Annotated in this window: 50 protein-coding genes and 1 pseudogene; 19 read left to right on the forward strand and 32 right to left on the reverse strand. The window is 60.2% G+C overall.

Features of this window, described 5'->3' with window-relative positions; translation table 11 throughout:
- The first annotated feature begins 288 nt into the window (after positions 1–288).
- Positions 289–1,086 carry an inositol monophosphatase family protein gene (locus A9179_RS21700; RefSeq protein ID WP_187808263.1) on the forward strand — a complete coding sequence of 266 codons (798 nt, stop codon included), beginning with the start codon at positions 289–291 and terminating at the stop codon, positions 1,084–1,086.
- Between the two features lie 132 nt (positions 1,087–1,218).
- Here the strand turns inward: A9179_RS21700 and A9179_RS21705 are convergent, their stop codons facing one another.
- Positions 1,219–1,446, reverse strand: coding sequence for an AbrB/MazE/SpoVT family DNA-binding domain-containing protein (locus A9179_RS21705; protein ID WP_187808264.1), 228 nt, complete (start codon positions 1,444–1,446; stop codon positions 1,219–1,221).
- Between the two features lie 217 nt (positions 1,447–1,663).
- Here A9179_RS21705 and A9179_RS21710 point away from each other — a divergent pair, with 217 nt between their 5' ends.
- Positions 1,664–1,933 carry a hypothetical protein gene (locus A9179_RS21710; RefSeq protein ID WP_187808265.1) on the forward strand — a complete coding sequence of 90 codons (270 nt, stop codon included), beginning with the start codon at positions 1,664–1,666 and terminating at the stop codon, positions 1,931–1,933.
- A gap of 447 nt (positions 1,934–2,380) precedes the next feature.
- Positions 2,381–3,298, forward strand: a complete 918-nt coding sequence (locus tag A9179_RS21715) for a hypothetical protein (RefSeq protein WP_187808266.1) — start codon at positions 2,381–2,383, stop codon at positions 3,296–3,298.
- A gap of 129 nt (positions 3,299–3,427) precedes the next feature.
- On the opposite strand, the gene A9179_RS21720 is transcribed toward A9179_RS21715, so the two are convergent.
- The 9 genes from A9179_RS21720 to A9179_RS21760 all read right to left on the reverse strand — a co-directional run bounded on the left by A9179_RS21720 (position 3,428) and on the right by A9179_RS21760 (position 15,623).
- Entirely contained in the window at positions 3,428–4,327 is a 900-nt protein-coding gene (locus tag A9179_RS21720; RefSeq protein ID WP_187808267.1) for a pirin family protein, read from the reverse strand.
- Positions 4,328–4,464: 137 nt separating this feature from the next.
- Complete coding sequence (locus A9179_RS21725; RefSeq protein ID WP_187808268.1) at positions 4,465–5,832, reverse strand: DUF1329 domain-containing protein; 1,368 nt, start codon at positions 5,830–5,832, stop codon at positions 4,465–4,467.
- A 15-nt stretch (positions 5,833–5,847) separates the two neighbouring features.
- Complete coding sequence (locus tag A9179_RS21730; RefSeq protein WP_187808269.1) at positions 5,848–7,779, reverse strand: DUF1302 domain-containing protein; 1,932 nt, start codon at positions 7,777–7,779, stop codon at positions 5,848–5,850.
- Between the two features lie 444 nt (positions 7,780–8,223).
- Positions 8,224–10,122, reverse strand: coding sequence for an acyl-CoA synthetase (locus A9179_RS21735; RefSeq protein ID WP_187808270.1), 1,899 nt, complete (start codon positions 10,120–10,122; stop codon positions 8,224–8,226).
- Positions 10,122–11,078 (reverse strand): fumarylacetoacetate hydrolase family protein, encoded by a 957-nt coding sequence (locus A9179_RS21740; RefSeq protein WP_187808655.1) that lies wholly within the window; start codon positions 11,076–11,078, stop codon positions 10,122–10,124. The genes A9179_RS21735 and A9179_RS21740 overlap by 1 nt, the downstream gene beginning before the upstream one ends.
- Positions 11,079–11,247: 169 nt before the next feature.
- Positions 11,248–12,339: a VOC family protein gene (locus A9179_RS21745; protein ID WP_187808271.1), complete on the reverse strand. Its 1,092-nt coding sequence runs from the start codon at positions 12,337–12,339 to the stop codon at positions 11,248–11,250.
- Between the two features lie 95 nt (positions 12,340–12,434).
- Positions 12,435–13,562, reverse strand: coding sequence for an NAD(P)/FAD-dependent oxidoreductase (locus tag A9179_RS21750; RefSeq protein WP_187808656.1), 1,128 nt, complete (start codon positions 13,560–13,562; stop codon positions 12,435–12,437).
- Positions 13,563–13,599: 37 nt separating this feature from the next.
- The gene (locus A9179_RS21755) at positions 13,600–13,977 is read right to left on the reverse strand and encodes a hypothetical protein (RefSeq protein ID WP_187808272.1); all 378 of its coding nucleotides are present in this window, start codon (positions 13,975–13,977) and stop codon (positions 13,600–13,602) included.
- Between the two features lie 2 nt (positions 13,978–13,979).
- Positions 13,980–15,623, reverse strand: coding sequence for an FAD-dependent monooxygenase (locus tag A9179_RS21760; protein ID WP_187808273.1), 1,644 nt, complete (start codon positions 15,621–15,623; stop codon positions 13,980–13,982).
- Positions 15,624–15,919: 296 nt separating this feature from the next.
- Between A9179_RS21760 and A9179_RS21765 the strand changes: the two genes are divergently transcribed.
- The 6 genes from A9179_RS21765 to A9179_RS23075 all read left to right on the forward strand — a co-directional run bounded on the left by A9179_RS21765 (position 15,920) and on the right by A9179_RS23075 (position 22,093).
- Positions 15,920–16,525 (forward strand): TetR/AcrR family transcriptional regulator, encoded by a 606-nt coding sequence (locus tag A9179_RS21765; RefSeq protein WP_223123252.1) that lies wholly within the window; start codon positions 15,920–15,922, stop codon positions 16,523–16,525.
- A gap of 122 nt (positions 16,526–16,647) precedes the next feature.
- Positions 16,648–17,250, forward strand: a complete 603-nt coding sequence (locus tag A9179_RS21770) for a TetR/AcrR family transcriptional regulator (RefSeq protein WP_316851847.1) — start codon at positions 16,648–16,650, stop codon at positions 17,248–17,250.
- Between the two features lie 280 nt (positions 17,251–17,530).
- Positions 17,531–19,375: an AAA family ATPase gene (locus A9179_RS21775; RefSeq protein WP_187808275.1), complete on the forward strand. Its 1,845-nt coding sequence runs from the start codon at positions 17,531–17,533 to the stop codon at positions 19,373–19,375.
- Positions 19,376–19,520: 145 nt separating this feature from the next.
- On the forward strand, positions 19,521–20,951 hold the full coding sequence (locus A9179_RS21780; RefSeq protein ID WP_187808276.1) for an IS1182 family transposase: 1,431 nt from the start codon (positions 19,521–19,523) through the stop codon (positions 20,949–20,951).
- A 294-nt stretch (positions 20,952–21,245) separates the two neighbouring features.
- Complete coding sequence (locus tag A9179_RS21785; protein ID WP_187808277.1) at positions 21,246–21,728, forward strand: hypothetical protein; 483 nt, start codon at positions 21,246–21,248, stop codon at positions 21,726–21,728.
- A 50-nt stretch (positions 21,729–21,778) separates the two neighbouring features.
- Positions 21,779–22,093, forward strand: coding sequence for a hypothetical protein (locus tag A9179_RS23075; RefSeq protein ID WP_262410759.1), 315 nt, complete (start codon positions 21,779–21,781; stop codon positions 22,091–22,093).
- A gap of 34 nt (positions 22,094–22,127) precedes the next feature.
- On the opposite strand, the gene A9179_RS23215 is transcribed toward A9179_RS23075, so the two are convergent.
- From A9179_RS23215 to A9179_RS21800, 3 genes are all read right to left on the reverse strand, one after another.
- On the reverse strand, positions 22,128–22,343 hold the full coding sequence (locus tag A9179_RS23215) for an SOS response-associated peptidase family protein (protein WP_394354747.1): 216 nt from the start codon (positions 22,341–22,343) through the stop codon (positions 22,128–22,130).
- A gap of 250 nt (positions 22,344–22,593) precedes the next feature.
- Positions 22,594–23,901, reverse strand: coding sequence for a hypothetical protein (locus A9179_RS21795; RefSeq protein WP_187808278.1), 1,308 nt, complete (start codon positions 23,899–23,901; stop codon positions 22,594–22,596).
- A gap of 515 nt (positions 23,902–24,416) precedes the next feature.
- The gene (locus A9179_RS21800) at positions 24,417–24,923 is read right to left on the reverse strand and encodes an HAD domain-containing protein (RefSeq protein ID WP_187808279.1); all 507 of its coding nucleotides are present in this window, start codon (positions 24,921–24,923) and stop codon (positions 24,417–24,419) included.
- Between the two features lie 180 nt (positions 24,924–25,103).
- Here A9179_RS21800 and A9179_RS21805 point away from each other — a divergent pair, with 180 nt between their 5' ends.
- Positions 25,104–26,858, forward strand: a complete 1,755-nt coding sequence (locus tag A9179_RS21805) for a hypothetical protein (RefSeq protein ID WP_262410638.1) — start codon at positions 25,104–25,106, stop codon at positions 26,856–26,858.
- Between the two features lie 2 nt (positions 26,859–26,860).
- Here the strand turns inward: A9179_RS21805 and A9179_RS21810 are convergent, their stop codons facing one another.
- From A9179_RS21810 to A9179_RS21830, 5 genes are all read right to left on the reverse strand, one after another.
- On the reverse strand, positions 26,861–27,733 hold the full coding sequence (locus A9179_RS21810) for a hypothetical protein (protein WP_187808280.1): 873 nt from the start codon (positions 27,731–27,733) through the stop codon (positions 26,861–26,863).
- Between the two features lie 565 nt (positions 27,734–28,298).
- Positions 28,299–29,486 carry a TniQ family protein gene (locus tag A9179_RS23220; RefSeq protein ID WP_394354748.1) on the reverse strand — a complete coding sequence of 396 codons (1,188 nt, stop codon included), beginning with the start codon at positions 29,484–29,486 and terminating at the stop codon, positions 28,299–28,301.
- Positions 29,378–30,268 (reverse strand): TniB family NTP-binding protein, encoded by an 891-nt coding sequence (locus tag A9179_RS21820; RefSeq protein ID WP_187808282.1) that lies wholly within the window; start codon positions 30,266–30,268, stop codon positions 29,378–29,380. The genes A9179_RS23220 and A9179_RS21820 overlap by 109 nt, the downstream gene beginning before the upstream one ends.
- The gene (locus A9179_RS21825; protein ID WP_187808283.1) at positions 30,265–32,187 is read right to left on the reverse strand and encodes a Mu transposase C-terminal domain-containing protein; all 1,923 of its coding nucleotides are present in this window, start codon (positions 32,185–32,187) and stop codon (positions 30,265–30,267) included. The genes A9179_RS21820 and A9179_RS21825 overlap by 4 nt, the downstream gene beginning before the upstream one ends.
- Entirely contained in the window at positions 32,184–32,729 is a 546-nt protein-coding gene (locus A9179_RS21830) for a TnsA endonuclease N-terminal domain-containing protein (protein ID WP_187808660.1), read from the reverse strand. The genes A9179_RS21825 and A9179_RS21830 overlap by 4 nt, the downstream gene beginning before the upstream one ends.
- Positions 32,730–32,984: 255 nt before the next feature.
- On the opposite strand from A9179_RS21830, the pseudogene A9179_RS21835 reads away from it, so the two are divergent.
- Positions 32,985–33,635 (forward strand): annotated as a pseudogene (locus A9179_RS21835) (ATP-binding protein); the annotation flags it as partial.
- Between the two features lie 59 nt (positions 33,636–33,694).
- Here the strand turns inward: A9179_RS21835 and A9179_RS21840 are convergent.
- On the reverse strand, positions 33,695–34,501 hold the full coding sequence (locus tag A9179_RS21840) for a gamma-glutamyl-gamma-aminobutyrate hydrolase family protein (protein WP_187808284.1): 807 nt from the start codon (positions 34,499–34,501) through the stop codon (positions 33,695–33,697).
- A 361-nt stretch (positions 34,502–34,862) separates the two neighbouring features.
- The gene (locus tag A9179_RS21845; protein WP_187808285.1) at positions 34,863–35,789 is read right to left on the reverse strand and encodes a LysR substrate-binding domain-containing protein; all 927 of its coding nucleotides are present in this window, start codon (positions 35,787–35,789) and stop codon (positions 34,863–34,865) included.
- Positions 35,790–35,927: 138 nt separating this feature from the next.
- On the opposite strand from A9179_RS21845, the gene A9179_RS21850 reads away from it, so the two are divergent.
- On the forward strand, positions 35,928–37,313 hold the full coding sequence (locus tag A9179_RS21850) for a NorM family multidrug efflux MATE transporter (protein WP_187808286.1): 1,386 nt from the start codon (positions 35,928–35,930) through the stop codon (positions 37,311–37,313).
- A 19-nt stretch (positions 37,314–37,332) separates the two neighbouring features.
- On the opposite strand, the gene A9179_RS21855 is transcribed toward A9179_RS21850, so the two are convergent.
- Positions 37,333–39,006, reverse strand: coding sequence for a putative bifunctional diguanylate cyclase/phosphodiesterase (locus A9179_RS21855; RefSeq protein WP_187808287.1), 1,674 nt, complete (start codon positions 39,004–39,006; stop codon positions 37,333–37,335).
- Positions 39,007–39,303: 297 nt separating this feature from the next.
- On the opposite strand from A9179_RS21855, the gene rep reads away from it, so the two are divergent.
- Positions 39,304–41,313, forward strand: coding sequence for a DNA helicase Rep (gene rep / locus A9179_RS21860; RefSeq protein WP_187808288.1), 2,010 nt, complete (start codon positions 39,304–39,306; stop codon positions 41,311–41,313).
- 75 nt (positions 41,314–41,388) lie between these two features.
- On the opposite strand, the gene A9179_RS21865 is transcribed toward rep, so the two are convergent.
- The 5 genes from A9179_RS21865 to dadA form a co-directional block, all read right to left on the reverse strand.
- On the reverse strand, positions 41,389–41,811 hold the full coding sequence (locus A9179_RS21865) for a c-type cytochrome (protein WP_187808289.1): 423 nt from the start codon (positions 41,809–41,811) through the stop codon (positions 41,389–41,391).
- A 154-nt stretch (positions 41,812–41,965) separates the two neighbouring features.
- On the reverse strand, positions 41,966–42,514 hold the full coding sequence (locus A9179_RS21870; protein WP_187808290.1) for a cupin domain-containing protein: 549 nt from the start codon (positions 42,512–42,514) through the stop codon (positions 41,966–41,968).
- 105 nt (positions 42,515–42,619) lie between these two features.
- Positions 42,620–43,693, reverse strand: coding sequence for an alanine racemase (gene alr, locus A9179_RS21875; RefSeq protein WP_187808291.1), 1,074 nt, complete (start codon positions 43,691–43,693; stop codon positions 42,620–42,622).
- 59 nt (positions 43,694–43,752) lie between these two features.
- A complete protein-coding gene (locus A9179_RS21880; RefSeq protein ID WP_187808292.1) occupies positions 43,753–44,106 on the reverse strand; it encodes a RidA family protein in 354 nt (117 codons plus the stop codon).
- Positions 44,081–45,379 (reverse strand): D-amino acid dehydrogenase, encoded by a 1,299-nt coding sequence (dadA, locus tag A9179_RS21885; protein ID WP_187808293.1) that lies wholly within the window; start codon positions 45,377–45,379, stop codon positions 44,081–44,083. Before dadA ends, A9179_RS21880 begins: the two co-directional genes overlap by 26 nt.
- 241 nt (positions 45,380–45,620) lie before the next feature.
- On the opposite strand from dadA, the gene dadR reads away from it, so the two are divergent.
- Positions 45,621–46,109 (forward strand): transcriptional regulator DadR, encoded by a 489-nt coding sequence (gene dadR, locus A9179_RS21890; protein WP_173211121.1) that lies wholly within the window; start codon positions 45,621–45,623, stop codon positions 46,107–46,109.
- A 20-nt stretch (positions 46,110–46,129) separates the two neighbouring features.
- Here dadR and A9179_RS21895 read toward each other — a convergent pair whose 3' ends face one another.
- The gene (locus tag A9179_RS21895) at positions 46,130–46,483 is read right to left on the reverse strand and encodes a YkgJ family cysteine cluster protein (protein WP_187808294.1); all 354 of its coding nucleotides are present in this window, start codon (positions 46,481–46,483) and stop codon (positions 46,130–46,132) included.
- Positions 46,484–46,654: 171 nt separating this feature from the next.
- Here A9179_RS21895 and A9179_RS21900 point away from each other — a divergent pair, with 171 nt between their 5' ends.
- The gene (locus A9179_RS21900) at positions 46,655–47,989 is read left to right on the forward strand and encodes an NAD(P)/FAD-dependent oxidoreductase (RefSeq protein WP_187808295.1); all 1,335 of its coding nucleotides are present in this window, start codon (positions 46,655–46,657) and stop codon (positions 47,987–47,989) included.
- Between the two features lie 145 nt (positions 47,990–48,134).
- On the opposite strand, the gene A9179_RS21905 is transcribed toward A9179_RS21900, so the two are convergent.
- Together A9179_RS21905 and A9179_RS21910 are read right to left on the reverse strand one after the other, a co-directional pair.
- A complete protein-coding gene (locus A9179_RS21905) occupies positions 48,135–49,286 on the reverse strand; it encodes an MFS transporter (RefSeq protein ID WP_187808296.1) in 1,152 nt (383 codons plus the stop codon).
- A 138-nt stretch (positions 49,287–49,424) separates the two neighbouring features.
- Positions 49,425–50,918, reverse strand: coding sequence for an aldehyde dehydrogenase (locus A9179_RS21910; protein WP_187808297.1), 1,494 nt, complete (start codon positions 50,916–50,918; stop codon positions 49,425–49,427).
- A 224-nt stretch (positions 50,919–51,142) separates the two neighbouring features.
- Between A9179_RS21910 and A9179_RS21915 the strand changes: the two genes are divergently transcribed.
- Complete coding sequence (locus A9179_RS21915) at positions 51,143–51,502, forward strand: cupin domain-containing protein (RefSeq protein ID WP_187808298.1); 360 nt, start codon at positions 51,143–51,145, stop codon at positions 51,500–51,502.
- A 149-nt stretch (positions 51,503–51,651) separates the two neighbouring features.
- Here the strand turns inward: A9179_RS21915 and rpmG are convergent, their stop codons facing one another.
- On the reverse strand, positions 51,652–51,807 hold the full coding sequence (gene rpmG, locus A9179_RS21920; protein ID WP_013793373.1) for a 50S ribosomal protein L33: 156 nt from the start codon (positions 51,805–51,807) through the stop codon (positions 51,652–51,654).
- Between the two features lie 10 nt (positions 51,808–51,817).
- Positions 51,818–52,054, reverse strand: a complete 237-nt coding sequence (gene rpmB, locus A9179_RS21925) for a 50S ribosomal protein L28 (protein ID WP_039806568.1) — start codon at positions 52,052–52,054, stop codon at positions 51,818–51,820.
- A 346-nt stretch (positions 52,055–52,400) separates the two neighbouring features.
- Between rpmB and A9179_RS21930 the strand changes: the two genes are divergently transcribed.
- Positions 52,401–53,972, forward strand: coding sequence for an ABC transporter substrate-binding protein (locus A9179_RS21930; protein WP_187808299.1), 1,572 nt, complete (start codon positions 52,401–52,403; stop codon positions 53,970–53,972).
- 3 nt (positions 53,973–53,975) lie between these two features.
- Here A9179_RS21930 and radC read toward each other — a convergent pair whose 3' ends face one another.
- Complete coding sequence (radC, locus tag A9179_RS21935; protein WP_187808300.1) at positions 53,976–54,650, reverse strand: RadC family protein; 675 nt, start codon at positions 54,648–54,650, stop codon at positions 53,976–53,978.
- Positions 54,651–54,788: 138 nt separating this feature from the next.
- Between radC and coaBC the strand changes: the two genes are divergently transcribed.
- Both coaBC and dut read left to right on the forward strand, forming a co-directional pair.
- Positions 54,789–55,997, forward strand: coding sequence for a bifunctional phosphopantothenoylcysteine decarboxylase/phosphopantothenate--cysteine ligase CoaBC (gene coaBC / locus A9179_RS21940; protein ID WP_187808301.1), 1,209 nt, complete (start codon positions 54,789–54,791; stop codon positions 55,995–55,997).
- A 28-nt stretch (positions 55,998–56,025) separates the two neighbouring features.
- Complete coding sequence (dut, locus tag A9179_RS21945; RefSeq protein ID WP_187808302.1) at positions 56,026–56,481, forward strand: dUTP diphosphatase; 456 nt, start codon at positions 56,026–56,028, stop codon at positions 56,479–56,481.
- Positions 56,482–57,671: the final 1,190 nt, after the last annotated feature.

Genomic DNA, 57,671 nt, shown 5'->3' on the forward strand with positions numbered 1-57,671 from the left:
GCCTGGCCAGGGGAGTTTAAGCCAGCGAAACCTGCGCCCCTACAAGGGCCATTCAAAGCGCAATGAGCCTACCGCCTCGTCTCGCATTCACAGAAACGAAGCATGCTTGATCTTGCTTCCCAGTGCGCTAGAGTCCTTGCACGGTTTCCCTGAAACCTCCCTGCGGCAAGGATGCCGCTGCCCCTTCGGGGGCCTCTATTCAGAAGCCCCGTCTTATGGCGGGGCTTCGTCTTTTGGCAAACAGGCCGGCTTCAACACGATGCTGAAAGACGCTTTCCGGAGAGCTCTATGGACTGCTTAGAGTTACTAGCGCCAGTAACCGATAACGTGCTTTCTGTGGGCAAGCTATTGGCTGCCGAATGGGATCGACCTGATGGGCCAAGAGGCCACGGAGATAAGGCAAAAGTCGACGCAGAGATTGAGTCAGCACTGCGCGAAAACCTGCTCAATTTGCTCCAATGCGATTTCTGGGGAGAGGAGACGGGGGCATGTCTGTCGGGTCACGAGTACTGCTGGGTGGTTGACCCCAATGACGGGACCAGCGATTTCCTCTTGGGTCGCAAGGGGTCGGCAATTTCAGTTGGCCTACTGCGCAACGCTTCACCTGTTCTGGGTGTCGTCTATGCGCCTGTCACAGTAGATCGAGGCCCTGATTGCATTTCTTGGGCAGAAGGATCCGCAAGCCCTATCCGGAATGGGCACGCAGTACTATCCCGATTGGACCAGCAGGGGTTAAGAGCAGGCAGTCATGTGCTGGTGAGCGCGGCTGCAGCTACCAAGCCCGCAATCAACGCTGAACTTTGTGCACCGGCTGACTTTATCCCAATGCCAAGCATTGCCTATCGACTGGCTCGCGTAGCTGCTGGTGATGCTGTCGCGGGTATTTCACTTGTACCAGTGTCAGCCCATGACGTGGTTGGAGGGCACGCATTACTGAGGGGCGCTGGTGGCGTGTTGCTCGACCAATCTGGGATAGAGATTTCCTACGACTCTGGCGTTCTGGCGGACGTGGCCTTGCGGGTTTTTGGCGGCGCGCCTAGTGCATGCAGAGAGCTGACCGGCAGGAGCTGGGAAAAGCTTTTCTGATATCTGCCGCAGGATGTGGTCCCCGTGCCACCTCATAGCTCGTGCTAGCGGCCTTATTGAGCCAGGGGGCAGACGGTGACAGGCCGTAGGTCAGCCAGACGCGAGTCGCATAAACCTGAGCTGACGATAGGGCTACGACCGCTTCTCTATCTTCGAGTCAAAGTGCTCCACCAGCTCGTCGATTCGGTCGAGAAGACGGGGCGTCTTGCTCAACACAATGCAACGTGTTGTGCCTACAAACTCCTCAATGAGGAAAAGACTGTCCCCCAGGTCTACCTCCATCTCCTGGAGGACCTCATCCGGGATCCGGATAGCGCCATCACCATCCCAATCTTCGATGACCACATGGGTTGTATTCATTATCAATCCTGCCGAATGATGAGGTGCTAAGCGTTGACTCATGGCTTCACTGGGTAGCCGAAGCTAGTCGTCTGGTACATTGCGCCCGACTGCTCTGCTTGAGTTAGGAAGCCGCCCGCCGGTAGCTGCCTTCCGTCATAGACTGTGCTGGAATCTGGGTGTTTATGATACTCGCGACGATGACGTAAGTTCGCTGCACTAGCCACTGGAGGCGATCATGGCTGGGATCGGAATACAGCTCTCTGAAAGGACCGTCGAAGTCCTCGAGGCTCAAATTCCCGCTTTGGCGGCTTGCGCTACGCATGCAGCCTTTATCCGCGCCCTCGCAGCAGGGCATGCCGTCCTGAAGGTCGAAGGCACCCATATCGTGGAAGTGAAGGGTGATGGCAGCATGCGTGTAGTTGGCGAAACCAAGCCTCGCCGCAAGGTGAGCACTGGGGAGGTCGTCAAGGTTCGCCGAATCTCTGCCCAGACTTCGTTTGTCTGATTATTCGCGTGAAAGCAGCCAGTAATCGCACCAGCCGACACAATTAGACCGCGCGGAGCTCGACATCCGTTTATGCAGCCAGCTGAGTCCATTAGCGCAATTAGCCGAGCGCCTACTGAATATCGAGTACCTCAACACGCTGTCCCACGATATTCGCAGGTGCAGTGGTAATCCACGCTGCCGCTCAATGTCCGTTCATGCGGCATATCACCAAATTCCGCATCCGGCCAGAAGCAGTCGCTGGCGATAGTCAGTTTTCATCACGCTGGACGTTCTACGAAACGACCTAAATCCGCCTTTTTACTGGCCTTGGATAGCTACAACCCCGACAACTACAGCCACGATAGAGCCCCACGTAGAAAGGCGTGTTATCCCGAAAAGCGCTACCGCTGCCTGACGTCCTCATTCCTATCGGCTCCTCTTACCCGCACAAGGCCCTGCTGCTCCATGCCCGTCGATCCAACCTCCGAGAACACGGTTTACCTGGCCCCCTACTACAAGACCCTGGACCTGAGCACGGCCTGCCTGTTCACCGGCGCCCCACAGAGCAAAGCCAATGGCGAACACGTCATTCCCGACTGGATGCAGCGGCTTTACCAACTGCAGCAGCGCCCGGTAGAAATGGGCGAGTCTCCACGCATGGCCAAGGTCATGCAGTTCCGCGCCCCGGCCGCGCAAGAGCCGAACAATTTCTTCGGTGAGGTGGAGCAGCACATCAGGCAGCACCAGGCCAGCGTCGATGAACTGCACTTGTGGTCGAAGAAAATCTCGGTGGGCATGACCTGGAATCACCACCGCATGGCACAGAACGCCCGCCATCCCAACGCTCCCGAGGAGCTGGATGAACGTCTGCTGCGCTTTGCCTTGATGGACTTTCACAACGAGTTCAAGCAGTTCCGCGAAGGCACCTACCAGCGCACCGGGCCGACCCTGGTGTTACCCACTAAAATCAGCGGCTGCTGGCTGGCCCACGCCTTTGGCGCTGTGGTCGATACCGGCCACTCGGACACCCACGACGCCATGTGCCCCTTTGCCTTTCTGGCCGTGAGTCATGATGGGCAATTGATCGTCTCGGCGCTCTACAATGCTGAACTGTCGTTCGAGACTGGGCGACTGCGAGATGAGTGGACGCCCTCAGGTCTCGATGAGTGCACTGATGATCTGCGCATTCGTGCCGGTCTGGCGGTGGTGTTTGCCGAGTCCATCAGCACCCCTTTTGCACGCCAACCGGAGTACGACAACCAACTGCTCGACCTTATCGCCTTTCAACTGGGCGTCATTTTCACCCATAGCGCCGAGGGGCAGCATTACCGACGACGAACGCCTGAAGACCTGCCGCCAGCTCCGGTGGTTTCGCCGCGTTAACGCCTGGAGCACCGAGCCAGGGTCTGATACGGCCCTGAAGCGGGGGCAAGTGAACCGAGAGCAGGCGCTAGATGCAGGCGCCTTGAGTCAGCTGGAATACCCCTGTTCCAGCGTAGGAAAACCCCTCCTTCACCGCCGCGACATAAGCCTGCAACGCCGCGGCAATGCTCGGCTACGACCCTCTCGGTATTCACGGATCGCACGCTCCAGATCGGCAGCAGAATTCATGACGAACGGACCACATCGACAGATGGGAGCATCTAGAGGGTCCCCGCCAACAATGAGGAGCTCGGCTCCCTTATCGGTACTCAGGCGAATTTCCCCCTCAGAGGACAGCCGAGCGAGTTGACCGGCTTCGACCACTTGCCCGTCCATGACGACATCCCCCACCATCACATAGAAGGCCAGCTCCTTTGCACCATCCGGGGCCAATACGATGCCGCCTCCAGCCGCAAGAGTCGTGTGTGCCACGAACGGTGAGCCAGTTGTGGCAATTGGGCCCTCATGCTTATCCAGTCGGCCAGCTATCAGACGTGTACGCCCTCTGCCATCGGCGGCTTCGAGCACCGGAATCTCTTCAGCCCGAATATGTCGATAGCTCGGCTCATCGTGCTTGTTAGCCTTCGGCATATTGAGCCATAGCTGAATGCCGTGAAATCGCCCCCCGGTACGGCGCATCTCATCATCTGGGCACTCCTCATGAATCACGCCACGCCCGGCGCGCAGCCACTGCACCTCACCTGGCCGCATGCTGCTCACATTGCCAAGACTATCTTTGTGCCATGCGATTCCGTCGAGTAGTAGCGTCAGCGTCTCAATACCAGCATGCGGGTGGGCAGATGCCCCCTTCGCCTCACCTGGGCTAACGTCAAGCGGCCCGAAATGATCGAGAAAAATGAAGGGGCCAATTGCTTCGAAACTCTGCGCAGGAATAGCACGCCGAACTTCAAAACCGTCGCCCTCGAGCGTGTGGAGCGCGTCGTGAATGGTCATGACGACCCGAGCCTGCATGTTCGAACTGTTGCTCATCGCCTTGCTCCATGGTTGCAGTGGCCAGCTCAGAGCCGACAGCAGCATCCAGCTGTGGGCTCTAGCTGAGCGTGAATAAAAGGCCGCCCCGGAGGGCGGCAAGGTCTCGGGCTTGTGGCCTTTGACGGAGTAGCCTGTTAGCGAATGCCAGAAGTGCGTAGCGCGGCCGCGGTGTATTCCGCGGTGCCCGTGGTGAAGCCGAACTGCAGCGGCTCTTTTTCCTCGTTGCGCATACCGGAGACGATGTAGCGGCCGTTGATCAGGTCATACAGAGCCTCAGTGCCCAGCCAAGGGATCTGCAGGTCGTACATCGGCCCGATATGGCCTTCAGCGACGCGCCACAGTGTGCCTCGGGAGTCGTAGTGGTCGGCCAGGGAAATCTGCCAGGTATCTTCGTCGATATAGAAGATCCGCTTGGAGTAGATGTGCCGCTCACCAGGTTTGAGAGTTGCCTCGACCTGCCAGACTCGGTGCAGTTCGTAGCGGGTCAGATCCGGGTTGATATGCCCAGGTTTGACGATATCTGCATACTTGAGGTCCGGTGCATCGAGCCGGTAGCTGTTGTAAGGGATGTAGATCTCGCGCTTGCCCACCAGCTTCCAGTCGTAGCGATCCGGTGCCCCGTTGTACATGTCCAGGTTATCCGCAGTACGCTGTCCTTCGGAGGCCGGATAGGGGCCGTCGTAGGAGATCTGCGGGGCACGGCGCACGCGACGCTGGCCGGAGTTGTAGATCCAGGCCATGCGCGGCTCTTTCACTTGGTTGAGGGTTTCGTGCACCAGAATCACGTTACCCGCTTCGCGGGCTGGCGCTGTCACCAGTTGCTTGTAGTAGAACAGCACATTGCCCGGATTCGCCGGATCGAAGTCAGCGACACGATCCCGGAAGGTAAACTGGTCCTTGAAGTGCACTGGCACGAAGGTTCCATTCGCCAGCGGCGTGGCCTGTATATGACTGCGTTTGACGCTGCCACCACGGTAGCGGGTGATGTGGTTCCACACTACTTCCAAACCATTTTGCGGGATCGGGAAGGGCACAGCCGTGCTGAAATTAGCCAAGCCGTTGCCCCCTTCGATCATGGAGGTCTTAGTCGCGTTCGCTTTGGCGGCCTGGTAGACGAAGTCGGGCGCGTTGGCACTGCGGTGGCTGGGATAGACTGTCAGCTTGTAAGTGCTGGGGTAGCGCTTAAGCATCGCTAACTGCCCAGGGCTCAGCTTGTCCTGGTACTGCGCTACATTCTGCGCGGTGATGGTGAACAGCGGCTGCTCATTGGCGAAGGGGTTACTGAGGAAGCCGGCGGCATCCCGGCTACCAGCATCCTTGGGCAGACCGCCGGTCCAGGCGGGAATGGTGCCATCTGCGTTGCCGGCCATTTCGGCACCCATTGGTGTGAGCGAGGTCCCTAGTTGCTTGGCCTGCTCGGCACTGACTGCGGCAAAGGCGGACTGGTAGGCAAGGCCGAAGGTCAAGGCCAGTGAATGCGCCAGGATGACTGTCTTTTTCATGCGAGTGGACTCCACTTAAAACGACATTCCGAAGCTCAGGGCTACGAAGTCGCGATCAACCGAATTGTTGTATTTGCCGCCGAAGAAGTTGGTGTAGGAAAGCCCGGCGGTGTAGGTGCTGAGGTAGTTGGCGTCCAAGCCCAGACTTATGGCTTTCGCATCTTCGTTAAACAGCCCGTTCGGGCCGTAACCCTTGACGTCATGCGACCAGGCGATGTTTGGCTTCAGCTCGATGCCCGGAACCAGGTTGTTGTATTCCCAGATCGCCCGAGCTCGGTAACCCCAGGAGTCACTGGTTACGAAGCCCTCGTCCTCGCAATAGCGGCTGAGATTCTTCTGCGAAACATCGGTCAGGATGGAGGCATTCAGGCTCTCGCAGCGCCCGCTCGGCAGGACGCCCGAGCCGAAAACCGGATCGCGGCCATAGCGCAGCTTGCTGGAGTTTTCCAGGCCTCCCACATGGGTGAAGCCCACTTCACCGATCAGGGTCAGGCGGTCGGCGCCCATCACCTGGTCGAAGAAGTGGACTAGGGTCGTCTGCGCTTGGCTAATCTCCTTGCGCCGGTATCCATGGGTGTCTCCACCAGGCGTCGCCTGAATCGGCGAGACAGAGGGGTCTGCAGGAGTCAGTCCGCCAAAGAGAATATCCACGGTGTTGAGCTGTACCGGGGCATTGGGACGGTAGCTGATCTCGCCGCTCCAAGCGGTGCCGGTGGGCAGGGTCGTGGAGAAACTCAGGCCGTAGAGACGGATATCCTCTGGATACTCGATGAAGTACTTAGAGTTCCCAGCCACCGTAGCGGTTGCCAGCCCCTCGTAGCTGCTTACCGCACAGGCCAGATCGCCCCCGCAAGCGCCGAGCAGAGGCCCGAAGGAGCTCTGGAAGAGACTACCGCCAGCCGGATTCGCAACGCTGGGGGGCGCAATGGAGGCAAACACTGAGGGATCCGCAACGGTTGCACTGAACACTGGCATGCGGCTGTGGTAGTTCATAAAGAAAGCACCGAACTCGGTACCCAAGTCCTCGGCGAAGTAGCGCAGCGCAGTACCGAACTGGCCGCTGTCACGGGCATCGCGATCGCCACCCCGAGAGATAATCACACCTTCGGAAGTGGTCTCGTAGCCGAGACCCTGGGCGGCAGCGAAGCCAGAGAGTCCACCCAGGGCGGGACTCAGCACGGTCAGATTACGGTCACAACCGTCGGCCACAACATCCGGTGTGGCAAAGAAGGTGCCGCAGTTGTCGACCACCGTCTGATCCCACTCCAGCTGGTAGAAAGCCTCGGCAGACAGGTTGTCGGTCAGACTCTGCGATACATAGAACATGTTGACCGGGATCAGGCCTTCCTTGATCTCCGCGCCAGGGCGCCGGAAGGCCGAGACATCCACCGGGTTGATCGAGTTGATCGAATTGAAGATGAAGGTGCTCTCGCCCCAGCTAACCACCTGCTTGCCCAGTCGCACCGAGCCTGGCAGATCGCCGATGGAGTAGTTGTGGTAGACGAAGGCATCGAGCAGCTCAGCGCCGCTGGACTGGGCACCTTCCTTGCGGTTGTGGTCGTCGATGTCCTTGAACAGCCGGCTCTCGTCTTTCAGCTCGAAGTCGTACCAGTACTTTCCGCGGACGAAAACGCCAGTGTCGCCGTATTTGAGCTCGAGATCGTGGATGCCTTTGAAGATCTTCGAGAAGGTCTCGCCCTTTTTGAAGTTCAGACGCCCGTCATCGCCGGCTTGTACCACTCCATCGCCACCGTTATGGGCGCCAATCAGGTCCGAGTCAGCGTCCTGCGTCGACCAACTGGCACCTACCGACAGGCTGGAGTCGAACTGTCCTTCGATCTCGCCGATCTTGAAAGTGACAGCCTGAGCCGATGTGGAAAACATAGTTGCAAGGCTAACTGCGCAAGCCAGGCGAGCTGACTGCCATGGAGGTTGCTTAAACATCATCACTGCCTCTTGTTGTTGTCATGAGTGCTGCGCTGCTCTTTTTCGGGACGAGCCAACCCGCACGAACCAACCAATGGCTTGATTGGTCCGCTTATTCGGAGCGGTCAGAGAGGTTGGCTACTTTCTCGCCGGTGGAGACTGAGAGCGTTCCAAAGCACGAATCCGCTGAGAAAAGACTCCCGGGAGGGAACCCGACTTTTCCTCTAAGGCATACGTGAGGCACCTGCTCTCGTAGTCGCATCTGATGCCCGACAAGGTCGACAGAGCGTAGGGAGGGCGAGACATCTTGGGGCCGGGCAGCATGTGCGGTATTGAGACTGAAATCGCCAACTCATCACCTCTCTGGGAGCATGCTCCCCGATACCTGACGCCACCCCTACTAGGTATGGCTTCAACACAAGAACGAAAACTCACCCAGCTGCACTAGCCATCGCCGCAGCAGAGCTAGCGCCACTCATGCCGGAAACTGTATTGCCCCAACGCCTTGGCGAGGTCGGTTTGCTCGGCTCCGGCCTGGATATGCGCGACTAGCCCGTGGCGCGCATCCTGCACAACCTCCACCGCAACATTGCTCAGTCCCAGAGTGCTCGCCTCCTGACGCACGACACGGGCGATTTCCAACTGCTGCAAGGCAGGCTTAAAGATCTTGCCGACAGGAGTCACCGGAAGTGCATCCAGAATCTCGATGCGCTTCGGTATGGCTGCGCGCTCACTGATGTTTTGCGAGGCATACGAAAGAAGGGTTTCGGGCTCTACAGCTAGGTCTTTCGTTAGTTGCACATAAGCCACCGGCACCTCGCCGGCGTGCGCATCGGGGCTACCCACTGCCGCCACCAGCGCTACCGCCGGGTGCGCCTGCAATGCTTCTTCAATTTGCTTGGGATCGATGTTGTGTCCGCCGCGGATGATCAGCTCCTTCTTGCGCCCAGTGAGCCAGAAGTAGCCATCTGCATCTTGGCGCCCCAGGTCGCCGGTATTGAGCCAGCGCTGCCCGGCAATATCGATCCAGATACCCTCGTTATGACGGGGCTCAAAATAGCCCGCGAATACATTGGGACCACAAATGGCAATCACGCCAACTTCATCGACCTGAGCATCGCGGAGATAGCACCCGTGATCATCCAGTATCACTGCTCGCATTGCCTGATAAGCCAACCTCAGGCCAATGGAGCCCACTCGCCGATCTCCCTCTGGGGGGTTTGTCGACGACACACAGGTGCCCTCGGTCAAACCATAACCCTCGAGGATTCGTATGCCGATACGCGACTCGAACTCACGGAACAACTCCACAGGCATCGGAGCGGCTCCACAAAGGGCGTATTTCAGCGACGAAATATCCCGCCCCTCAACTGGCTGCTGCAGCAAAGCTGAGTAGACCGTAGGCACCCCTGAGAAGAAGTTGATCTGGAAGTGCTCAACCAACTCCCAGAATCGCGGGATAACCCCCTCCCCTCGGTACCCCTGTGGAGTTCCTAAAATGACATGCTCGCCCTGAATCCAAGGCATCAACCCAGTGACCAATTGGCCATTGACGTGAAACAGCGGCAGACCGCAGAAAATCACCTGACCTAGTTGATGCGGGCCCAGATTAGCGGCCACAGCCCACGCATCAAAAACCTCGGATCCGTGTGTCCTCATTGCGATCTTGGGCAGGCCCGTCGTTCCACCAGTACAGAAGTAGGACGATATATCTTGAGGACAGATATCCCGTCCGCTGATGAGATGATCATCCGGCTGATGGCGCATCAAGCTACGTAGGTACTGGATGCGATGGCCACGATGAGGACGTCGCTCCTGCCACGCCAGAAGGCGAAGGGCATTTGCCGTGTCACCATCCACATAGGGCCCCATGCCAACCCAGACGATATCTTGAATGCTTGGCAGATGATCCAACTGGCTGGAAAGCTTGCTCCAAAGATCACTTCCTGGAGTCGGAGCAAGGGTGACAACAACCTTGGCATTAGATGCACGCAGCAGGTCACCGATTTGCGGCGCTTCGAGCAGTGGATTAACTGCCATAACGATGCCGGCTGCCTCACCACCCCAGATGGTGAAATGAGTTTCCGGTAGGTTGGGCAAGATGAAGGCAACTACATCCCCCGGCCCGATTCCTAAGGAATGGAAAGCATTGGCCGCGCGGGTAATGTCGGCTAACAGCTCGCGATAGGTCCATTTATGCGTTTGGCAATAGCGCTTCGCCTCAAGGAAAAAAGATAGCGCCAGACGATTAGGGTTCTCGGCTGCGCAACGCTGTAATGCCGCATAGGTGCTATTAGGCAAGTTCCGATGCTCGAGCGGAGTTTTTTCCAGGCTCTCGGTATCCTGAATGCTCTTGACTGCCATCAGACTCGCTCCACCACCTGGTTGCGCTGTACGCCAAGGTCGATAACACCATCGGTGCTGCAAATGCTGGCCTCGACCAAATCACCGGACTTGAGGTACTGGCTACGCCCCTCCTGAGCTTTCAGGAAGGCCTTCCACTTCACGCTCTCTGGCAGCAACGCTGCGATGCGCTGCTTGGCCGGCGACGGAACCGTCAGGGCGCAACCCGCTGGCGTGCCAGTGGCTATGAGATCGCCAGGTGCGAAGTCGTGTACACCCGACAGCTCCGTGAGCGTCTCAGCCGGGCCATACACCATGTTCGCGGTACTGTCGCTCTGGCGAACCTGGCCATTGACCTTCAGGCACAGCTGCAACTTTTTGAGGTAGTCAATGTGCTCACTATCGAGCAGACACAGATGTGGCCCAACCGGCCCAAAAGTTCGGAAACTCTTGCCCTTATAGAACTGCATCTGCGGGATCTGCACATCGCGCGCGGAATAGTCGTTGACGATCACCAGACCGGCGATGAACTCGTGAAGGTTGCTATCGGTCACTCGAACCTGAGCAGTGATCTCACGCTTGAGGATCAGTCCCAGCTCGATCTCGTAGTCGAGGAAGCGAACATTGGCCGGCTTGATCACCGGGCTGTCGGCCTCAACGATGCAACTGGCGGCCTTGGTGAAGATCATGTTGTACTTCTTCTCATCCGGATCCATGCCGGACTCGATCATGTGCTGGCGATAGTTGGCACCCTGGCAGACGAACTGCTGATTGCGAGTCACCGGTGAAAGGATCTTCACCTTGTCAGCTGCAATCTCGGTTCCATTGAGCTGCGCCAGCTCGCTCACCTTCGTGTTGCGCACAAGATCGCCGGTAGTTTCGAATGTCCCTGGAATGACAGTGATATGCCCTTGGCGTATCACACCCCAGTGGATTTCATTCTGATATGCGAAGCGAACGACGTTGACAGCGGCCATTGGGGTGACTCCTAGGGATTCAGGGGATCTGTGGTCGGGGAGTGGCAGTTGGGGTGGCCTCTCGTCGAAACGGATCAGTTCGTACAGCGCCACACCTCCCGCCAGCAGAGCACCCGCTTTGAGCAGACTGCGGCGATTGAGACGAGAGAGGAGGCGCGACATGTCCATCTCAACCAAAGAGGCGCTTCAGGATTAAGAGCTTGCGCAGCGTCAGATCGGGACTGCGGCGCAGATTGCGGAACAGTGCCCGCAGGTTGGCCAGATTTATCTTCGGCCGAGTGAAACTGCGCGGCAGACGCTGCCCCCATTGCGCCATGGCTTCGGAGCTCACGAGATGGACGCCAGTGGGGTGTTCAGCGGTGAACAGATCACCGTCGCAGTAGTGTTCGTGCTTATCGCCCCAGGGGTCCTGCCAGTAATCGAATATCTGGCTACCGAGAATGTGCCGCCCTATACCCCAGGCATGCTGCCAGCCTCGCTCTTGCAGCACTCGTTGCCCCATGCCTACTGCATCAGCGTCGACCACCTCGAAAGCACTGTGGCTATAGGTCGCCATAAAACCCTGGGCAATCGCCAAGGTGTGGTGATCGGCCGGCGTCTCCCCCAGATCAAGGCGCATGAAACTGACGATCGGGGAACCGTCGGGCAAGACCTGAACGTCACTGGGAATCAAACCGAAATGTCGGGTATACCAGGCACAGGTTGCCTGGTAGTCGGCCACCTCGATAACCACATGCCCAAGCCGTACCACTTCCGGCGGCTCTGCAGGGCTACGTTGCGTAGCATTTATTCGCTGATGCTGGTCGACGAAGTTCCACTGCAAGGCTTGGCGATGCGGTAAGACCTCTCCAACCTGTTGGTCGAAGACGGCTTCAACAATGAAGCCATTCGGGTCTACCAGCCGCACGCACAGCCCTTGACCGGGATGAGTAACAGGCTCAATGGCCGTAGCCCCTGGAATGCGCGACAGCCGCTCCAGGTCCTCCATAGACTGGACCTGAAATCCGAAACCGAGGAAGCGCGCAGTAGGGCCGCGATGTGCGCGGTAGCAGTATGGGCCTGAGGCCGTACCGCGCAGGTACAAAGTCTCGCCATCGTCACGGCAAACCCTTAAGCCGAAGTCGGTCAGGAACTCGGAAGTAGCATCAAGATCCGGTCTCTCAAAGATCAGATGCTGTAGCGCTTGCGCCTTGACTGTCGGGGCAGGATGACGAGCCGGTTGTGGCGTCGTCAGTTTGGGTGATGATTCTGGGGCGCTCATATTATCCTCGGCTGCCATTTTCATGGCGAACTTAGTGGATGCATTAGCCTGCCTTATGGTCGGCTCGTGATTTCAGTAAAAATATGGCAATCCCATTAAACGCCTAAAATCTTGCGATACTTGGGAACAAGCATGTGCCCTGCTTTAGCAGCACGAGTTAACGCAGGGCACTTAATGAGCCCAACCACAGGCAAATGCACCACACCCATTTGGCTGCCTAACGTTACCGCCATCATTGGGTTGCCAGTTTGCGCCTTGTGCTTCTTCAGACTTTTCTCGCTAGACTTTCCAGAAAGCACTTGGCGAATATTGAACGCAGAGTTCTTGACCTGCGCTGCGATATGCCACGCCATTTTATTTTCATCGAGATCAGTGATGTCACCCAAAGCAAAGAGATCCGCCTTGCCTACAACTCGCAAGTTTTGGGTTACCTTGATCTGGCCTTTCTCATTCAAGAGAGATGCGAAATTGGGACGCATATAATCCGTATTGGGCTTCCCGCCCACGCACCAGACGATCAGGTCATAAGCTATCTTGCGACCGGAGCTGGTAGTCGCGACGCCAGCATTAGAGAACACATCGCGAGGTGTGCTTTCGGAGTCAACAAGCTTCTCTCCGGTTAGGATAGTTACCCCGCGCTGTGACAATACCGAAACGGCAAACTGACTGGCCGCCACCGTTGTCCCAGCCAACACCCTGGGACCAGCTTCCAATATCGTGATTTGCTTATTCGGATAGCTCTCACTGATCTCACCCGCAACTTCTATCCCAATGGGGCCACCCCCAACAATTAGGATCCTCTCTGCCTCAGCAATACGTTGGCTATAACGGGAATAAAATCCCTTGCGCTCTCCAGCCGTTGCGTCGGATGCACGCATCAGGGAGTTGCTGAAGCTGCTGCCGGTAGCCAATACACTGACATCGCCCGAGACATTGATCCGTTGGCCTGAGCTTAGGGTTACCAAACCACCACTTTTTGTTAGCTCCGTGAGCTTTCCACGCAGATGCCTAACACCAGGCAATGCCTGTCTGAAAGGAACAATGGCTTTTTCGGCAAAGCTGGGATGCACCAAGCTCCGTGGTGCAGCCATGGGCACTTCAAAATAATCGTTGGGGTCAACCAGGGTCACTTCCGCAACAGAGCAAAGCTCTTTCGCAAGGATGGCACCAGCCATACCGCCACCATAAATTACAACTTTAGAGCCAGCCGCAGCTTTTGACATATCGATCACCGTTACTCTAGTTCTTTGGTTTCCGAGACTAGAAGCTTCGCGCCAGCTTCAATACCTCATTGAGCCACATTCCAATTAAGAAGCTCCCTTGAAGCTCACATCGCCCATCTTCAAGAGCTCTCAACAACTCTGTCTCGTCGCGGTTCAACATCACCGACACTGCATCTTTTGCCCTTCTCCAGCGCTGAGAAAAATCTGGCAATGGATGTTGTCCCAGATGCATTTTCAATCGAGCGCCACGCAATTCTAGATAAGCTGCTGCGCCGTCAGATGTGCAAACTTGAAATACGAACGGCTTTTCTTTGAGCAATTGTTGAATGCGAGAATTTTTTTTGCTGGCTCGCCGCACAAGAAAAGTAGAAACCCACAGCAGGCAGTAAAGTTTTAGACTTTCGATAGCTTTCATTATTAGGCTCCGCGCACCCGGTTCACTAACGCACTGCAGTCACTTGGGAGAGAGTCGCCTCGCCAGCACACATGCTGATCAGGACGCACAAGGATGAGCTTTCGCTCATACAGCGCGATCAAATTCGGGGAGTTAATTTCAACTACATTTATTGGCATATCTACATGACGCGCAGCCATCAGCAGGTCCGCATACTCCTCAGGCTCGGCATTGCAGACCAGCAACGAAAATGCGCCATATGAGAGATGATCAAAAACCGCCGTACCATCCTCCAGCATGCCGCTAGGCAAGCGAGCACCGCTCCATGTGGTTGGCACATAGCCACAGGTGTCATCAATTGGCTCAGGCGCTTGATCGCGAACTATTACTGGGGAGTCTCGATATATATATCCAATCTCAACGCCAAACGACTCATAAAGCCGGCTTACTTTCCGCTCAAGTTCCTGCGACAGCTGTAGGCGCGCTTGTGCTCCACGGGAAGAGTCCTCTAGTAGGTACTCAGGCTTGCCAAACTGAACTTCGAAGACGGTAGCCGCATTGACCTTGACGTGATCCCGATTGCGTCGCCCTATGGGTAAGCGCTCGGACTCGTAGCTCGTCAACAGCGCCCTCCCGCCCCAACCCTGGATGCAAGCAGCCAATTTCCAGGCCAAGTTGTGCGCCTCGGCAACACCGGTGTTCATACCCAGCCCACCTGTCGGCATGTATTGGTGAGCGGCGTCTCCAACGATGAAGGCCCGACCCTCCATGTACTTCTCGGACACCAGAAACTGAGGGCGCCACGGCCCCGATTGCACTATCTCGTACTCGACCTTGGTGCCAATTGCCTGATCAATCAGCTCCTTAAGAGTCTCGCCAGGACGCGGAGCAAAGGGTCGGTGCAAGACATAGTCATTTCGACTGGCATCCGGTGACACCAAGAGTCCGCTATATCCCGGGCGGGCAATCCACGTGTGCCAGTAGGGTTCGTTATTGGGATACAGCTTGGCCAACTCGTCGGAGCGGAAGTGCACAATGAACAGCTCCCCGACCAAATCCGGCGTACCGTCATAGGAAATGCCGAGACTGGTGCGAACCCGGCTTTTGGGGCCGTCACAACCAGCGATGTACTGCGCCCTAACCTGTTCCGGTGCCCCCCCATCGACGGATTCGATCACCGCACTAACCCCTGACGCATCTTGGGTGAAGTCCACCAGGCGCCAGCCAAACCGAACGTCAATGTTTGGGTCTGCTTGAGCCTCAGAAAACAGCACAGGCTCCAGATTGATCTGTGCAATTCGTTGCATGGGCTCCAATGGCAGCGCCCCGTCAGTACAGGCCTCAATGAGTCGCCTGCCCGCGTCCACCGGCTGATACATCAGATGCTGATCCGACAAGACGCCATAGACAGGCCCATTCGCACTGGCGGCGATTGAACAGTACTGGTTGGCGTAGTCAGGATTCCCCGCAGCGCGAACCTTCTCTGCCAGCCCCAACTGACGGAACAGCTCCATCGAGCGGCAATTAACGACATCAAGCTTGGGATGGGTTGTCGTGTGCTTGCGGTCATTGACCAACAGCGAGCGCACACCGAGCCGACTCAGGGAAAGGGCCAGCACGAGGCCCACCGGGCCTCCGCCACTGATCAGAACGGGGGTTTCACGCATCACCTGGCCCTCTACAACGGTTAATCGGCTAGTACGGCTCACGACCCCAGACAACCTCTGCCTCGAGCCACCTGACACTACCTTCCACCATAATGAGACATCTGTCAACATGACAGTTACCTCATAATGAGGTTTACATCAGAATGGAGTTCGGAGAGACTAGAGATGGTGTAAAGTCGCGCCCTACGTCATCACAGGCTGAGCTTCAAATGATTGAGTCCACACCGACTGACCACAGATCGCGCGTTGCCGCGGAGCGCCGCGTGAAGATGCGACGGCGCCTAGTCGAGAGCGCCATGCTGGTCTTTGCAGATAAAGGGGCAGGGGCCAGCGTGATCCAGGAGGTAGTCGCGGAGGCTGGTGTCTCCAACGGCACCTTCTACAACTACTTCCGCACCAATGAGGATCTGCTTGCAGCCGTTATCGATGAGCTAAACAACGAGCTCATGAGCATCATCGAGTCGGTTGTGGGGGGCATCGATGACCCGGCACGTCGGATAGCCACAGGTATCCGCCTGTACCTCCATACAGCCGAGACCTACCCGGTCCTGGCTCGCTTCGTGTGCGGGATCAAGCTGCAAACCGCGAGCCCTGACAATTTGCTTTTCTCTCTGCTCCCCCCGGATATCGAGGAAGGGATAGCCAAAGGTCGCTTTGTCGAAACACCAATGCCGGTGGCCTTGGACCTCATAGCCGGGACAGTGATTGCCGCTATTGCACATATTCAGGCTGGCGTGGAAGCAGGCTTTGCGGAACACATTGCAGAGGTAATCTTGCGTGGGCTTGGGACAGAAGTTCCTGAGGCAAAAGCCATTGTCGCGCTGCCTCTCGACACCCTGAACGCCCCCCCTGACTCCCTACTTATCAGGGCCAATACACGACTTTCAGAGCGCACCTTGTAGCTCAGGGGACGGGTCATTCCCTCTCGAAATGAAAGCAAGGCAATCACGCCCAACGAAGAGGCTGGCCATGGTGAACACGGGTACCGAATTTATCCATCCGCTTCGGCCAAGAGTCTTGATCCGTGAATCCAATTCAGCAACGCATTCATGACGCAGCCATGCGTCTCTTCGCCGAAAAGAAAGGGGCCGATATAAGCATCCGCGAACTGGCAAACGTCGCAGGCGTCGCGCGTGGCACTATCTACAAGAATCTTGAATCTATTGAGTCGCTATTTGAGAGCGTGGCCACTCAACTGGCTGCCGAGATGAACGAACGGATCGTCAAAAGCATCACCCCCGACCTAGATCCAGCACAGCGCTTAGCCAATGGCATCCGCTTCTACTTGCGCCGCGCGCATGAAGAGCCACACTGGGGCTACTTCCTGGCGCGCTACTCAGCCACCACCGCCTCTCTGCAGAAGCTGTGGGAAGGCCCACCGGTTCACGATGTACTGAGCGGTCTAACCTCCCAGCGCTACAACTTCCGCCCGGAGCAACTGGTATCGGTGACCGGTCTTATCGCCGGCGCGGTGCTGGCCGCCATCTCCTTGGTATTGGAAGGCCACAGAACCTGGCGCGATGCAGGTCCAGAGACGGCAGAACTAGTACTGAAAGCATTAGGCGTCCCCCTCAAGGAAGCACGAGCCTTCGCAACATCGCCACTTCCACCGCTACCCAACCTGTGAACTGTCTACTGGATAGGCCTGAATAGCCCTGGATTCCATGCCTATATTGCGGGTCCGCTTTGGGCCGGTAGTTGACCTTCGCGAGTGGCTGCTTTCGCTGAAGCGGTCACTGGATCCGTTATCAATACTTTGAGTTTCTGCGGCTGACTGCGGTAGAAATGGGAGCTCATCGCGGAGCAGCATGCGACAAAAACTGTAGAGTACGACTCGGCTGCGATCCGGCGGAGTTACAGCAGTCCGCGCTCCAACACGTTTATTCGACAAGCTCTAGGGAAGTAGCATGCGCGTTCGGCTCGATAAAATAATCATCAATGACTTCAAGCGGATAGGTTCGCTTGAAATTGATTTGAAACCGGTGACCGCGCTGGTCGGCGGTAATACGAGCGGTAAAAGTAGCGCATTGCAGGCGGCGCAACTCGGCGTATCAATCTTGCAGGCTGCGCTTCGCAGTATTCGCCCCAATGGCGTGCCAGACTTCGCTGGTACGGTCGCGAACGATGCGGTGCTATTCCGCCCAACTGAGCGGCTGCTGGACCTGAGGCGTGGGGAAAGTGCGACTCAGAAACTCGGCTATTCGGTCACCTACCGAGGCATAGATATCGACACAAACGCGGACAAGGAAATAATGATCGATATCCGCCGTGGAAAGAACGCGAATATTGCCATCACCCGCAGCGGAGATGACGACTTCGCGGCCGCCCTCGCGAACAGTGATCGCCCTTTCTCAATATTCACACCCGGTTTATCGGGCATTCCGATCCGCGAAGAATGGCGGACGAAGGGCGCGATGGACGCTGCAGTTATGCATGGCGATGCCAACCTCTATCTACGCACCGTGCTTGATCATCTCTTCACACGCGATTTGGATGAGATGGCGAGGACTGCCTGGCGCCAAGAGCGCGACATTGACCGCCTACCGGACAGTGGATGGAAGACTTTTTCCAAGCTTCTCGAGCGCTGCTACCCAAGCACACGCGTCATAGTAAGACATGATCAACAGCGAGATCGTTACGTACAAGTTGAAGTCGAAACATCTGATGCTACGGTCACTCTCGACATGGCATCGACAGGTATGCTCCAGGTCATTCAGATCATCGCCTACGCCTGCTTCTACGCACCTCCTCTGATTCTGCTAGATGAGCCAGATGCACACCTACATGCCGACAGCCAGGCGCGACTTTACGATGCTCTCAGAAGCGTCGCGGCCGAGACGAAAACCCGTATTCTGTTTGCCAGCCACTCTCCCCAGCTGATCCAGCGTCTTATGTACGACCCCGACGCTGCGGTTACATGGATGAGCGCAGGTGCGAAGGTTCCTGTCGACGATGCTCAACGTCCTGCGATCCCCATTCTGATGACGCTTGGTGCGCTATCGGCCGGTGCCGACGCTTTCGATCCTGCCCGGCCAGTAATCCTGATGACCGAGGACAAACTGCCGCGGCCAGTTACGATCCTAGCAAAGGCTAACGACGCGCCTGATAACCTAGCAGTTCTCTCCTACAACGGGTGTGGAAACCTCCCAGCAGCAAGGCTCCTTGCAAGCATGATTACCGATATGCGCCCTGACGCCCGGATCATTTTGCATCGGGATCGAGACTTCCGAACCGAACAGGAGATGGAGTTCGAACTATCAATTGCTGCCTCTGAGCGTCAGCGCAACGGAGTGACACGTGTCACGGAGATTTTCACTCCCTTGAACGATGTCGAGCATTCGTTTGCCCAAGCTGAACATCTGAAGGAGGTCTTCAACGAACTCGCCCCGGAGCTAATCGATGCCGCGATTGCTGACGTAACCGCGTTCAAGCGAGACGACCTCGTGGATGCAGCGCGCGTCGCTCGTGGGCAGATTTCAACATCGCTATACGATGCTCCACGTAAGCGAGGGAAGCCAGAGTGGGCCGCGTCAGGAATGCCTGATAGGACCCCGCCGGTCAACGCTTTCGTTCCCGCGAACGGCCTGATCCCAGTTTCATTTCAGCATTCTCATGGGAAAATGCTGATGGATGGACTTCGCCCGAAAATCCATCACCACGTTGGAGGTGCTTCGCAGGCAGTGAACAGCAGGGTATACACCGTGACGGACCATCTCTTGGCGCCGGCCTGGAGGGATGCGTTTGCCCCCTAGTAGTTTGGAGTAATACCTATTCATGTAGAGGACGCGGTGAATCGGAATCAGCCCTTGCAAGTGTCCGCTTCTGGCCCAGGCTGTGTAAAAACGCTGGCATCGACCTTGCTGTGATTTGATGGACTCAAATCTGCGGGGGATGCCGATGAAGCGTTTTATCCAGGGAGAGCACCGAGGCCAAAGCGCGCTGCTTCCCGAGAGCCTGGATGACTACGTGGCGGACACCAACCCGGTGCGGGTGGTCGATGTTTTCGTCGATGAGCTCGACCTTGGCGCGCTGGGTTTCGATGGTGTCGTCCCGGCTGAAACAGGTCGGCCCGCCTACCATCCTGCCGACCTGCTGAAGATCTACATCTACGGCTACCTCAATCGCATCCAATCCAGTCGCCGCCTTGAGCGAGAGGCTCAGCGCAACGTCGAGCTGATGTGGTTGACCGGACGTTTGATGCCGGACTTCAAGACCATCGCCAACTTCCGCAAGGATAACGGCACGGCAATCCGCGGCGTCTGTCGGCAGTTCGTGGTGCTGTGTCAGCAGCTCGGTCTGTTCGCCGAAGCGCTGGTGGCCATCGACGGCAGCAAGTTCAAGGCGGTCAACAATCGTGACCGCAACTTCACCAGTGCCAAGCTGCAACGTCGGATGGAGGAGATCGAGTCCAGCATCAGCCGCTACCTGACTGCGCTAGATACTGCCGACCGACAGGAGCCCGTAGTGGCACAGGCCAAGGCAGAGCGTCTGCACAGCAAGATTGCCGCCCTGAAAACCAAGATGCAGGAACTGCGAGATATCGAGGCTCAGCTTGAGTCCGCCCCGGACAAGCAGATCTCCCTGACCGATCCAGATGCCCGCTCGATGATGACACGCGGCACCGGCCTGGTTGGCTACAACGTCCAGGCTGCGGTCGATACGAAGCATCACCTGATCGTGACGCACGAGGTCACCAACAACGGTGTCGACCGCGACCAATTGAGTGCCATGGCCAAGCAGGCACGGGACGCGATGGGCGTGGAATCACTGTCGGTGGTCGCAGACCGGGGGTATTTCAAAAGCGAGGAAATCCTCGCCTGCCACGAAGCGGGCATCACCACCTTCGTGCCCAAGGCCAGGACATCGGGCGCCGCAGCAGCTGGTCGCTTTGGTCGCGATGATTTCATCTACGACGCAGCCCATGACGAGTACCGTTGCCCAGCCGGAGAGCGCTTGGTCTGGCGTTTCTCAACGGTTGAGAAAGGCCTGAAACTGCACCGTTACTGGAGCTCGCATTGCCAAGGTTGTGCGTTGAAAGATCAGTGCACGCCAAGCGCACAGCGGCGAGTGAGCCGCTGGGAACATGAGTCGGTGCTCGACGCGATGCAGTTCCGGCTGGATCAGGCTCCGGAGATGATGCGCATCCGCCGTCAGACGGTGGAACATCCGTTCGGCACCTTGAAGGCCTGGATGGGCGCCACTCATTTCCTCACCAGGACACACGACCGTGTGAGCACGGAAATGAGCCTGCATGTGCTCGCCTACAACTTCAAACGGGTGCTGAACCTGCTGGGCAATAGTGCGCTGATGGCCGCGATGAGGGCTTGAAACCCCATTGGCAGCTCGTTGAGCTCGTTGCCAAGCATCGCGGAACCACACTTGCCCGAATCAGATGAATGACTCGGATCGACACACCAGGAGCCCGCAGGGCCTCTGGGCGCCGCTAAAACAATCCAATACCCAGCTATCCATCACCCGCTGCGTTTTTACACGGTCTGGGCCGGGAGCAGTCGTTGGAGAGAGGCAGCTACTGGTCAGAAGCGGCGCATCAGTTGGCTCAATTTCTCAAAGTGCTCTAGTGTTGAGATCGGCCAGGATGGCTGACAGGAGAAGGGATTCTATATGCGCTACCTCAAAATGCTCCTCATCGCGCTCGCATCGGCTCTAGGCGCCACCTACCTTGTGCTTTGGTTCATGAAGCCTGCTCCGCTCGAAAACACCACGATTCCTCCTCTGATCATCAAGGAAGAACAGGACGAGCTAGTCATTTGGGGCGGCTGGAAGACAATTGCGGGTTATCAAGCTCCAGGAACGAATGCTGTTGAAATCCGCTGCAATCGCACCGCCGGCGTATGCCATGAGGCAATCGCCTCGATTGTGCATCACGCCGAGGGTGAAGACTTGGAAGCGCAAGTATTCAGCTACAAGGTCAGTCTCTGGGACGCGAATCGGCTTGAGGCCGTGGCAGGGAGGGCGATGGGTGACTGTTTGGAGCGGCGCTTGGTTATTCACGTACCTGACAGTTCTGCAGCATTGTTTTGGTCTCCACCCGCTGAATGCGAGGGTGATACAGGCCGTGCGGTATTAGTCGGCGACCCTTTGTAGCGGCCTCAGTGAATAGCCCATCCTCACGGCTGCCCAAAGCATCTTCCACGCTGAGCTTGGTCATTGTTGCCGCGCTCGGTTTCGCTTCGCTCCAAGCCATAGCGGCTAATACTCCCTGCTCGGGCAGGAAAGGTGGCATCGCCGGCTGCGATGGTGACCTGTTCCTGTGCAATGACGGCTCTATCAGCGGCTCGAAGAAGAGCTGCTCGGCCTACATGGGGAGCAGCGCTCCAGATGCGGCCCCTCAACAGCTTCTGCAAGACAGCGGCGAGTGCACGTGCGGCACCAGTACCTTCTGCACGGGCCCGCGCGGAGGCGTTTACTGCCTGACTCCCTCCGGGAAAAAGAGCTACGTGAGGAAGTGAAGCCGAGACCGTAAAGGTGGCTTCGAGATCGACCTTAGCTGGGCGGAGGCGTCAGGGGCGCAATGAGGTGGGCGCCCTCATTGCGATAGTTGCCGACTTCAGGCCCTACGGCGAACCATTCAAACGCGTCCACTGGCAAAGCATGCTCATGAAGCATGCGACCAGCGTCAGCGAGACTGATTTCCGAGACCCACGCTCTGGCGCTGTCGGCTTCGAACACCACGGGACGCCGATCGTGCACATCGAGCATTCCGCCCTCAGAGTCGGCCGTGATGATCCGAAATCCGTCATCTGGCCTGGGCTCCTGGCCGGGCTCTGAAAATTGCGGGTCATCTGAAAGACCGGAGCGATCTGCTTGATGGGCTGGACGTGCGAAGCAGAAACTTTCATTGATTCAAACAGCCATCCACTATTGCAGCATGTCCATAACTGGCTATGGAGAAAGACAGCAAAGATAGAAGCGGCCTCTGATGAACCTGCTGTGAATCCTTCCGGTTTTCTCAATCCAGAATCTTCACAAACTCTCTCTTCACGAGATCAGCATTTCTTAGTTTGCCAAATTCGTACATGGGCCCATCGTAAGAGTAAATGTTAAGAATTAGCCTATAGAACAAGGTCAAACACTTTGAAATTCGTTTGTGTTCTTTTTCCTGCCTTGCCTCCGTGTTTTCTTTAAATTTTGGATGTGCTGCCGAGTTTCTCAAGTCGCCCCATGCATTTTTTTCGTCATCTAGAACCATCCCCTTTTCCACAAGCATAGAAAGCGCCTTGCCTGCATGGATATTCCCCCATCTTTCCACGTGCTTTACAAGGGAATCTACATGAGTATCCTCCGCCTCAATCTCCTTTAATTTAACAATCAGGTCAACCTTGCTTTTTTCGAACGCCTCATCAGTGGCATTTATCTTCAGCGCGGGTATAAATATATCATTTAGCAACCCCTCTATCGCCACACCAAGCGTCAAGATAGTGATGTTTTTCTCTGAATTAAACGCATGCCACACCCTCATCCATTGGCTGTATGAGCTGTCAAAATGGAGAGGAGCATCAGTCTTAACTCGAATCATTTCCCGGAGAATGTCGTACTGACAGTTGGGCCAGCCTCCCCCTGCGGTCGCACTAGGAAACGGCTGGGGAATCTTAATGTTCCTTAGCTGCTTATTCGTGCTTTTTAGGTGTATTGAAACACTATCGGATGTGTTGCGGATCAAGCAGTACGGCTGAGGCAACACTCCAGACGACATACCGATATAGAAGAGCAAGACCTTGTAAAGCTCCTCAGAATCAAATTTTCCAGACGCCCTTACCACCGTTCTATCTTTCTTATTTAGAATTGAAACCTTAGACCCATTCAAAGATATCTCCGATTCATCCCAGGACATCGACTCGGAGCCGTAGGTGCTAGACATCGTATTCATCTTATTAGCCGGTATACCGGATTTTTCAAACAGCTCAAAATACAGATAGTCGTCCAGGCTTTCACCACGCCTATCAGTGTCTAGCACATAAACTTCATGCAATAACAGGCGCAGCATAAATGGCGGACTCCTATCGAAAACACCAATCCTTATTGAGAACTCCTCTGAATACACGGAATCTCCATCAAGGGTTTTTGCCTCAAGATATAATTTCTGGGTGCCATCGAACGGATCAGCCGGAAATGCTGAGTAGAAATCACTAGCGGGAACACCATCGGCCTCTTTACAAATCATCTCCAGATACAATGTGCCAACTTCATTAATCCTTAAAACACCGTACCCCTTCAAGCTAAGTCCATGTTCTATTTTTTGCCTGATGGACACGTGCACACAATGCACTTCCAAGCACGCGTCGTGCATCGCGTCGATTAACTTATTTGCGTTACCCATTATCTTTCCCTGTGTGCGATTAATATGCTGGCCAACTATCCAACCGGCTCTCGGCACGCCAGAACGCGCAGTTGTGGTTGGGATATCTGAAGGCTCCTTTCTTGGCCTTGCAATCCCTCTCATCTGGAACCGAAAACTAGTCCGCTTACCCGTATCCGTTCTGCTTGATGGCCGTCGGGTGATCACTTTGCCAGCCGTCGCGTGATTGCGGCTTGGGGGCCGGAGCGCAAACAGTGTCTTGCGAATGGCGGCGTTCGTAAGCAGCGCGGCGTCGTTCAGGTAAGCGAATTCGTCGCGGAACCAATCGGAAAATTTGGCAATTCCAAAAACGCAAAAAGACCTTCAAGGCAATATGCGTCGAGCGCCGCCAATAGCGGAATAGACACCTCGGCCCTCCAAAAGCTAAACGCAAAAATAATCGCAAAACATGAGTGGACGAGCGAGGAGACGAGGCTTTAAACGGTCCGAAGTCGCATCCGAAGTTCTTCTACTCGACCTGGCTGAGCTAAGCCCAGCTCGCCATTGCACCGAACCAAATTCCCTAACGCATCCACGGGCCAGCGCTCAGCGTCATCATCAATCGAGACCCAGTTTGCAAGGTGAGCACGACTCACATACCGGCAAATCTGCTCGTACCGCGAGGCTTTGTCCCACCACGTTTGATCGAACCAGCCTTTGCCCATTGAGCTATGCCAAGTCGCGCCAATCACCCGTGCTTGGAGCGACGCAGGTAGATAGCTTCGCGCACGCGAAAAGCCCAGGTGGCGTGCCCAGCTCGTACTCAAAACCACCTGGACCTGAGGGAAGTCTTCTAACACTTCCACCAACAAATTTGCCCACATGAAAAGCGCGCCGTCAGATCGCAATTTGGGCCCTTTTCGGGTCATGAAAACGGCATCCGGATGCAGTACGCCATCGAAATCGAGAAAAAGTACTCTGGATGGGGTGGTAGGTTGCGGCATGAGTAGGTCCGATCGATGACTACACCAAAGCTTCTTTAGGCTCTCGCAAGCGCATTTTCACTAGAGCCCCGACAAGCCAGTCCACGCAGCAGGCCTGAGCACCACTTGCAAACGCCTGCAAACCGGCGCCGCAATTTCGTCGCGCCTCGCACGGTGAATCGATACACTCCCAGCATGCGAATGCCAGAGGAACAGGCTTTGGATGGGGCGGTAAAGCGTATCGCGTTCTCCTATCCGCTATCTGATGTGAGACACCCTGATAGCGGATTGCAGGCACATGAAAGCGACCTTCTGGTCTGGTGGTACGGTCCTATCAAGCATGGCTCTCGCACCCGTTCCATTCCAGTAGTAACCGTTATTTTTCGGGCGTTGAAGAATGATGTGCCAGGTGGATATTTCAGGGCACAGCTGCCCTTAAGCAGCCTTCCCCATTACCGAAAGGGCACTATTTGGCGGAAGGGACAATGCATTTCAGATACCGAGGCAGAGGAAGAAAGGTTCAACGTCAACTTTTCGCCTGCTGGTTGGTCGCTGACCTCCCGAGCTGAGCTTTGTGCCGAAGGGAACTCTCATATTTTTCCTGACAGGGAATATCCTCTTCTTTGGCGGGACCGCGACAAATGCAGGCTAATTAACTTTAAACTTGCTGATGAGAAAAACCTACTCATCCCCTGCACCGAGTATTTTGTTCGCGCATATGCAAGAAACATGGAAATCTGTCGCGCTCTAGCGACATTGAGATGGTCGGACGTCATGTCCGCGTTCTACGATCCACCGCTACGAAGTGAATTGCGCTGGCAGGTCAATCCGTCCGGAATCATGCGCTTCTATGACGCAATTTTTCTTGGCCATCTTCTGTACGAAGATTATACGGAGATGCGCGTCAAGCATATTAATTCGCAATTCATATCGAGCTCGCCTGGAAAGGAAATTTTCCTCGATGTGGCACCTTGGTTCGAAGGGCCTGGAGAACTACTGTGCCGCGGCAGATGGATTAACCAAGGTCGGACGTTTATTTGTCTTGATCTAATTGGCTCAAGTGAGCCTTTAGGTCAACAGATAGAATGGCAGCGAAAACAAGTAGATACTTCCTCTGGAGTGGATGGCGGAAACATGTTGCTTCCACGACCTATCACCACCCTTGCAGCAGAGGAATTTCTAGCAGAAGCATCGAATATTGAGCCCGACCGTCACGCTGAAATTAAAATTGTTAAAGCGCGGACCTTCAAGCGACTCGGTCAGAAACGCAGCGTGATAAAAATCAAACGAGCGGTGCAAGCCAATCGGGGGAGAATGGGGCCCAAACCACCCAAGGCGGAGACCCATTCCAGCGGTACCGGCACCGGGTCCGGCAAGAACACAGGCAAGATTGAACACATCTCGGAAATTGAGCTTGAGTCTCGCGGCTTCCTTCGAGACATATGGAACGCGTTCAAGACAATTCAGGCGGCCAATCTGGAAAGAGTATCAGAACTAAGCTGGTACACACCGAACCACGGGTTCAGAAATCAAAGTGATCCCCAGGTTATTCTCATCCCCCCCGCCGATGACCATCCTGACAGCAAGGTTCGAGCATGGGTTTATCTCGACAAAGAGACATACCTGCGCCGTGGTCTGATGGTGCTGAAAATGAAGATCGATGGGGTTGACTATCTTTGTTTGGAAATACAGCGAAAAGAAGCAGAAGAGGGTGGCACGATAAAAGGGCACGCTGGGCTGCTCATGAAATCGAGCATGTGCGCCCAAGAAGAAATTACGGAATTTGTTGAAGACGTTTGCTCAAGGATCCGGTACGCAATCGGCAGCTTCAAAAATATACGCTCAACTTTTCCAGAGCAAACCAAGATCTTCAACCACATGCAGAAAGATCAAAAAATTCTTTATCGAAAGACATTGATCAACGCATTTGAAGAGCTAGGCGTTGAGCTCATTTGAAATTACTCCATTATAACCCGCCCGCGGTCATAGCTAGACACACTCGGCACCCATAACTTCTCGCCAGCGTGGTCGACGCTGAAACCATCGATCCCCTGGTAACTTTCTTTTTTATATACCAAAGTTTTTTGACTTGCCCTTCGGATATTGTGAAAGTACGCCAGTCCTTTAACAATCCACCTGGCCTCAAAATCACTGGCCTGCTGATCTTTTTCTTTAAGAAGTGCAACCAGCTCACGCTCAGCTTTGTCCTTCTTTGCTTTCGCCAGCCAATCATCGCTTGGACGCCATTTCAATTGAAGCTCATAGCTTTTATTTAGATGTCCAATAAACCCCGACAGGGCAGCGACATGCCCAGGCGAACCACGCCAGAATGATTCCAGCGCTTTCTGAGTGGGCAGCGCCCCTACCGCTAGGCGAGCGCTCTTGAGCAAGTTGGCGGCTGGACGCAATGCCAGCCGGATGGAGCGAAGATCCGTTTCACCACTTTCTCTGCGGGCACTTAGCGCTGTGAAGTACCCCATCAGCAGTTGCTGTGACCAGGGATCTTCGATTTCAGCCAAGATCGCATCAAGCCGCCGCTCCTCTGTGCGGGTCTCTCGATCTTCAGCGTTTACGCTGATTGCTCCTATCTCTGACAGCCATCGCATGGGAGTTTCGGCTCGGCGCAAACCAATGGCCGTATAGTGCTTGAGCATCTCGTCGTAGGACGGGATACCTCCCCATCGCTTCTCGATCGACCGAAAGAACCTGTAGAAACCATTGATCTTCATAGCAGCCTTGGATGGCCCGATTCTTTCGAAAACCCATTGCCCAAAGCGGCTAAAAAGCTGCTCGAACTGGTCCGAACTAAAGCCATGGAGATTGATCGCCAAACGCTTCTCGAAGGTCTTGGTCCAGCCGCAATCCTCACACTCACGTCCGCGCCCGGCCGGCATTCCCTTCCCGCACTTTTCACAGGCTCGCGTCACTTCTTTGGTGCAAGCACGGCAGCGGGAAATCCCATCCTCCCCAGGAACGAGCACTCTATGCCGTCTACAGCTTGGGCATGTAGCAGCAGGAGTCGCACACTGAGGACATACACGCAAACCGGTCGTCGTGTTGCGAGCTAACCGCTGCGAGGGCTTCCGGCATACCTCACAGGGCTCAATCGCTCGAAAATGATGTGCGCACGTCTTGCACACAGGCCCGTACGCTGAACGCATACCGATCTTGTAGTCCGTCTTCCCACATCGGAAGCAGGCGACATTGCGTTCGCAGGCGCTGCAGCGCGCGGCTAGATCGAAGACAGGAAGCCGGCCAATGTTCCCGCAACCAGCGCACATGCGACGCTTGAAAAGTCGCGGGTAGCACGTGGCACAGTACTTCTTCCCCTCGTGAACCTTAGAAGCCTTGGCCATTGCTCGCCCGCAGGCCTCGCACCCTAACTTAAGGGGCGATTCATCCGCCGCCATTTCTACGCATCCTTCTTTGCAAACGCAGCCACATCCGTAATACCTCGCGTGGCTTGCGGGGATACTGATGATCCGGCTTATCTGTCCTGGCTCTTGTACGCTTTTTCAGCACCGACGCCATGCGAACTAGTATGTCGGGAGATCCTTTTGCTGGAATCGGCAAGACGGATGCCGGGAGCGAGGCGTTAGCCGCTAGATCCATAAACCTCTCAGGGCCTGCGCGCATTATTGCCCATACACTCTCGATCAACCCAGCACGCTCAACCGGCCCTAAGTATTCGAGCTGCAATCCAGTGGCTATTGGCTGAAGGTTTGAGGGCTCAATTCCTATCGCCCGGAAGAAGCCCGCGGCTTCGGCAGAGCAATACCTCGCCGCCCCCTGCAAAAATCCAATCATGACGCGGGCTACAAACATCCACTCGGAGAAAGTCAGCTCAACCCGCCCAAAAGCTATGGTATGCCCTAAAGACCGGTCCACGTGCGCTTGGAAAGCTAGCGCTGAAGGTTTGGACGGGATCCGCTGGCATTCGCCAAGTGGCCATCTACACCGGTGGCAACGACAAATGCTGGCCCCTGGAAGTAGGAGCCCTGGCTGGAGCGGCGCAAAACAGTGGGGGCATCGATCAATCAACTGAACCTGATGTTTTGCGCAGGCTGTATGCCAGGCAAGGCGCCCTTGGATCAGGTAGTGAGGCGTTGGATCAGCAATACATTCCGGACAGCACTGAAGCCCTCCTGCGTGCGATCTGTTACGGCAGCCTAGGGCCAGAATCCAAGGCCAAGTTCCAATAGGCAGCGTTTCAGAGGCAAGCCGTAGAGATCGAGCCGCAGGAGCAAGAGTCGCTGCAGCTACTTGGGACACAGAGAGATCAGTGATTTCGGCAAGAGCTATAAGCCGCTGATGATCCAATCCCCTATCGAGATCCCTTGTCCAAGCACGAACTCGCGGCCATACGGCATAAGTCAGCGAAGATATCGGGCACCCGTGGGCCAATGCCGTTCTCACCAGCCACGATGAAAGCAGCTCGTCAGCCAGCAGCGGAGGAGTTAGCGGCCAACGGGGCGCTAGACCACGCGCTCCCGAATGCCACGAGTAGGGCGCACCCACGATTTGCTCTCGATAAGCTTTCGGTCGATGCACTCCTTGCCAGAGGTGATCGCTTCCTTTGCGCACTCGATAAGCAGGCTATGAAGGTCACCAGTGTTCCCGTTACATATCGAGTGAATTAACTGTGCAAGCTCCGGCTTGTACAGCTCCGATGGCTGCTTCAACGGTAACACCGCTTCAAACGCCTTCAGCATCCTCTGAAAGTCAGCATTCAGCTTCCATGTGGCCAGCTTAACTACATCGAATCGGCTCGCATGCTGAGGATCTAGATGAAGAATCTGCACCGCATCTGGCGTACCGACGCCAACGATAGGGATCACCAATTCGTTGCACAGCTTCTTGAGCGCGTTCATGACCTCACGCTGCTTGATAGCGGATCCCGTCAACATAGAGTGGATCTCGTCAATGATCAGCATGCGGACCTTCAGTTCGCGCAGCGAATGAATGACCTGATACCGCAACGTCAATTTCGAGTCCGTTGTTCGATAAGGCATCCATAAGGTTTCAAGTATCGCGACGTAGAGATCCTTCTCATCTGCAGAAGGAGGTGCTTCAGCAAGAATCACCGGCCGGACAGGTTCCGAGTTCTCATCCACGTAACCTTCATGGGTTTTGAGGAACTGCCGAACAATTGTGGTCTTACCATTGTTCGGCTCGCCCACGATTAGAAGATTTGGCATCCTCGGTCGCTTCGGCGCTTCCAATAGGCTCTCAAGCGTGTCGAGGATACTGTGAGCTGCCTGATACCCAATCCATCGGGGCTCCCCCATGAAGCGAATCCGCTCACGATCTGACAGCTGTAAAACAGGTCTAAAGTCTGCGAGAAGGTGGGAGAAGTCACTGCTCATTTGATATCTCCGATCAGATCAACATCATCAAGCAGTAGTCCATCGGTGGAGAGCATTTCCTCGACAGGCTTAGGTGGCGATTTTTTGGGGACAGCTGGGGTCGCGTTCTCGCGGTGAACACGGTGGCGCTGCGCCTCTCGGCGAGCTTTCTTCGTCTTGCCAGATGCAAGTTCTACCAGCTCTCGATTCTCAATGATCAGCCTGGCAATCAGCGCATCGTCGATGTGCTTACGCCCTTCCTCAGTTGCCTTGCGCTTAGCGGCCTTGTACTCCCAAACAGTGGCAGCTGGGAATGCCTGGTTGGCGACCGGCACGCGGAAGTACTGCTTCAGCACAGGGTCATAGAACCAGACGACGCTGATGTCTCTGGGGTCCCGCCGGAAAACAAACTTCCTCGCTAACCCAGTCCCTGGATCCTTCGTATTGATCCAATGACGAAGAGCCTCGGAGTAGTAGAACACGTCGATCTGCACGCCATACGGCTGAATGGTCCGCGTGAAGGACGGCATGAAGTCAAGCTGGACGGTTAGCGGATCTGAAGGTCTAGCAGGAATACCCACCAGGGGATCTAGTTCGCGATTTCCAAAGAACCCGATCTGCCACTTGCGAGCAGGGCTCATGTAGATCGCAGAGTGAGGCTCCTGGTGGTACCGAAGAATTGATCGGACCAGCCATTTTTCAAAATCGTCCATCGTCAGTGCGGCGTTCTTCTCCGAGTTATAGCCGTCACGAGCGAAAGTATTACTGAAGGTCGTGCCCGGAAGCTCGTGCACCATGCGCATGAACGATCCAATCAAGCGCTCAATGTGGCCACCGTATTTGGGAACCTTCACAGGCCTGAATATGTTCTCGATGTTGTAGTTCGAGCAGGACCGGCGAATGTTTTCAGCACGGAAATCCGGTCCGTTGTCGGAATGAACGATTCGCGGGAAACCCCAAACAGGCCATTCACCATCGATGTGGTGCAGATGCAACCAGTTCTCCTTCGGCAGCACCGAATGAGCGATGCACATGGCGACGGAAATCTCGGATGGCTCTTCTAGAGACAGGTAGTAGCCGACAATCATCCGCGAATGGACATCAATGGCTAGGGTTAACCAGAGCCGCCCAATAGGCATGCGGTGTTGGTCGTCGACGATGATCAGGTCAACGGGCGTATGGTCGATCTGCACGACCTCAAGTGGGTAATCCGCTCCGGGGAATTTTCCGACTGAAGGGGTATGTCTGTTTTTCGCTTTGTCGGCGTATCCACGCTTTCGCAAGGAATGCTTTTCGGGGATGCGCTTGATCCGCGCGCGGACGGCCGAAGCTCCCGGTGGCGTGATACCTAAGGCCTTTGCACGTCGTTCTACTTCCGCGATCGCAGACTGAATGGTTGGCCGCTGCAGATTCAGATAATGCTGGTCGATGACTTCGTTGATGAGCTTCTCAGCCTCAATCGTCAGACGGCTACTTCCTGCCTTCCATCCGCGCCTTCTCGGAATCAGCGCGAGCACCTCGTTCCAGTTTCGATATCGTTCCAACCAACGGTAAAGAGTGGCGGTATCGACGCCAACTTCCTTTGCCCGCTTCTCAACGCTGTCTTTGGGAGTCACTGCGTTGTTGATGAAAGGCTGGATTGCTGAGAAGCGCTGTTGAGCCACAGCCCACTCGGCTGAGCTGATCGTCGCAATGTCATAGTTCGCATAGAGACCATCGACTTTCTCTTGCTCAACAGCGCTCAGCTCAGAGACTCGCAGCGCCGCGCTCCTTCCCGATTCCACCTCCACACCAATGACGTTCTGGAAGTCCAAAATCTGGACGATGCGGAAAATCTGCTGTTCGCGGCGTACTACCGCGCCGACTTCGATGGCCACCCGCGCTCTGGTTGGCTCGAACGGCAGCAGATGCTCTTCAACGTCGACTTCATAAAGATTCATGGTGCGATCACCCAAACCTCAAGATACTCGTCCAAGGGTTCGTTGATGTCGCACTCGATCTTTCTGGTCGCAATGAGGTGCCATAGCAAGGCAACGCCTCTCCCGCGATAGATCCCCCTGAAGTGCCGAGCTAGCAGGTAGTGCACTGGCGCAATCTCCATTTCACTCAGCGTTTTCAACACCATATCGATGTCTTCCTGATCGAAAGCCATCCGCTCGAACCGCTCCAGGAACACGATGTTCTCCAACCCCAAGCCTCGAATACGAGACTCGTCGTAGATGCTGAAGGTCCATCCCTCTTGAATCGCATAGCGACGTGCAGCCTTCCATTTCCCCGACCATTTCCGCCAATGCTCGCGCCACTCATACGCCGGCTTGACCTCCACCAGCATTGGCTTGATGTAGTCCCGATAGTCGGCGTCGCCTTGGTCGAAATAAACCAAGTAGTCGGGCGTATAGGTCTGCGGGCGACCTAGCGAGTCAACGAACCCAACTGCGATCGGCTGAGCGACCACCGACTGGACGCGGTAGTTGAACTTCATCCTTTTGAGGAAATCGCGCTCAAGCAGAGACTCAAAAGGAATTCCTCCCACGTCCCGGAACGGCAGAAAACCCGACACGCTACGTCGGGTGGGTTTGATACGTCTTATCTGCTTAGGCTGGTCGCAGCTATTAACGCTCATCTTTAGCTCTGTCGCACCTATTTGCGAGGATATTCGCATCCATTTCCAATGACCATAACAGCGCTTCTAGGCCTCTAGCCTAGCTGCTTTGCATCTATTTCGAAAGCCGACAGTGGCAGCCGCCCGCAACCCGGGGAGATCACCCTGGCCCACCAGGGCGTGCTGTTTCTCGACGAGCTGCCGGAGTTCGACCGGAAGGTGCTGGAGGTGCTGCGCGAGCCGCTGGAGAGCGGCCAGATCGTGATTGCCCGGGCCCGCGACAAGGTGCGCTTCCCGGCGCGCTTCCAGCTGGTGGCGGCGATGAACCCCTGCCCCTGCGGCTACCTCGGCGATCCCGGCGGGCGCTGCCGCTGCACCCCGGAACAGATCCAGCGCTACCGCGGCAAGCTGTCCGGGCCGCTGCTTGACCGCATCGACCTGCACCTGACCGTGGCCCGCGAAAGCACTGCCCTCGGCCCCGGCCCGGCGCCCGGCCCGGGCAGCGCCGAGGTGGCGCAGCAGGTGGCCGCCGCGCGCCAGCGGCAGATGCAGCGGCAGGGCTGTGCCAATGCCTTTCTCGAGCTGAGCGGCCTGCACCAGCATTGTGCGCTGGCCCTCGTGGATCGCCAGTGGCTGGAACAGGCCTGCGAGCGCCTCGGTCTGTCGCTGCGCGCCGCCCACCGCCTGCTCAAGGTGGCGCGCACCCTGGCCGACCTGGAAGGCGTAACGCAGATTGCCCGGGCGCACCTGGCCGAGGCCCTGCAATACCGCCCGGCGTCGGCCTGAAACGAAAAAGCCCGGCAACGGCCGGGCTTGTTCATTGCGGCTGGATCAGCCGGCGCGCATCAGCTGGCCAGATCGTAAACCGGGCCGGCCTGACGCTGACGGCAGGCTTCGCCGAAGGCCTGGAACATCTTCACCGAGTCCGGGTTCTGCGCGGCTTGCCACTCCGGATGCCACTGCACGGCGAACAGGAACGGCGACAGGCTCGGCGCATGGAAGGCCTCGACCAGGCCGTCTTCGGCACGGGCCAGCACTTCCAGGCCCTTGCCCAGGGTCTTGATGCCCTGGCCATGCAGCGAGTTGACGCCGATTTCTTCGCTCTGCATCAGCTTGGCCAGCCAGGAGTTCGGCTGCAGGCGCACCTTGTGTGCCTCGGCGTACTGCACGGCGACCGGGTCTTCGGTGTTTTCCCGATGGTCGTTGAAGCCCGGCTCGGCATACACCTTCTGGTACATGTCGCCACCGAGGGCCACGTTGATTTCCTGCATGCCACGGCAGATGCCGAAGATCGGCAGGCCACGGGCGATGGCGGCCTTGATCAGCGGCAGGTCGAACAGGTCGCGGTCGCGATCCTGGCCTTTCTCGGGAGTCAGGTTTTCCTGGCCGTAGAGCACCGGATCGATGTTCGAGCCGGCGCCGGTCAGGTACACGCCGTCAGCCATGTCGAGGTATTGCTCGAGGTCTTCGGTACCGCAGCAGGTGGGCACCAATACCGGTACACAGCCGGCGATCTCCACCAGCGGCTTGATGTATTTGTGGGTCATCACCTGGTAGTCGTGGCCCTTGCGCTCTTGGGCGCCCATGGACATCAGCACGACGGGTTTGCGTTTGGCAGAAGAAGTGTTCTTGGCACTGTTGTTGTTGGACATACGTCACCTTGGGGCAGGTCGGCCTGCCGTTGCTGTGCAGGTGGGTCGGGAGATCGACGCGCTACCTGTTTGGCACGGTTTCCGTCTGTCGGCGGCGTAGCTGGGCCTCGCCTGGAGGCATGGGAATGGAAGGTAACGAACCTCCCGCGACGGCCGCATGAACAGACGAACCGCCCACACAGTCTGCCTGAGCCGTAAAATATGTCAAACATTTCAAGCCGATAGCGTTTGAGAATCAGACCGCGCCTGGAGCCAGAGCGGCCGAATGACGGCGCATTAGCGGCGTGAAGCCGGCAGGATCCCGGCGCGATGGTCCATTATTTTTTACGCCAACCGTATGAAATCCTGAAAGGCCAGTACCTCAGCCGGCAATGCGCTGCACCGCCGGCAGGCGCATCTGCGCCACCTCGCCGAGCAGGAACTCGCGCAGGCGGCGCAGGCGCTCCTCGCCGCGGCGACCCTTCGGCCACACCAGGTAGTAGCTGTCGCCGCTGGCCACCGCCGAGGGCCAGGGCAGGCCCAGGCGACCCTGCTCGGCATCCTCGGCGATCATCACCAGGTCACCGATCGATACCCCGTAGCCGCGTGCGGCGGCGACTATGCCCAGCTCCAGGGTGTCGAACACCTGCCCGCCCTTGAGTGGCACCTGCTCGCCCAGCTGCATGGCTTGCAGCCAGCGCCGCCAGTCGCGGCGATCCGGGGTCGGATGGAGCAACTCGCTGGCCTGCAGACGCGGCAGATCCCAGGGCCCGGCGGCGGCCGCCTCCGGCGCACAGACCGGAATCAGCCATTCGGCGAACAGCTCGACGCTTTCCCACTCCTCGGGAAAGGCGCTGCCATTGCTCAGCAGTACCGCGCAGTCGAACGGCTCGTGATGGAAATCGACCTTGTCCACGTCCATCCAGGCGCTGGTCAGCTGCACTTCGATGTCGGCATTGCGCTGGCGAAAGCGCGACAGCCGCGCCAGCAGCCAGCGCATGGTCAAGGTCGAGGGCGCCTTCAGGCGCAGGGTGGCGTCGTCGGCACTCAGCGCCGTGCAGGCCCGCTCCAGCGCATCGAAACCGTCGCGCACGCCGGGCAAGAGCAGCCGTGCGCTCTCGCTCAGGCGCAGGTTGCGCCCGCTGCGCTCGAACAGGCGGCAGGCGAAATGCTCTTCCAGGGTGCGGATATGCCGGCTCACCGCACTCTGGGTGATGGCCAGCTCCTCGGCGGCGCGGGTGAAAGAGGCATGCCGGGCGGCAGCCTCGAAGGCGCGCAGGGCATAGAGCGGTGGCAGACGGCGGCTCACCGGGCGGCCATTTCATGAGTTTTAATCATGCCAAGCATCGCTTTTTTCCTTTTGTGCCATCCCGGCCGAATCAACAGAATAAGCTGATTCTCCGCTCGCCCGACTCGGGCCGGCAAGCCTGATGATTGAGCCTGACTCATGCCTTACGCGATCCGCAACGAACTCCTCGCCATCTTCCGCCTGGCCGGCCCGCTGATCGCCGCCCAGCTGGCCCACGTGCTGATGGTGTTCACCGACACCCTGATGATGGGCAAGCTCGGCCCCGCCGAACTGGCCGCCGGCGGCCTCGGCGCGGCCAGCTATTCGTTCGTCTCGATCTTCTGCGTCGGCGTGCTGGCCGCAGTCGGCAACCTGGTCGCCATTCGCCACGGCGCCGGCGACACGGCCGGGGTCACCCGCCTGGCGCAGAACGGTCTGTGGCTGGCCGGCGGCCTGGCCCTGGCCAGCGGCCTGCTGCTGTGGAACCTTGGCCCGCTGCTGGCCCATTTTGGTCAAGAGCCACACAACATCGCGGGCGCCCAGCAGTTCCTCTCCACCCTGGTGTTCGCCCTGCCCGGCTACCTGGGTTTCATGGCCCTGCGCGGTTTCCCGGCGGCCATCGGCCGGCCGGGGCCGGTGATGGCCATCAGCATCGGCGGCGCCATCGCCAACTTCGCCCTCAACTGGGCACTGATCCACGGCTGGTTCGGCCTGCCGCCGCTGGGTCTGGCCGGCATCGGCCTGGTCACCGCAGTGGTGGCCAATGCCATGACCCTGCTGCTGTTCCTCTACCTGCTGCGCCATCCGGCCTATGCCGCCTACCCGCTGCGCCAGGGCCTGCTGCAACCGCGCCTGGCCGAGCTCAAGGAACTGCTGCGCCTGGGCCTGCCGATTGGCGGCACCTATGCGGTGGAGTCCGGCCTGTTCGCCTTCGCCACCCTGTGCATGGGCGCCATCGGCAGCCATGCGCTGGCCGCGCACCAGATCGCGATCATGTCGGTATACGTGGCCTTCATGGTGCCGGTGGGCATCTCCTACGCCACCACCTTCCGCATCGGTCAGCACTATGGCGCCGGGCGCATGCGCGAGGCGCGCCGCGCCGGGCGCCTGGGCATCGGCGTGGGCGGCGTGTGCATGCTCGGCTTCGCCCTGCTGTTCTGGCTGGCGCCGCAGTGGGTGGTGGGGATGTTCCTCGATGCGCACGACCCGGCCTTCGCCGAGATCGCCAGCCTGGCCGTCGGCCTGCTGGCGGTAGCCGCCTGGTTCGAGCTGTTCGACGGTATCCAGACCATCGCCATGGGCGCCATCCGCGGCCTCAAGGATGGCAAGACCACCTTCCTGGTCGGCCTGGCCTGCTACTGGGCGATCGGCGCACCGTTGGCCTGGCTGCTGGCCTTTGCCCTCGGCTGGGGTGCCGAAGGCGTGTGGTGGGGGCTGGCTGGCGGCCTGGCCTGCGCGGCCATCGGCCTGACCCTGGCCTTCGAATGGAAGACCGCGCAGCTGCTGCGGCCTGCTGTGGCCGCGGGCGAGACCTGCCTGTCGTAGGATCGGGCGGGCGAGCGGCCTAGGAGGGCAGTGCGGCCAGCAATGGCTGGCGCATGCCGAACACCAGGAAGCGCGCCAGATCGGCCAGCGGCAGGGCCTTGCTGATCATGTAGCCCTGCACCTGGTCACAGCCGAACTGGCGCAGCAGGGCCAGCTGCTCGGCGTTCTCCACGCCCTCAGCGACCACCTCCAGATGGAGGTTGTGCGCCAGGTTGATCATCGCCCGCACCAGCTGGCGGTTTTCCGAACGCTCGCCCATGCCGCCGACGAAGCTCTTGTCGATCTTCAGCAGGGTGATCGGCAGGTTGTTGAGGTGCACGAAGGAGGAGAAACCGGTACCGAAGTCGTCCAGCGAGAAACGCACGCCGAGGCGGCCGAGGGCCTGCATGGTCTGCTGCACCTGGTCGCTGCGGCGCATCACGGCGGTTTCGGTCAGCTCGAACTCGAGCCACTGTGCATCCACCCCGCGCTCCTCGATCAGGCGCTCCAGGGTGCTCAGCAGCTGGCTGTCCTGGAACTGGCGGAACGACAGGTTGACCGCCATGTGCAGCGCCGGCAGGCCGCGCCCGCGCAGCCACTGCATGTCGCGCAGGGCGCGAGAAATCACCCAGTAGCCAAGCGGCACGATCAGCCCGCTCTCTTCGGCCAGCGGCACGAATTCGTCCGGGCCGAGCAGCCCGCGTTCGCTGTGGCGCCAGCGCACCAGCGCCTCGATGCCGACGATGCGCCCGCTCTGCAGGCACAGCCGCGGCTGGTAGTGCAGCTCCAGCTCGTCGCGGCGCAGGGCGCGGCGCAGCTCGCTTTCCAGGTCGGCCAGGCTACGTGCGCTGCGGTTGATGCGCTCGTCGTAGATACGGTAGGTGCAGCCCTGGGCCGCCTTGGCCTGCTGCATGGCGATGTGCGCGTGCCACATCAGCGGGTCGGCGCCGGCATCGGCGCGGGCATGGGCGATGCCCAGGCTGCTGCCGAGCAGCAGGCTCTCGCCATCGATCCAGTAGGGCTCGGCCAGGGCCTCGCTGATGCGCTCGGCAACCTGCTCGGCGCGCAGCGGGTCGCGGCGGGTATCCAGCAGCAGGGCGAACTCGTCGCTGCCCAGGCGGGCCAGGCGGTCGCCGGCCTCCAGCTGCCCCTTGAGTCGCGCCACCACCTGCAGGATCAGGCGGTCGCCGGCCTGGTGGCCGAGGGCGTCGTTGACGTGCTTGAAGTTGTCCAGGTCGAGGTGGCCGAGGGACAGGCCACGCCCGCGGTATTCCGCCAGGTGGGCGGCGAGCAGGGTATGGAAGCCCTGGCGGTTGGCGATGCCGGTCAGCGGATCCTGCTCGGCCAGGCGCTGCAGGGTGTTCTGCAGCTGGCTGCGTTCGGCGGCGTAACGCAGGCAGCGGCGCAGCTGGTCGGTACTCAGGTGGTCGCGCACCAGCCAGTCGTAGACATCGGCGGGCGCCTGCTGCGGTTCCTCGTCGAGCAGCAGTACCACCGGCAGCGGGCACAGCCCGGGGGCCGGCTGGCAGGCCGGAGTGGTCAGCAGCAGGCCTTCGTAGGGGTTGTCGAACAGGCTGCAGGCCGCTTCCCAGGTCGGGGCGGTAATCAGCGGATAGCCGTTGCCCAGCGCCGCCAGCCGCGTACGCAGCAAGGCGGCCCATTCCGGCTGCTCAGCCAGCAGGACCAGGCGCAAAGGTTCGACTAGCGCGGACAAACGACCTCCCCGGGGTCATCAAGACAGACTTACCTCGTCTGCATGCGCCGTACTCGGCGTCTCTGTCTGCTCGTCCTTGTGCAGCTTTCTGCGCATCCTGCGGGAAAGGCATAGCAGCGGCAACCGCGGACGGGCGGAACAATCGTACATGATCTTTAAAAATAGTGACTTATCACACATTCCTGAAGCTTTTTATCCAGAGAGACACCCCGACGGAGTGAACCTTCGCCGACGGCCCGTGGTCAGTCTGGCCCTGTTAGAATGCCCGCCTCGTTTTTTCCGACTTCGATTCCCGTCATGTCCCGACTCAATCCCCGGCAGCAAGAGGCCGTGAACTACGTCGGCGGCCCGCTGCTGGTGCTCGCCGGTGCCGGCTCCGGCAAGACCAGCGTGATCACCCGCAAGATCGCCCACCTGGTGCAGAACTGCGGCATCCAGGCCCGCCACATCGTCGCCATGACCTTCACCAACAAGGCCGCGCGCGAGATGAAGGAGCGCGTCGGCACCCTGCTCAAGGGCTCCGAGGCGCGCGGCCTGACCGTGTCGACCTTCCACAACCTGGGCATGAACATCATCCGCAAGGAATACGCGGCGCTGGGCTACAAGCCGGGCTTCTCGATCTTCGACGACGGCGACATCAAGGCCCTGCTGACCGACATCATGCAGAAGGAATACGCCGGCGATGACGGCGCCGACGAGGTCAAGAACTACATCGACAGCTGGAAGAACGACCTGATCCTGCCCGAGGAGGCGCTGGCCAATGCGCGCAACCCCAAGGAGCAGACCGCCGCCATCGTCTACCTGCACTACCAGCGCACGCTCAAGGCGTACAACGCGGTGGACTTCAACGACCTGATCCTGCTGCCGGTGAAGCTGTTCCAGGAGCACAAGGACATCCTCGAGAAGTGGCAGAACCGCATCCGCTACCTGCTGGTGGACGAGTACCAGGACACCAACTCCAGCCAGTACCTGCTGGTGAAGCTGCTGGTGGGCATGCGCAACCAGATCACCGTGGTCGGTGACGACGACCAGTCGATCTACGCCTGGCGCGGCGCGCGCCCGGAAAACCTGATGCTGCTCAAAGAGGACTACCCGTCGCTGAAGGTCGTGATGCTGGAGCAGAACTACCGCTCCACCAGCCGCATCCTCAAGTGCGCCAACACCCTCATCGCCAACAACCCGCACGCCTTCGAGAAGCAGCTGTGGAGCGAGATGGGCATGGGCGACGAGATCCGCGTGATCCGCACCCGCAACGAAGACGCCGAGTGCGAGCGGGTGGCCCTGGAGATCCTCACCGAACACCTGCGCACCCAGCGCCCGTACAGCGACTTCGCCATCCTCTACCGCGGCAACTACCAGGCCAAGCTGATGGAGCTGAAGCTGCAGCACCACCAGATTCCCTATCGCCTGTCCGGCGGCACCAGCTTCTTCGCCCGCCAGGAGGTGAAGGATCTGATGAGTTACTTCCGCCTGCTGGTCAATCCAGATGACGACAACGCCTTTCTGCGGGTGATCAACGTACCGCGCCGCGAGATCGGCTCGACCACCCTGGAGAAGCTCGGCAACTACGCCACCGAGCGCAAGATCAGCATGTACGCCGCCAGCGACGAGATCGGCCTGGGTGAGCACCTCGACAGCCGCTACACCGAGCGCCTCTCGCGCTTCAAGCGCTACATGGACAAGATCCGCGAGCTGTGTGCCGGCACCGACCCGATCGGCGCCATCCGCAGCATGGTGGTGGATATCGACTACGAAAACTGGCTACGGCAGAACGCCTCCAGCGACAAGGTCGCCGAGGCACGCATGGGCAACGTCTGGTTCCTCGTCGAGGCGCTGAAGAACACCCTGGACAAGGACGAAGACGGCGACATGACCGTCGAGGACGCCATCGGCAAGCTGGTGCTGCGCGACATGCTGGAACGCCAGCAGGAAGAGGAAGAAGGCGCCGAGGGCGTGCAGATGATGACCATGCACGCCTCCAAGGGCCTGGAATTCCCCTCGGTGTACATCATCGGCTTCGAGGAGGAGATCCTCCCGCACCGCTCCAGCATCGAGGCCGACACCATCGAGGAAGAGCGCCGCCTGGCCTACGTCGGCATCACCCGCGCCAAGCGCAACCTGGCGCTGACCTTCGCCGCCAAGCGCAAGCAGTACGGCGAGATCATCGACTGCACGCCAAGCCGCTTCCTCGACGAACTGCCGCCGGAAGACCTGGTCTGGGAAGGCCAGGAAGACGCGCCGGTGGAGGTCAAGGCCGCCCGCGGCAACGATGCCCTGGCCAGCATGCGCGCACTGCTGAAGAAGTAGCCGCGCGCCGCGCCGACAAATCGCGGGCAAGAAAAAACCGCCACAGGGGCGGTTTTTTCGGCGACAGCCGGGCTGTTACAGGCCGGACATCTTCTTGATGGTGGCTTTCAGCTCATCATCCGAGCAGTCGGCGCAGGTGCCTTTCGGCGGCATCGCATTGATACCGGAAATGGCCTTGGCCAGCAGGCCGTCGAGGCCGCCCTGCTCGCTGGCGCGCTTCTTCCAGTCGGCGCTGTCGCCGATCTTCGGTGCGCCCAGCACACCCGCCATGTGGCAGGCGCCACAGTGACCGGCGATGATGTCGTCCGGCGTCTTCGCGCCGCCGCCGGCAGAAGCCGCTACGGCTTCGATGCCCTTGCACTCTTGGCCCTGGACACAGACTTCACCGACCGGCTTGATGCGCTCGGCGATCTCGTCGTTGGTCGCAGCCTGAGCGCTCACAGCCCACAGGGCCAATACGGCAGCGTTGGCTGCCAGCAGCTTCTTGATCAGGTTCACGGTACACCCTCATTGTGGCTAGTCACGCCCGCGGCCACGGTTTCGCGAGCGGGCGCAGTATAACGGTAAGACCTGCCGGCCGGAACAACCCAACTTGTCGCAGGGGCATTGGACTTTGGATGCACACCCAAAGTCCTGCTCACGCCCCGCTCAATCAGAAGTTGGCCGGTGTGGTGGCACTGACCAGACGCGCCGGCCGGTCGAACGGATTGCGGAAGCGGTGTGGCTTGGTGCTGTCGAAGTAGTAGCTGTCGCCCGGCTCGAGGATGAACACCTCGGCGCCCACGGTCAGCTCGAGACGCCCGTCGACCAGCATGCCGGCTTCTTCGCCGTCATGGTTGAGCATCTCGTCACCGGTATCGGAGCCCGGCGGATAGGTTTCGTCGAGGAAAGTAATGGCCCGGCTGGGATGTGCCTTGCCGATCAGCTTCATGGTCACGGCACCGCTGGAAAGGTCGGTCAGTTCGTCGGCCCGGTACACCACCTGGGTGTGGTTGTCCTGCTCCAGATCGAGGGAGAAGAACTCCACCAACGACATCGGGATACCACCGAGCACCTTCTTCAGCGAGCTGATCGAGGGGCTCACGCTGTTCTTCTCGATCATCGAAATGGTGCTGTTGGTAACTCCCGCGCGCTTGGCGAGCTCACGCTGGGATAGGCCTTTGAGTTTGCGAATAGATTGCAGTCGAACACCGACGTCCAATGCGGGGATCCTCCTTGGGAAACAGGCACGGTTAGATCGCCGTATCATGGCAACAGTGTTCAGTATTTACAACACTCGCTCCGCAAATCCTTTGCAGGGTGTTGCTCAGCCCCCGGAATAGAGCCTTGGCACCCGCTTGAGGTTGCAGAACAGCTGGTATGGAATGCTGCCCGAAACCTGGGCGACATCACTGGCGAGGACGTTGCGCCCCCACAGTTCGACCCGGCTGCCGAGGCCGGCCTGGGGCAGTTCGGTGAGATCGACGGTGAGCATATCCATGGATACGCGGCCGATCAGGCGGGTCAGCTGGCCATCGACCATGACCGGCGTGCCGGTCGGTGCGTGGCGCGGATAGCCGTCGGCATAACCCATGGCAACCACGCCGACGCGGGTCGGCCGCTCGCTGACGAAGCGCGCGCCGTAGCCCACCGGCTCGCCGGCCGGCAGCTCACGCACGCTGATGATCTTCGATTCCAAGGTCATTACCGGCTTCAGCCGCGCAGCCTGTTCCTGCGCCTGCTCGAAGGGCGTGGCGCCGTACAGCATGATGCCCGGGCGCACCCAGTCGCTGGGGATTTCCGGCCAGCCGAGGATGGCCGGCGAGTTGCGCAGGCTGATCTCCGCCTGCAGGCCGTTGCGTGCCTCGTGGAACAGCGCCAGCTGCTCGGCGCTGCGCGGGCAGTCCGGCTCGTCGGCGCGGGCGAAGTGGCTCATCAGCACGATCTTCTCAACCTTGCCGCTGGCCAGCAGGCGGGCGTGGGCATCGCGGTACTCAGCCGGGTGCAGACCGACCCGGTGCATACCCGAATCGAGTTTCAGCCACACCTGCAGCGGCCGCGCCAGACGAGCGCGCTCGATGGCTTCGACCTGCCAGGCGGCATGCACCACACACCACAGCTGGTGCTGGTCGATCAGGCTCAGCTCGGCTTCTTCAAAGAAGCCCTCGAGCAGCAGGATCGGCTTGCGGATGCCGGCGTAACGCAGCTCCAGCGCTTCTTCGATACAGGCCACGGCGAAGCCGTCAGCCTCCGCCGCCAGCGCCTCGGCGCAGCGCGTGGCGCCGTGGCCATAGGCATCGGCCTTGACCACCGCCAGGGCTTTGGCGCCGCTGATCTCGCGGGCGAGGCGGTAGTTGTGGCGCAGGGCTTCGAGATCGATCAGGGCACGGGCGGGGCGCATGGCAGGCACTTCTTATTGGTAAAAAAAGCCCGGCACGAGTGCCGGGCGAGTCAGGGATATCAGTTCTGGGCAGCGACCACGGTCATTTCCACCAGCACCCGCGGGTCGTACAGCGTGGCCTCGACGCAGGCGCGGGCCGGAGCAGCACCTTCGGCGACCCAGGTGTCGTACACCTCGTTGAGGCCGGCGTAGTCGGCGGCGATGTCCTTGAGGTAGATGGTCACCGAGAGGATCTTCGACTTGTCGCTGCCGGCCTCGGCGAGGAAGCGGTCGATGTTGGCCAGGGTCTGGCGAGTCTGCTCACGGATGTCGCCGGCGTAGTCGTCAGCCAGCTGGCCCGCCAGGTAGACGGTGCCGTTATGGATGACGATTTCGCTGTAGCGCTTTTCAATGCGCAGGCGCTGGATGGGCATGCTTGTGGGTCTCCTTGGTGTTGCCGTAGCGGGAAATATCCAGGCCTTCCGGGCTGATCTGCGGGCGCTTCTTGGCCATCAGGTCGGCGAGGAAGCGACCGGAGCCGCAGGCCATGGTCCAGCCAAGGGTACCGTGTCCGGTGTTGAGGAACAGGTTGCGGAAAGCGGTGGCGCCCACGATCGGCGTGCCGTCCGGAGTGGTCGGACGCAGGCCGGTCCAGAACTCGGCCCGGGCCAGATCGCCACCCTCGGGGTACAGATCACTGGTGATCATTTCCAGGGTTTCGCGGCGGCGCGGGTTGAGGCTCAGGTCGAAACCGGCGATCTCGGCCATGCCGCCGACGCGGATGCGGTTGTCGAAACGGGTGATGGCGACCTTGTAGGTCTCGTCGAGAATGGTCGAGGCCGGCGCCATCGCCGCATTGGTGATCGGCACGGTCAGCGAGTAGCCCTTGAGCGGGTACACCGGCGCACGCACGCCCAGCGGCTTGAGCAGTTGCGGGCTGTAGCTGCCGAGCGCCAGCACATAGCGGTCGGCGGTTTCCAGCTTGCCGTCGATCCACACGCCGTTGATGCGGTCGCCGGCATGGTCGAGGCGCTCGATGTTGCAGCCGAAGCGGAACTCCACGCCCAGGGCCTTGGCCATATCCGCCAGCTTGGTGGTGAACATCTGGCAGTCGCCGGTCTGGTCGTTGGGCAGGCGCAGGGCGCCGGCCAGCTTGTCGGTGACATTGGCCAGGGCCGGTTCGACGCGGGCGATGCCGGCGCGGTCGAGCACCTCATAGGGCACGCCGGAAGCTTCCAGCACGGCGATGTCCTTGGCCGCGTTGTCGAGCTGGGCCTGGGTGCGGAACAGCTGGGTGGTACCGAGCTGGCGGCCTTCGTAGGCGATGCCGGTTTCGGCGCGCAGCTCGTCGAGGCAGTCGCGGCTGTACTCGGACAGGCGCACCATGCGTTCCTTGTTCACCGCGTAGCGGGCGGCAGTGCAGTTGCGCAGCATCTGCGCCATCCACAGGTACTGGTCGACATCGGCGGTGGCCTTGATCGCCAGCGGCGCATGGCGCTGCAGCAGCCACTTGATGGCCTTCAGCGGTACGCCCGGCGCGGCCCAGGGCGAGGCGTAGCCAGGGGAAACCTGGCCGGCGTTGGCGAAGCTGGTTTCCAGGGCCGGGCCATTCTGGCGGTCGACCACCACCACCTCGAATCCGGCACGGGCCAGATAGTAGGCGCTGGCGGTACCGATCACACCACTGCCAAGAACCAGAACACGCATCTTCGTCTCCTCGCTGCGGGCACAGCCACAAGCGTTTGTTATTTTGACCAACGATGGGCGCAGTATAGGAAGGCGAGGCTAGCGATATTCACTGTTTATCAAACTGCATTTGGCGTTAGTTCTCGACGCAGAGCGGTTTGACAGGAAGCCACCCAGGCGATATGGCTGGACTTGCAGCATACTCCCAGTGAATTATCGCGTTCTGCTATTCCACACACGCCACCGCCCACCGGAGCCCGCCATGCGCACCCAGCACCAGAGCCGCCGCGAACTGGACAAGATCGACCGCAACATCCTGCGCATCCTCCAGGAGGACGGGCGCATCAGCTTCACCGAGCTGGGCGAGCGGGTCGGCCTGTCCACCACGCCCTGCACCGAGCGGGTGCGGCGCCTGGAGCGCGAAGGCATCATCATGGGCTACCACGCCCGCCTCAATCCGCAGCAGCTCAAGGCCAGCCTGCTGGTGTTCGTCGAGATCAGCCTGGACTACAAGTCCGGCGACACCTTCGAGGACTTCCGCCGCGCCGTGCTCAAGCTGCCCCACGTGCTGGAATGCCACCTGGTCAGCGGCGACTTCGACTACCTGGTGAAGGCACGGATCAACGAGATGGCCAGCTACCGCAAGCTGCTCGGCGACATCCTGCTCAAGCTGCCGCACGTGCGCGAATCGAAGTCCTACATCGTCATGGAAGAGGTGAAGGAGAGCCTGAGCCTGCCGGTGCCGGAATGACGCCGACGCGCAGCCGATCCTCAGACCAGACGCTGGCGGGTGCTGGCGATCAGCTGATGGACTTGCCGCTCGACCGCCGGCTCGATCGGCACTTCCGGCCCCTGCCCGCGCGGGCACGGCAGGTTCGGCGTGGTGCCGAACAGGCGGCAGATCAGCGGGCGCTGGTCGTACACCGTGCAGCCCTGGGGGCCGAGGTGCACACAGTTGTACTCGGCCAGCGCGGCATCGTGTTCGGCCTCGCTCTTCACCGACAGGCGTGCCAGCTCTTCGGATGAAGCGGTGACCGGGCCACAGCAATCGTGGCAGCCCGGCACGCAGGCAAAACCGGGAATCTGTCGGCGCAGGTGATCGATCTTGCGGTTGATGCAGCTCATGGACAGGCTCGCAGTGGATCCGCGCAGTTTACCCGGCGCTGCCGGCCATTCCCCGCAGCACGACGACCGGCTTCGGGAAAAACAGTTTTTACCGCACCCCTCTTGGCTAGCGGCAAGTCACGCGCTTATCCTGCGTCAAATTTTAACAACACCTAAAACAGGATTTCGCACATGAACGCCCGCGTTCACCAGCCACACCAGTCCGCCGTGCATAGCGACCAGCACGCATCCTCCTACTACGCCGCCACTGCCAACCAGCAGCTGGCCTATCCGCCGCTGGCGGGTGAGGAGCTGGCTGATGTGTGCATTGTCGGTGGCGGGTTTTCCGGTCTCAACACCGCCATCGAGCTGGCCCAGAAGGGCTTCTCGGTGGTGCTGCTGGAGGCCCATCAGGTCGGCTGGGGCGCCAGCGGGCGCAACGGCGGCCAGCTGATCCGCGGTGTCGGCCACGGCGTCGAACAGTTCGCCTCGGTGATCGGCCAGGACGGCGTGCGCAACCTCAAGCTGATGGGCCTGGAAGCGGTGGAAATCGTCCGCCGCCGGGTCGAGCAGTACAACATCAACTGCGACCTGACCTGGGGTTACTGTGACCTGGCCAACAAGCCGGCGCACCTGGACGACTTCGCCGAAGACAAGGCCGAGCTGGAAAGCCTCGGCTACCGCCACGAGCTGCGCCTGCTGCAGCCGGATCAGATGCACCAGGTGGTCGGCTCCGAGCGCTACGCCGGCGGCATGATCGACATGGGCTCCGGCCACCTGCACCCGCTCAACCTGGCCCTCGGCGAAGCCGCCGCTGCGGCCTCGCTCGGCGTCAAGCTGTTCGAACACTCGGCAGTGACCCGCATCGACTACGGCAGCGAAGTGAAAGTCCACACCGCCCAGGGCAGCGTGCGCGCCAAGACCCTGGTGCTGGCCTGCAACGCCTACCTCAACGGCCTCAACAGCAAGCTCGGCGGCAAAGTACTGCCGGCCGGCAGCTACGTGATCGCCACCGAGCCGCTGTCGCCGGCCCAGGCACGCAACTTGATTCCGCAGAACATGGCCCTGTGCGACCAGCGGGTAACGGTGGACTACTTCCGCCTGTCCGCCGACAACCGCCTGCTGTTCGGCGGTGCCTGCCACTACTCGGGCCGCGACCCGGCGGATATCGCCGCCTACATGCGGCCGAAGATGCTGCAGGTGTTCCCGCACCTGAAAGACGTGAAGATCGACTACCAGTGGGGCGGCATGATCGGCATCGGCGCCAACCGTCTGCCACAGATCGGCCGCCTCAAGGAGCAGCCCAACGTGTTCTACGCCCAGGCCTATGCCGGCCACGGCGTCAACGCCACCCACCTGGCCGGCAAGCTGCTGGCCGAGGCCATCAGCGGCCAGCAGGGTGGCGGCTTCGAGCTGTTCAACCAGGTGCCGCACATGACCTTCCCCGGCGGCAAGCATCTGCGTTCGCCACTGCTGGCACTGGGCATGGCCTGGTACCGCCTAAAGGAAGCCGTCGGCCTGGTCTGATAACCCTTCACGTTGGCCAAACGCAATACCAGAAGGGCTCCCGCGCAAGCGGGGGCCCTTCTGCCATCAGCCTTCGGAATAGTCCCGCCGGGCCGCTAGCCGCCCCGGCTCGACGCCAAATCTCCCGCCGGCGCCCTTCCCAACCTCAGGCTGGCACCCGCTCCCGCGGTGCGGCAAAGGCACCGCGGCGCCAGGCCAGCCAGACGAACAGCAGCGCCCCCAGCGCCATCAACACGGGCAGCGCGTGGCCACTCAGCCACTGGCTGGCAGCCCCGGTGGACAGCGGCCCGAGCAGGCAACCGGCGCCCCACAGCAAGGCGATATGGGCATTGGCGCGCACCAGCGCATCGTCACGGTAGAACTGCCCGACCAGGATCAGCGCCAGGGTGTAGAGCCCGCCGGCCGACGCACCGAACAGCACCAGCAGCGGCCAGATCAGCGCCGTGTGCAGCAGGAACGGAATCGCCAGGCTGGACAGCAGCAGGATCACGCCACAGGCGCGGAACAGCAGGGCGCGCGATACGCGATCGGCGAGCAGGCCGATCGGCAGCTGCAGCAGGGCATCGCCGACCACCACCACACTGGCCATCAGCAGCGCGGTTGCCTGGGCGAAGCCTTCGCGCAGCAGGTACACCGGCAGCAGGGTCAGCACCATCGACTCGAACGCAGCGAACAGCACCACCGCCCAGGCAATTGCCGGCAGCTGCCGGCAGAACGTGGTGAGGCCGCGCCCGGCGGCGCTGTGCGCATCGACCCGCGGCGCCCCGGTGTGGCCCAGCAGCACCAGGCTGCCGCACACCAACAGGCCGACCGAGATCCAGAAACCCAGGTCGCCGTCGCTGCCGATCAGACTCAGCAGCAGCGGCCCAGACAGCTGGCTCAAGGCGAAACCGGTGCCGTACAGCGCCACCAGACGCCCACGCAGACGATCCTCGACCAGTTGGTTGATCCAGCTCTCGCCGAGCACGAATACCACGGTCAGGGAAATGCCGATCAACAGGCGCAGCAGCAGCCACAGCGGATAGCTCGGCAGCAGCGCCAGCAGGCCCACCGAAACTGCACTGGCCAGCAGGCACAGGCGCAGGCTGCGCGGCGTGCCGAACAGCCCGGCCAGGCGCCCGGTCAGGCGCGCCCCGAGCAGCACGCCGACGGCGGGCATGGCGGCCATCACGCCGATGGCGAACGGCCCGTAGCCCCAGCCCTCCAGGCGCAGCGACACCAGCGGCAGGGTCACCCCCAGCGCCAGGCCGACGATGATCACCGCTGCGGTGACGGCGAAATAGGTTCCCCAACGCATAGCCATGTCCTTTCCATTGTCTGGCCGCGAAAAAGCAAACGGCCGGGTTTCCTAGGAAACCCGGCCGCAGGTGTGGCTCGCGAGGAGCCGGCCCCGAAGGGCGGACCTTCAGGCGCCGCAGCGCCCTTCAATAGGTGATTACAGCTTGATCCAGGTGGCCTTCAGCTCGGTGTACTTGTCGAAGGCATGCAGCGACTTGTCGCGGCCGTTGCCGGACTGCTTGAAGCCGCCGAACGGCGCGGTCATGTCGCCCATGTCGTACTGGTTGATCCACACGCTGCCGGCACGCAGGGCCTTGGCAACCAGGTGGGCCTTGGACAGGTTGCTGGTCCACACGCCAGCGGCCAGACCGTAGATGCTGTCGTTGGCGATGGCCACGGCCTGCTCGGTGCTGTCGAAACCGATTACCGACAGAACCGGGCCGAAGATCTCTTCCTTGGCAATGCGCATGGCGTTGTTCACGCCGTCGAAGATGGTCGGCTCGACGTAGGTGCCGCCGGTTTCTTCCAGCACGCGCTTGCCGCCGGCGACCAGCTTGGCGCCGTCGTCATGGCCGGCCTGGATGTAGGCCAGCACGTTGTTCATCTGGGTGGTATCGACCAGGGCGCCGACGTTGGTCGCCGGATCCAGCGGGTTGCCCGGTTTCCAGGCCTTGATCGCCTCGACCACCAGCGGCACGAACTTGTCCTTGATCGAGTTCTCCACCAGCAGGCGCGAGCCGGCGGTGCAGACTTCGCCCTGGTTGAAGGCGATGGCGCCGGCGGCACCTTCGGCAGCAGCCTGCAGATCCGGGGCGTCGGCGAACACGATGTTCGGGCTCTTGCCGCCGGCTTCCAGCCAGACGCGCTTCATGTTCGACTCGCCGGCGTAAACCATCAGCTGCTTGGCGATCTTGGTCGAACCGGTGAACACCAGGGTGTCGACGTCCATGTGCAGGGCCAGGGCCTTGCCCACGGTGTGGCCGAAGCCCGGCAGCACGTTGAACACGCCAGCCGGGATACCGGCTTCGATGGCCAGCTGGGCGATACGGATACCGGTCAGCGGCGACTTCTCGGACGGCTTGAGGATGATCGAGTTACCGGTAGCCAGCGCCGGGCCGAGCTTCCAGCAGGTCATCAGCAGCGGGAAGTTCCACGGCACGATGGCGGCGACCACGCCGATCGGCTCGCGAGTGACCAGACCCAACTCGTCATGGGCGGTGGCAGCCACTTCGTCGTAGATCTTGTCGATCGCTTCGCCGCTCCAACGGATGGCGCGCGAGGCAGCCGGCACGTCGACGTTCAGCGAGTCGCTGATCGGCTTGCCCATGTCCAGAGTTTCCAGCAGGGCCAGTTCCTCGGCGTGGGCGTCGATCAGGTCGGCGAAGCGGATCATGATCTCCTTGCGCTTGACCGGCGCCAGGCGCGACCACACGCCGGACTCGAAGGTGGCACGGGCATCCTTGACTGCCAGCTCGGCATCGGCCGCGTCGCAGCTGGCCACCAGGCCGAGCAGGCGACCATCGACCGGGCTGATGCACTCGAAGGTGTCAGCGGCAGCCGCCTCGGTGTATTCGCCGTGGATGAAGGCGCGGCCTTCGATCTGCAGGCTCTTGGCGCGCTGTTCCCAGTCGGCACGAGTCAGGGTAGTCATGGAGTGCATCCTCGGTGAAAGCGTGTCGCAAATCGACAACACGCACTGTCAATTATTCTGCCAGGCCGATTGCCGGCCCTCGTGCCCGTAACACTAAACCAGAGGCCCTAGGCTTTTCAATATTTTTGACAGGCAGCCGCCAAACGCCTTGCAATGTTCGATTTATCAAACATAGACTGCCGATCGACCGCGGATCACACCGCACCCACCCCATGGACAAGCCCATGAAAACCGAACAGATCGTCGACTTCGCCAGCGCCAGCACCGCCCCCGAGCATTACCGCCCCGCCGCCGAGAAGATTCTCAAGGGCGACCCCGAGCAGAGCGTGCGCAACCACTACAGCAGCCCGTGCAGCCAGTTCCATGCCGGCATCTGGGAAGGCGCGATCGGCCACTGGACGGTCAACTACACCGAACACGAGTACTGCGAGATCCTCCAGGGCGTGTCGGTACTGCGCGACCAGGACGGCAGCGCCAAGACCGTGCGCGCCGGCGACCGCTTCGTCATCCCGGCCGGCTTCTCCGGCACCTGGGAAGTACTGGAGCCGTGCCGCAAGGTCTACGTGATGTTCGAGCAGAAATGATCACGCTGGCGAGGCCGCGCGCCTCGCCAAGCAAGCTTTTATCCTGCGTAACTTGTGCCCGCGTCCCGCGGGCTTTTTTTCGCCCGCACTTTTCTGCGGGCAAAAAAAACCCGCCGATAAGGCGGGTTCTTTTGCAGGAGCCGGATCAATTACTTGATCTTGGCTTCCTTGTACGCCACGTGCTTACGGACGACCGGATCGTATTTCTTGATCTCGATCTTGTCCGGAGTGGTGCGCTTGTTCTTGTCGGTGGTGTAGAAGTGGCCGGTACCGGCGCTGGACACCAAACGGATCAGTTCACGCATGATTTGCTCCTTAAACCTTTTCGCCGCGAGCGCGCAGCTCGGACAGAACTACATCAATACCACGCTTGTCGATGATGCGCATGCCCTTGGCGGAAACGCGCAGACGCACGAAACGCTTTTCGGACTCGACCCAGAAGCGGTGATGCTGCAGGTTCGGCAGGAAACGACGACGGGTTTTGTTGTTCGCGTGGGAAATATTGTTCCCGGTTACCGGACCCTTACCGGTAACTTGACAGACTCTCGACATGCCTCAGCCCTCTAAAACCACATGCCCAACCCGGCATGGGTTGGCCGCTTGAACTCAATAGTCATTTGGCGCTCAGCGCCACGTTTCTCGGGGGTCTTACCGCACTTGTCTGCTTGCGCAGAAGGCGGGCCCCTAGAAAAGAGCGCTGCTTTATACCAGAACACCCCGGCACTCGCAAGAAACCTTGTACCTGGCAAACCCCATGCGCGACCGGCCGCCCCGCCTGCCACGCGGGCCTCAGCGGCGCGCCGGCCCATGACCACTCGTCGCCACTCGCGCATTGTTCCGGCCGGTTCCTTGGTCTAGGGTAAGAGCCTTGCCGTTCGTCGCCGTCCAGGAGGACACCATGCGCCTAGCCGCCCTACCCCTGCTCTTCGCCCCGCTGCTGAGCCAGGCCGCCACCCTGAGCGTGTGCAGCGAGGCCAGCCCGGAAGGTTTCGACGTGGTGCAGTACAACTCGCTGACCACCACCAACGCCGCCGCCGACCTGCTGATGAACCGCCTGGTGGAGTTCGACGCCGCCGCCGGCAAGCTGGTACCCGGCCTGGCCGAGCGCTGGGAGGTCTCGGCCGACGGCCTGCACTACCGCTTCAGCCTGCGCCCGGGCGTGCAGTTCCACCACACCGACTACTTCACCCCGAGCCGCCCGCTGAATGCCGACGACGTGCTGTTCAGCTTCCAGCGCATGCTCGACCCCGCCCATCCCTGGCACAAGGTGGCCAAGAGCGGCTACCCGCATGCCCAGTCGATGCAGCTGCCGGCGCTGATCCAGAGCATCACCAAGGATGGCGAGCAGCAGGTGGTGTTCACCCTCAACCATGCCGATGCGACCTTCCTCGCCACCCTGAGCATGGGCTTCGCCTCCATCTATTCCGCCGAGTATGCCGCCCAGCTGCTCCAGGCCGGCACGCCGGAGCGCCTCAACAGTGCACCCGTCGGCACCGGCCCGTTCGTCTTCAAGCGCTTCCAGAAGGATGCCGCGGTGCGCTACAGCGCCAACGCCGAGTATTTTGCCGGCAAGCCGGCGGTGGACGGCCTGGTGCTGGCCATCACCCCGGACGCCAACGTGCGCCTGCAGAAGCTCAAGCGCGGCGAATGCCAGATCGCCCTGTCGCCCAAGCCGCTGGATGTGCAGGCCGCGCGCCAGGATGCGGCACTGCGCATCAGTGAAACCCCTGCCTTCATGACTGCCTTCGTCGGCATCAACAGCCAGCACCCGCCGCTGGACAAACCCCAGGTACGCCAGGCGATCAACCTGGCCTTCGACAAGGCCAGCTACCTCAAGGCGGTGTTCGAAGACAGCGCCACGCCGGCCAGCGGCCCCTACCCGCCGAACACCTGGAGTTATGCCAAGGAACTGCCCGGCTACCCCCATGACCCGGCCAAGGCCAAGGCGCTGCTGGCCGAGGCCGGCCTGGCCAACGGCTTCAAGACCACTATCTGGACGCGCCCTTCCGGCAGCCTGCTCAACCCCAACCCGGCCCTCGGCGCCCAGCTGCTGCAGGCCGACCTGGCCAAGGTCGGCATCCAGGCCGAGATCCGCGTGATCGAGTGGGGCGAGCTGATCCGCCGCGCCAAGGCTGGCGAGCATGACCTGCTGTTCATGGGCTGGGCCGGCGACAATGGCGACCCGGACAACTTCCTCACCCCGCAGTTTTCCTGCGCCTCGGTGCAGTCCGGCCTCAACTTCGCCCGCTACTGCGACCCGCAGCTGGATCAGCTGATCACCGCCTGCAAGGCCACTGCCGACCAGGCCGCCCGTAGCGCGCTGTACCTCAAGGCACAAACCCTGATCCAGCAGCAGGCCCTGTGGCTGCCGCTGGCCCATCCGACCGCCTTCACCCTGCTGCGCAGCAATGTGCAGGGCTACCGGAGCAACCCGTTCGGCCGCCTGGATCTGTCGCGGGTCAGCCTGTAGCGCTCAGAGCCAGCCGAGCTCGGCCATGGAGGTCGGCTCGCCATCGCCGACGATGAAGTGATCGAGCACGCGCACCTCGATCATGCCCAGTGCCTCCTTGAGGCGCTCGGTGAGCAGGCGGTCGGCCTGACTCGGCTCGGCCACCCCGGACGGGTGGTTGTGCACCAGGATCGCCGCCGCCGCGTTGTGCACCAGGGCGCGCTTGACCACCTGGCGCGGGTAGACGCTGGCGCCGTCGATGCTGCCGTGGAACAGCACCTCGAAGTCGATCACCCGGTGCTTGGCATCGAGAAACAGGCAACCGAACACCTCGTGGGGCTCGTGGCGCAGGCGCGCCTTGAGGTAGTCGCGCACCGCCTGCGGGCTCTCCAGGGCGCCATCGCGCCTGAGTCGCTCGGCCAGGTGGCGGCGGCCCATCTCCAGCACCGCCTGCAGCTGCGCATACTTGGCCGGGCCGAGGCCCAGGCGTCGGCTGAAGGAGTCCAGATCGGCCTCGAGCAGCGCGCGCAGACTGCCGAAGTCGCCGAGCAGGTGGCGGGCCAGATCCACTGCGCTCTGCCCGGTGACCCCGGTGCGCAGGAAGATCGCCAGCAATTCGGCGTCGGTCAGCGCCGCCGCCCCGTGTTCGAGAAGCCGTTCCCGCGGGCGCTCCGCCGCAGGCCAGTCGCGTATGCTCATGACATCTCCCTGTCAGTCGGCCCGCTGTTCCGGCGCAGGCCCGGGTGCTATCTTAGCCCGGCTTTTTGGCGCGGTGACTGGCCTGGGGAGGCGTCTCTCATCGCGTTGCTATCCATCACACATTATTAAGGCAGGCCTATGCAGCGGCTGTATCGGAAACGCATCGTCCTGGGCGTCGGCGGCGGCATTGCCGCCTACAAGAGCGCCGAACTGGTTCGCCGCCTGCGCGACCAGGGTGCCGAAGTGCGCGTGGTGATGACCCGCGGCGGCCGCGAGTTCATTACCCCGCTGACCCTGCAGGCGTTGTCCGGCCACCCGGTACACCTGGATCTGCTCGACCCCGAGGCCGAAGCCGCCATGGGTCATATCGAGCTGGCCAAATGGGCCGACCTGGTGCTGATCGCCCCGGCCACCGCCGACCTGATGGCGCGCCTGGCCCAGGGCGTGGCCGATGACCTGCTGACCACCCTGGTGCTGGCCACCGACGCCACCGTGGCCCTGGCCCCGGCGATGAACCAGGCCATGTGGCGCGACCCCGCCACCCAGGCCAACGCCCAGCTCCTCGAACAACGCGGCCTCAAGCTGTTTGGCCCGGCCGCCGGCAGCCAGGCCTGCGGCGACGTCGGCCCCGGGCGCATGCTGGAAGCCGAAGACCTGGCCCAGCGCGCCGCCGACTGCTTCCAGCGCCAGAGCCTGACCGGCCAGCACGTGCTGATCACCGCCGGGCCGACCCAGGAAAACATCGACCCGGTGCGCTACATCACCAACCACAGCTCCGGCAAGATGGGCTTCGCCCTGGCCGAGGCCGCGGTGGAAGCCGGCGCTCGGGTGACCCTGATCACCGGCCCGGTGCACCTGCCGACCCCGGATCGGGTCAACCGCATCGACGTGGTCAGCGCCCGCGACATGCTCGCCGCCTGCGAGGCCGCGATGCCCTGCGACCTGCTGATCGCCTCCGCCGCGGTGGCCGACTACCGCCCGGAAGTGATCGCCGCACACAAGCTGAAGAAAGACCCCACCACAGGCGACGGCCTGCTACTGCAGCTGGTGCGCAACCCGGACATCCTCGCCACCCTGGCCGGCCGCGAAGATCGTCCGTTCAGCGTGGGCTTTGCCGCAGAAACCGAGAACCTGCTCGGCTATGCTGCGCGCAAGCTGAAGGACAAGAACCTCGACCTGATCGTCGCCAATGACGTGGCCAACCCCACCATCGGCTTCAACAGCGAAGAAAACGCCATCACCATCATCGACCGCGACCTGCAGGCCAGCAGCTTTGCCCAGACCAGCAAGGGCAAGATCGCCCGCCAGCTGGTGGCCTTCATCGCCGAGCGCCTGAACCGCGCCTGACCCCTTACGACCGTTCACAGGGCCCGCCATGCACGCTTTGCAAGCCAAGATCCTCGACCCGCGCCTGGGCAGCGAATTCCCGCTGCCGCAGTACGCCACCCCCGGCTCCGCCGGCCTCGACCTGCGTGCCCTGCTCAAGGAAGACACCGTGCTGGAGCCGGGCCAGACCCTGCTGATTCCCACCGGCCTGTCGATCTACATTGGCGACCCCGGCCTGGCCGCGCTGATCCTGCCGCGCTCGGGCCTGGGCCATAAGCACGGCATCGTGCTCGGCAACCTGGTCGGCCTGATCGACTCCGACTACCAGGGCGAGCTGATGGTGTCCTGCTGGAACCGCGGCCAGGCCCCGTTCACCATCGCCGTGGGCGAGCGCATCGCCCAGCTGGTGCTGGTGCCCGTGGTACAGGCGCATTTCGAACTGGTCGAGCAGTTCGACGAAAGCCAGCGCGGCGCCGGTGGCTTCGGCCATTCCGGTAGCCACTGAGCCTAATTTCAGGATGAATTGCCCGGGAGACGTGCGGTGAAACTCTTCAAGCGCAGCGCCAAGGACACCTCCGCCACGCTGGTCACACCGAGCGACAGCCCGTCGTCGCGGCCCGGCAACGACCACAAGGTTCTGCTACCGGGCGCTCTGGCCGCCCTCGCCGGGCTGCTCGCCGCCGGCCTGCTGCTCGGTTTCAGCCTGGCCGGCAACGCGCAGAAACAGCAGACCCAGCTGATCGAAGCCTGGGGCGGCAGCCAGGCCAGCGCCCTGCAGCAGGCTCTGCTGCAGCTGCAGGCCGATACCCAGGCCGCCGCCGCCAACCCGGCGCTGATCGCCGCCGTGCAAAGTGGCGATCTCGAGCAGATCGGCGCTGCCGAGCGTAGCCAGCAGCACTGGCAGGGCGTGATTGACGTCCACCTCAACGCTCCCGGCCGGGCCAGCCTGAATGTCGGCCGCCAGGGCCCGATGAATTTCGCCGCGCTGGATCTGCTGCGCCGCCTGGAAAATGGTCAGGTGCCTGCCCCCGAGGCCTACAAGATCGGCGAGCGCTGGCTGGTATACAGCGCAGCCATCCTGCGCAGCGACAGCAATGCGCCGGCCCAGGGCACCCTGCTGCTGGTGACCGACCTGCAGCGCCTGCTCAACACCCTGCCGGCCCTGCCCGACGGTGTCGGCCAGGTACAGCTCAGCCAGCAGTTCGGCAGCAGCCCGGCCCAGCTGCTCAGCGAATACGGCAGCGGCGCCAGCGCCACCGCCCTGGAGTTCGACACCGGCAACCCCAACTGGAAGCTCAGCTTCGCTCCCGGCGCAGCGCTGGGCGATGCGGCACTGACGCCGCCGATTCTCGGCCTGGCCGCCCTGCTGGCCCTGGCCGGCGCCCTGCTGGGTCTGCTGCTGACCCAGAACCGCCTGCTGGGCCGCCTGCGCCGTGACGTACAACAACTTTCCGGCATGCTGCAGGAGCTTTCCAACGGCAAGTCGGTCAAACCCTTCAGCATGAGCCTGGCTGCCCTCGACAGCCTGGCCCAGAGCCTGGCGCGCCTGCCGCGCCGCAAACAAGAAGCCTCGCCAGACGAGGCCGGCAGTCCAATCACCACTGCCAAACCGACAACAGTGGCCAAGCCCGCGCAGTTGGCCGACCCGCTGTTCCAAGACACCGATATTCTCGATATCGACATTCTCGACGAAGA

It is taken from the genome of Pseudomonas alcaligenes, assembly GCF_014490745.1.
Taxonomy (GTDB): domain Bacteria; phylum Pseudomonadota; class Gammaproteobacteria; order Pseudomonadales; family Pseudomonadaceae; genus Aquipseudomonas; species Aquipseudomonas alcaligenes_C.

Coding starts and splice junctions, on each gene's coding strand:
- A9179_RS21700 (WP_187808263.1), top strand. CDS start 289: ATGGACTGCTTAGAGTTACTAGCGCCAGTAACCGATAACGTGCTTTCT.
- A9179_RS21705 (WP_187808264.1), bottom strand. CDS start 1,446: ATGAATACAACCCATGTGGTCATCGAAGATTGGGATGGTGATGGCGCT.
- A9179_RS21710 (WP_187808265.1), top strand. CDS start 1,664: ATGGCTGGGATCGGAATACAGCTCTCTGAAAGGACCGTCGAAGTCCTC.
- A9179_RS21715 (WP_187808266.1), top strand. CDS start 2,381: ATGCCCGTCGATCCAACCTCCGAGAACACGGTTTACCTGGCCCCCTAC.
- A9179_RS21720 (WP_187808267.1), bottom strand. CDS start 4,327: ATGAGCAACAGTTCGAACATGCAGGCTCGGGTCGTCATGACCATTCAC.
- A9179_RS21725 (WP_187808268.1), bottom strand. CDS start 5,832: ATGAAAAAGACAGTCATCCTGGCGCATTCACTGGCCTTGACCTTCGGC.
- A9179_RS21730 (WP_187808269.1), bottom strand. CDS start 7,779: ATGATGTTTAAGCAACCTCCATGGCAGTCAGCTCGCCTGGCTTGCGCA.
- A9179_RS21735 (WP_187808270.1), bottom strand. CDS start 10,122: ATGGCAGTCAAGAGCATTCAGGATACCGAGAGCCTGGAAAAAACTCCG.
- A9179_RS21740 (WP_187808655.1), bottom strand. CDS start 11,078: ATGGCCGCTGTCAACGTCGTTCGCTTCGCATATCAGAATGAAATCCAC.
- A9179_RS21745 (WP_187808271.1), bottom strand. CDS start 12,339: ATGAGCGCCCCAGAATCATCACCCAAACTGACGACGCCACAACCGGCT.
- A9179_RS21750 (WP_187808656.1), bottom strand. CDS start 13,562: ATGTCAAAAGCTGCGGCTGGCTCTAAAGTTGTAATTTATGGTGGCGGT.
- A9179_RS21755 (WP_187808272.1), bottom strand. CDS start 13,977: ATGAAAGCTATCGAAAGTCTAAAACTTTACTGCCTGCTGTGGGTTTCT.
- A9179_RS21760 (WP_187808273.1), bottom strand. CDS start 15,623: ATGCGTGAAACCCCCGTTCTGATCAGTGGCGGAGGCCCGGTGGGCCTC.
- A9179_RS21765 (WP_223123252.1), top strand. CDS start 15,920: ATGCTGGTCTTTGCAGATAAAGGGGCAGGGGCCAGCGTGATCCAGGAG.
- A9179_RS21775 (WP_187808275.1), top strand. CDS start 17,531: ATGCGCGTTCGGCTCGATAAAATAATCATCAATGACTTCAAGCGGATA.
- A9179_RS21780 (WP_187808276.1), top strand. CDS start 19,521: ATGAAGCGTTTTATCCAGGGAGAGCACCGAGGCCAAAGCGCGCTGCTT.
- A9179_RS21785 (WP_187808277.1), top strand. CDS start 21,246: ATGCGCTACCTCAAAATGCTCCTCATCGCGCTCGCATCGGCTCTAGGC.
- A9179_RS23215 (WP_394354747.1), bottom strand. CDS start 22,343: ATGCTCGATGTGCACGATCGGCGTCCCGTGGTGTTCGAAGCCGACAGC.
- A9179_RS21800 (WP_187808279.1), bottom strand. CDS start 24,923: ATGCCGCAACCTACCACCCCATCCAGAGTACTTTTTCTCGATTTCGAT.
- A9179_RS21805 (WP_262410638.1), top strand. CDS start 25,104: ATGCCAGAGGAACAGGCTTTGGATGGGGCGGTAAAGCGTATCGCGTTC.
- A9179_RS21820 (WP_187808282.1), bottom strand. CDS start 30,268: ATGAGCAGTGACTTCTCCCACCTTCTCGCAGACTTTAGACCTGTTTTA.
- A9179_RS21825 (WP_187808283.1), bottom strand. CDS start 32,187: ATGAATCTTTATGAAGTCGACGTTGAAGAGCATCTGCTGCCGTTCGAG.
- A9179_RS21830 (WP_187808660.1), bottom strand. CDS start 32,729: ATGAAGTTCAACTACCGCGTCCAGTCGGTGGTCGCTCAGCCGATCGCA.
- A9179_RS21840 (WP_187808284.1), bottom strand. CDS start 34,501: ATGTCCAACAACAACAGTGCCAAGAACACTTCTTCTGCCAAACGCAAA.
- A9179_RS21850 (WP_187808286.1), top strand. CDS start 35,928: ATGCCTTACGCGATCCGCAACGAACTCCTCGCCATCTTCCGCCTGGCC.
- rep (WP_187808288.1), top strand. CDS start 39,304: ATGTCCCGACTCAATCCCCGGCAGCAAGAGGCCGTGAACTACGTCGGC.
- alr (WP_187808291.1), bottom strand. CDS start 43,693: ATGCGCCCCGCCCGTGCCCTGATCGATCTCGAAGCCCTGCGCCACAAC.
- A9179_RS21880 (WP_187808292.1), bottom strand. CDS start 44,106: ATGCCCATCCAGCGCCTGCGCATTGAAAAGCGCTACAGCGAAATCGTC.
- dadA (WP_187808293.1), bottom strand. CDS start 45,379: ATGCGTGTTCTGGTTCTTGGCAGTGGTGTGATCGGTACCGCCAGCGCC.
- dadR (WP_173211121.1), top strand. CDS start 45,621: ATGCGCACCCAGCACCAGAGCCGCCGCGAACTGGACAAGATCGACCGC.
- A9179_RS21895 (WP_187808294.1), bottom strand. CDS start 46,483: ATGAGCTGCATCAACCGCAAGATCGATCACCTGCGCCGACAGATTCCC.
- A9179_RS21900 (WP_187808295.1), top strand. CDS start 46,655: ATGAACGCCCGCGTTCACCAGCCACACCAGTCCGCCGTGCATAGCGAC.
- A9179_RS21905 (WP_187808296.1), bottom strand. CDS start 49,286: ATGCGTTGGGGAACCTATTTCGCCGTCACCGCAGCGGTGATCATCGTC.
- A9179_RS21910 (WP_187808297.1), bottom strand. CDS start 50,918: ATGACTACCCTGACTCGTGCCGACTGGGAACAGCGCGCCAAGAGCCTG.
- A9179_RS21915 (WP_187808298.1), top strand. CDS start 51,143: ATGAAAACCGAACAGATCGTCGACTTCGCCAGCGCCAGCACCGCCCCC.
- rpmG (WP_013793373.1), bottom strand. CDS start 51,807: ATGCGTGAACTGATCCGTTTGGTGTCCAGCGCCGGTACCGGCCACTTC.
- rpmB (WP_039806568.1), bottom strand. CDS start 52,054: ATGTCGAGAGTCTGTCAAGTTACCGGTAAGGGTCCGGTAACCGGGAAC.
- A9179_RS21930 (WP_187808299.1), top strand. CDS start 52,401: ATGCGCCTAGCCGCCCTACCCCTGCTCTTCGCCCCGCTGCTGAGCCAG.
- radC (WP_187808300.1), bottom strand. CDS start 54,650: ATGAGCATACGCGACTGGCCTGCGGCGGAGCGCCCGCGGGAACGGCTT.
- coaBC (WP_187808301.1), top strand. CDS start 54,789: ATGCAGCGGCTGTATCGGAAACGCATCGTCCTGGGCGTCGGCGGCGGC.
- dut (WP_187808302.1), top strand. CDS start 56,026: ATGCACGCTTTGCAAGCCAAGATCCTCGACCCGCGCCTGGGCAGCGAA.